The organism is Cyanobium sp. CH-040 (assembly GCF_024346135.1).
Taxonomy (GTDB): Bacteria; Cyanobacteriota; Cyanobacteriia; order PCC-6307; family Cyanobiaceae; genus NIES-981.
Genome location: NZ_JAGQCJ010000011.1, coordinates 55213 through 109809 on the forward strand (window position 1 = coordinate 55213; position 54597 = coordinate 109809).

51 protein-coding genes and 2 pseudogenes (1 of these 53 only partly in view) are annotated in these 54597 nt (G+C 67.8%); 28 read left to right on the plus strand and 25 right to left on the minus strand.

What is annotated here, in order from left to right:
- Positions 1–993: the 3' end of a biosynthetic arginine decarboxylase gene (gene speA, locus KBY90_RS10785; protein ID WP_254968628.1), read on the plus strand. It extends 1017 nt beyond the left edge of the window; the window shows 993 of its 2010 coding nt (coding positions 1018–2010); its start codon lies off the left edge, out of view; the stop codon is at positions 991–993.
- Between the two features lie 24 nt (positions 994–1017).
- Here speA and KBY90_RS10790 read toward each other — a convergent pair whose 3' ends face one another.
- Entirely contained in the window at positions 1018–1401 is a 384-nt protein-coding gene (locus KBY90_RS10790) for a DUF3307 domain-containing protein (RefSeq protein ID WP_254968629.1), read from the minus strand.
- 71 nt (positions 1402–1472) lie between these two features.
- On the minus strand, positions 1473–2201 hold the full coding sequence (locus KBY90_RS10795; protein WP_254968630.1) for an SIMPL domain-containing protein: 729 nt from the start codon (positions 2199–2201) through the stop codon (positions 1473–1475).
- Positions 2202–2326: 125 nt separating this feature from the next.
- Between KBY90_RS10795 and KBY90_RS10800 the strand changes: the two genes are divergently transcribed.
- Positions 2327–3805 (plus strand): mechanosensitive ion channel family protein, encoded by a 1479-nt coding sequence (locus tag KBY90_RS10800; protein ID WP_254968631.1) that lies wholly within the window; start codon positions 2327–2329, stop codon positions 3803–3805.
- Positions 3806–3820: 15 nt separating this feature from the next.
- Here the strand turns inward: KBY90_RS10800 and KBY90_RS10805 are convergent, their stop codons facing one another.
- On the minus strand, positions 3821–4531 hold the full coding sequence (locus KBY90_RS10805; protein WP_254968632.1) for a hypothetical protein: 711 nt from the start codon (positions 4529–4531) through the stop codon (positions 3821–3823).
- A 106-nt stretch (positions 4532–4637) separates the two neighbouring features.
- A complete protein-coding gene (locus KBY90_RS10810) occupies positions 4638–6572 on the minus strand; it encodes a CHASE2 domain-containing protein (RefSeq protein ID WP_254968633.1) in 1935 nt (644 codons plus the stop codon).
- A gap of 1407 nt (positions 6573–7979) precedes the next feature.
- Between KBY90_RS10810 and KBY90_RS10815 the strand changes: the two genes are divergently transcribed.
- The 11 genes from KBY90_RS10815 to KBY90_RS10860 all read left to right on the plus strand — a co-directional run bounded on the left by KBY90_RS10815 (position 7980) and on the right by KBY90_RS10860 (position 18019).
- Positions 7980–9806 (plus strand): AGE family epimerase/isomerase, encoded by a 1827-nt coding sequence (locus KBY90_RS10815; protein ID WP_254968634.1) that lies wholly within the window; start codon positions 7980–7982, stop codon positions 9804–9806.
- 2 nt (positions 9807–9808) lie between these two features.
- The gene (locus tag KBY90_RS15180) at positions 9809–10147 is read left to right on the plus strand and encodes an STAS domain-containing protein (protein ID WP_396122569.1); all 339 of its coding nucleotides are present in this window, start codon (positions 9809–9811) and stop codon (positions 10145–10147) included.
- 5 nt (positions 10148–10152) lie between these two features.
- A complete protein-coding gene (gene glgX, locus KBY90_RS10820; RefSeq protein WP_254968635.1) occupies positions 10153–12267 on the plus strand; it encodes a glycogen debranching protein GlgX in 2115 nt (704 codons plus the stop codon).
- 44 nt (positions 12268–12311) lie between these two features.
- Positions 12312–12638 carry an STAS domain-containing protein gene (locus KBY90_RS10825; RefSeq protein ID WP_254968636.1) on the plus strand — a complete coding sequence of 109 codons (327 nt, stop codon included), beginning with the start codon at positions 12312–12314 and terminating at the stop codon, positions 12636–12638.
- A gap of 11 nt (positions 12639–12649) precedes the next feature.
- Positions 12650–13117 carry an ATP-binding protein gene (locus tag KBY90_RS10830; protein ID WP_254968638.1) on the plus strand — a complete coding sequence of 156 codons (468 nt, stop codon included), beginning with the start codon at positions 12650–12652 and terminating at the stop codon, positions 13115–13117.
- A 486-nt stretch (positions 13118–13603) separates the two neighbouring features.
- Entirely contained in the window at positions 13604–13780 is a 177-nt protein-coding gene (locus tag KBY90_RS10835; RefSeq protein WP_254968639.1) for a transposase family protein, read from the plus strand.
- Between the two features lie 139 nt (positions 13781–13919).
- On the plus strand, positions 13920–14234 hold the full coding sequence (locus KBY90_RS10840) for a hypothetical protein (protein ID WP_254968640.1): 315 nt from the start codon (positions 13920–13922) through the stop codon (positions 14232–14234).
- Entirely contained in the window at positions 14231–14884 is a 654-nt protein-coding gene (locus KBY90_RS10845; RefSeq protein ID WP_254968685.1) for an ISAs1 family transposase, read from the plus strand. Before KBY90_RS10840 ends, KBY90_RS10845 begins: the two co-directional genes overlap by 4 nt.
- A gap of 27 nt (positions 14885–14911) precedes the next feature.
- Entirely contained in the window at positions 14912–17182 is a 2271-nt protein-coding gene (locus tag KBY90_RS10850) for an FdhF/YdeP family oxidoreductase (protein WP_254968641.1), read from the plus strand.
- Between the two features lie 59 nt (positions 17183–17241).
- The gene (locus tag KBY90_RS10855) at positions 17242–17661 is read left to right on the plus strand and encodes a nucleotidyltransferase domain-containing protein (protein WP_254968642.1); all 420 of its coding nucleotides are present in this window, start codon (positions 17242–17244) and stop codon (positions 17659–17661) included.
- Positions 17648–18019 (plus strand): HEPN domain-containing protein, encoded by a 372-nt coding sequence (locus KBY90_RS10860; protein ID WP_254968643.1) that lies wholly within the window; start codon positions 17648–17650, stop codon positions 18017–18019. The genes KBY90_RS10855 and KBY90_RS10860 overlap by 14 nt, the downstream gene beginning before the upstream one ends.
- A gap of 46 nt (positions 18020–18065) precedes the next feature.
- Here the strand turns inward: KBY90_RS10860 and KBY90_RS10865 are convergent, their stop codons facing one another.
- Positions 18066–19148, minus strand: coding sequence for a GTP 3',8-cyclase MoaA (locus KBY90_RS10865; protein ID WP_254968644.1), 1083 nt, complete (start codon positions 19146–19148; stop codon positions 18066–18068).
- Between the two features lie 70 nt (positions 19149–19218).
- On the opposite strand from KBY90_RS10865, the gene dmeF reads away from it, so the two are divergent.
- Positions 19219–20208, plus strand: coding sequence for a CDF family Co(II)/Ni(II) efflux transporter DmeF (dmeF, locus tag KBY90_RS10870; RefSeq protein WP_254968645.1), 990 nt, complete (start codon positions 19219–19221; stop codon positions 20206–20208).
- Positions 20209–20211: 3 nt separating this feature from the next.
- On the opposite strand, the gene KBY90_RS10875 is transcribed toward dmeF, so the two are convergent.
- Together KBY90_RS10875 and KBY90_RS10880 are read right to left on the minus strand one after the other, a co-directional pair.
- The gene (locus tag KBY90_RS10875; protein WP_254968646.1) at positions 20212–20889 is read right to left on the minus strand and encodes a molybdenum cofactor guanylyltransferase; all 678 of its coding nucleotides are present in this window, start codon (positions 20887–20889) and stop codon (positions 20212–20214) included.
- Complete coding sequence (locus KBY90_RS10880; protein WP_254968647.1) at positions 20886–21386, minus strand: nitrate reductase associated protein; 501 nt, start codon at positions 21384–21386, stop codon at positions 20886–20888. Before KBY90_RS10880 ends, KBY90_RS10875 begins: the two co-directional genes overlap by 4 nt.
- Positions 21387–21503: 117 nt before the next feature.
- Here KBY90_RS10880 and KBY90_RS10885 point away from each other — a divergent pair, with 117 nt between their 5' ends.
- Positions 21504–23753, plus strand: a complete 2250-nt coding sequence (locus tag KBY90_RS10885) for a molybdopterin oxidoreductase family protein (RefSeq protein WP_254968648.1) — start codon at positions 21504–21506, stop codon at positions 23751–23753.
- Here KBY90_RS10885 and KBY90_RS10890 read toward each other — a convergent pair whose 3' ends face one another.
- The 5 genes and pseudogenes from KBY90_RS10890 to KBY90_RS10910 form a co-directional block, all read right to left on the minus strand.
- Positions 23754–24644, minus strand: coding sequence for an ABC transporter ATP-binding protein (locus KBY90_RS10890; protein WP_396122570.1), 891 nt, complete (start codon positions 24642–24644; stop codon positions 23754–23756). It lies immediately after the preceding gene.
- Between the two features lie 21 nt (positions 24645–24665).
- Positions 24666–25484: pseudogene (locus KBY90_RS10895) on the minus strand (nitrate ABC transporter ATP-binding protein); the annotation flags it as partial.
- Position 25485: 1 nt separating this feature from the next.
- Positions 25486–26319, minus strand: a complete 834-nt coding sequence (gene ntrB, locus KBY90_RS10900; RefSeq protein ID WP_254968652.1) for a nitrate ABC transporter permease — start codon at positions 26317–26319, stop codon at positions 25486–25488.
- A 74-nt stretch (positions 26320–26393) separates the two neighbouring features.
- Positions 26394–27695: a CmpA/NrtA family ABC transporter substrate-binding protein gene (locus KBY90_RS10905; RefSeq protein WP_254968653.1), complete on the minus strand. Its 1302-nt coding sequence runs from the start codon at positions 27693–27695 to the stop codon at positions 26394–26396.
- A 195-nt stretch (positions 27696–27890) separates the two neighbouring features.
- Complete coding sequence (locus KBY90_RS10910; protein ID WP_396122573.1) at positions 27891–28955, minus strand: anthranilate phosphoribosyltransferase family protein; 1065 nt, start codon at positions 28953–28955, stop codon at positions 27891–27893.
- Positions 28956–29218: 263 nt separating this feature from the next.
- Here KBY90_RS10910 and KBY90_RS10915 point away from each other — a divergent pair, with 263 nt between their 5' ends.
- Genes KBY90_RS10915 through cobA form a run of 4 tightly spaced genes read left to right on the plus strand, consistent with a single transcriptional unit; the run spans position 29219 to position 33184 of the window.
- On the plus strand, positions 29219–30916 hold the full coding sequence (locus tag KBY90_RS10915) for a ferredoxin--nitrite reductase (RefSeq protein ID WP_254968654.1): 1698 nt from the start codon (positions 29219–29221) through the stop codon (positions 30914–30916).
- Positions 30917–30921: 5 nt separating this feature from the next.
- Positions 30922–31056, plus strand: a complete 135-nt coding sequence (locus tag KBY90_RS10920; protein ID WP_254968656.1) for a hypothetical protein — start codon at positions 30922–30924, stop codon at positions 31054–31056.
- Positions 31053–32372, plus strand: a complete 1320-nt coding sequence (locus KBY90_RS10925) for a CbiX/SirB N-terminal domain-containing protein (RefSeq protein ID WP_254968658.1) — start codon at positions 31053–31055, stop codon at positions 32370–32372. The genes KBY90_RS10920 and KBY90_RS10925 overlap by 4 nt, the downstream gene beginning before the upstream one ends.
- Positions 32369–33184: a uroporphyrinogen-III C-methyltransferase gene (gene cobA / locus KBY90_RS10930; protein ID WP_254968659.1), complete on the plus strand. Its 816-nt coding sequence runs from the start codon at positions 32369–32371 to the stop codon at positions 33182–33184. Before KBY90_RS10925 ends, cobA begins: the two co-directional genes overlap by 4 nt.
- A gap of 23 nt (positions 33185–33207) precedes the next feature.
- Here the strand turns inward: cobA and KBY90_RS10935 are convergent, their stop codons facing one another.
- Positions 33208–34041 carry a CsgG/HfaB family protein gene (locus KBY90_RS10935; RefSeq protein ID WP_254968660.1) on the minus strand — a complete coding sequence of 278 codons (834 nt, stop codon included), beginning with the start codon at positions 34039–34041 and terminating at the stop codon, positions 33208–33210.
- A gap of 356 nt (positions 34042–34397) precedes the next feature.
- On the opposite strand from KBY90_RS10935, the gene KBY90_RS10940 reads away from it, so the two are divergent.
- Positions 34398–34871 carry a redox protein gene (locus tag KBY90_RS10940; protein ID WP_254968687.1) on the plus strand — a complete coding sequence of 158 codons (474 nt, stop codon included), beginning with the start codon at positions 34398–34400 and terminating at the stop codon, positions 34869–34871.
- Positions 34872–34880: 9 nt separating this feature from the next.
- Here KBY90_RS10940 and KBY90_RS10945 read toward each other — a convergent pair whose 3' ends face one another.
- The 7 genes from KBY90_RS10945 to KBY90_RS10975 form a co-directional block, all read right to left on the minus strand.
- Positions 34881–35810 (minus strand): transglutaminase family protein, encoded by a 930-nt coding sequence (locus KBY90_RS10945; protein WP_254968661.1) that lies wholly within the window; start codon positions 35808–35810, stop codon positions 34881–34883.
- On the minus strand, positions 35795–36793 hold the full coding sequence (locus KBY90_RS10950) for an alpha-E domain-containing protein (RefSeq protein WP_254968662.1): 999 nt from the start codon (positions 36791–36793) through the stop codon (positions 35795–35797). The genes KBY90_RS10945 and KBY90_RS10950 overlap by 16 nt, the downstream gene beginning before the upstream one ends.
- Positions 36787–38226, minus strand: coding sequence for a circularly permuted type 2 ATP-grasp protein (locus KBY90_RS10955; RefSeq protein WP_254968663.1), 1440 nt, complete (start codon positions 38224–38226; stop codon positions 36787–36789). Before KBY90_RS10955 ends, KBY90_RS10950 begins: the two co-directional genes overlap by 7 nt.
- An 83-nt stretch (positions 38227–38309) precedes the next feature.
- On the minus strand, positions 38310–40022 hold the full coding sequence (ureC, locus tag KBY90_RS10960; RefSeq protein WP_254968665.1) for an urease subunit alpha: 1713 nt from the start codon (positions 40020–40022) through the stop codon (positions 38310–38312).
- Positions 40023–40029: 7 nt separating this feature from the next.
- Positions 40030–40347, minus strand: coding sequence for an urease subunit beta (locus tag KBY90_RS10965; RefSeq protein WP_254968666.1), 318 nt, complete (start codon positions 40345–40347; stop codon positions 40030–40032).
- Positions 40348–40378: 31 nt separating this feature from the next.
- Positions 40379–40681 (minus strand): urease subunit gamma, encoded by a 303-nt coding sequence (locus KBY90_RS10970; RefSeq protein WP_254968688.1) that lies wholly within the window; start codon positions 40679–40681, stop codon positions 40379–40381.
- Between the two features lie 65 nt (positions 40682–40746).
- Positions 40747–41712 carry an urease accessory protein UreD gene (locus KBY90_RS10975; protein ID WP_254968668.1) on the minus strand — a complete coding sequence of 322 codons (966 nt, stop codon included), beginning with the start codon at positions 41710–41712 and terminating at the stop codon, positions 40747–40749.
- Positions 41713–41771: 59 nt separating this feature from the next.
- Here KBY90_RS10975 and ureE point away from each other — a divergent pair, with 59 nt between their 5' ends.
- From ureE to urtE, 8 genes are all read left to right on the plus strand, one after another.
- The gene (gene ureE, locus KBY90_RS10980) at positions 41772–42272 is read left to right on the plus strand and encodes an urease accessory protein UreE (RefSeq protein WP_254968669.1); all 501 of its coding nucleotides are present in this window, start codon (positions 41772–41774) and stop codon (positions 42270–42272) included.
- A gap of 8 nt (positions 42273–42280) precedes the next feature.
- Positions 42281–42958, plus strand: a complete 678-nt coding sequence (locus KBY90_RS10985) for an urease accessory protein UreF (RefSeq protein WP_254968670.1) — start codon at positions 42281–42283, stop codon at positions 42956–42958.
- A gap of 8 nt (positions 42959–42966) precedes the next feature.
- Positions 42967–43566, plus strand: coding sequence for an urease accessory protein UreG (gene ureG, locus KBY90_RS10990; protein WP_254968671.1), 600 nt, complete (start codon positions 42967–42969; stop codon positions 43564–43566).
- Between the two features lie 146 nt (positions 43567–43712).
- Positions 43713–45020 carry an urea ABC transporter substrate-binding protein gene (gene urtA / locus KBY90_RS10995; RefSeq protein WP_254968672.1) on the plus strand — a complete coding sequence of 436 codons (1308 nt, stop codon included), beginning with the start codon at positions 43713–43715 and terminating at the stop codon, positions 45018–45020.
- Between the two features lie 110 nt (positions 45021–45130).
- Complete coding sequence (gene urtB, locus KBY90_RS11000) at positions 45131–46288, plus strand: urea ABC transporter permease subunit UrtB (RefSeq protein ID WP_254968673.1); 1158 nt, start codon at positions 45131–45133, stop codon at positions 46286–46288.
- A gap of 3 nt (positions 46289–46291) precedes the next feature.
- Positions 46292–47437 (plus strand): urea ABC transporter permease subunit UrtC, encoded by a 1146-nt coding sequence (gene urtC, locus KBY90_RS11005; protein WP_254968674.1) that lies wholly within the window; start codon positions 46292–46294, stop codon positions 47435–47437.
- Positions 47434–48228, plus strand: a complete 795-nt coding sequence (urtD, locus tag KBY90_RS11010) for an urea ABC transporter ATP-binding protein UrtD (RefSeq protein WP_254968675.1) — start codon at positions 47434–47436, stop codon at positions 48226–48228. Before urtC ends, urtD begins: the two co-directional genes overlap by 4 nt.
- 56 nt (positions 48229–48284) lie before the next feature.
- The gene (urtE, locus tag KBY90_RS11015) at positions 48285–48995 is read left to right on the plus strand and encodes an urea ABC transporter ATP-binding subunit UrtE (RefSeq protein ID WP_254968676.1); all 711 of its coding nucleotides are present in this window, start codon (positions 48285–48287) and stop codon (positions 48993–48995) included.
- Between the two features lie 24 nt (positions 48996–49019).
- Here the strand turns inward: urtE and KBY90_RS11020 are convergent, their stop codons facing one another.
- The 5 genes and pseudogenes from KBY90_RS11020 to KBY90_RS11040 form a co-directional block, all read right to left on the minus strand.
- Entirely contained in the window at positions 49020–49928 is a 909-nt protein-coding gene (locus KBY90_RS11020; RefSeq protein ID WP_254968677.1) for an aminotransferase class IV, read from the minus strand.
- 31 nt (positions 49929–49959) lie between these two features.
- On the minus strand, positions 49960–52311 hold the full coding sequence (locus KBY90_RS11025) for a bifunctional metallophosphatase/5'-nucleotidase (RefSeq protein WP_254968678.1): 2352 nt from the start codon (positions 52309–52311) through the stop codon (positions 49960–49962).
- Between the two features lie 86 nt (positions 52312–52397).
- Entirely contained in the window at positions 52398–53729 is a 1332-nt protein-coding gene (locus KBY90_RS11030; RefSeq protein ID WP_254968679.1) for an anthranilate synthase component I family protein, read from the minus strand.
- Positions 53726–54427 carry a 7-cyano-7-deazaguanine synthase QueC gene (gene queC / locus KBY90_RS11035; RefSeq protein WP_254968680.1) on the minus strand — a complete coding sequence of 234 codons (702 nt, stop codon included), beginning with the start codon at positions 54425–54427 and terminating at the stop codon, positions 53726–53728. Before queC ends, KBY90_RS11030 begins: the two co-directional genes overlap by 4 nt.
- 5 nt (positions 54428–54432) lie before the next feature.
- Positions 54433–54597, minus strand: a pseudogene (locus tag KBY90_RS11040) (7-carboxy-7-deazaguanine synthase QueE); the annotation flags it as partial.

A 54597-nucleotide genomic window follows, 5' to 3' on the forward strand; every position in this document is an offset into this window, starting at 1 on the left:
CCCCACGGCGTCACCCCGCCCACCCTGGTGAGCGAGAGCGGCCGGGCGCTGGCCAGCCACTTCTCCGTGCTGGTGTTCAACGTGCTCGGGGCCGCGTCCCTGGCGGGGCAGGTGCCCGAGGCCGCCGGGGAGGAGGCGCTGATCCTGCGCAACCTGCGCGAAACCCTCCATGCCATCGAGACCTGGCCGGCAGCGGCCGGCGAGGGTGGCGCCGATGCGGGGGGCGGCGCCGGCGCTCTCGAGCCTCTGCAGGAGGCCTGGAACGACGCGCTCAAGTTCCGCGATGACGCCCTGGCGGCCTTCCGGCTGGGCTATCTGAGCCTGCCGGAGCGGGGCAAGGCGGAGCAGCTCTCCTGGGCCTGCTGCCGGGCGATCGCCCGTCACCTGGCGGCAATGCCGGCCGGCACCGCGGTGCCGGAGGAGCTGCGCACGCTCCCGGCCGTGCTGGCCGGCACCTACTACGCCAACCTCTCGGTGTTCCGCTCCGCTCCCGACACCTGGGCGATCGACCAGCTGTTTCCGGTGCTGCCCCTGCAGCGCCTCGACGAGCGGCCCACACGGCTCGGCAGCTTCGCCGACCTCACCTGCGACTCCGACGGCAAGCTGGCCCGCTTCATCGACCGGGGCCAGGTGAAACCCCTGCTGGAACTCCACGCGCTGCGGCCGGGAGAGCCCTACTGGATGGGGCTGTTTCTGGCCGGCGCCTACCAGGAGGTGATGGGCAACCTGCACAACCTCTTCGGCAGCACCAATGCGGTGCACATCCGCCTGGCCGCCGGAGGCGGCTACCAGGTGGACCATGTGGTGCGCGGGGACACCAACGCCGAGGTGCTGGAGGCGATGGAACACGACCCCGCGCTGCTGCTGGAGCGGCTGCGGGTGGCCAGCGAGACGGCCATCGCCAGTGGCCGCCTGGGCATCGGCGACGCCAGACGGCTGATGGCCCATCTCAGGTCCAGCCTGGAGCAGACGACCTACCTGGAAGAAGGCTGAAGAGGCCGCGAGCGGCGGATCGCCTCACACTCCCCGGAGCAGGCCGGAGCTGCCGAGCCAGCCGTTGGCAAGAATCAGGACGACCCAGAGGGCCTTGCAGCAGATGTGCAGCATCTGATCGAGGCCGAGGCTGTACCGGTGACGACATTTTCCATGGTCGATCAGCATGTGCAGCAGCCACTCACCCAGCCCCAGCCATGCCACACCGGTGATCACCGCGACCAGAAAACCATGAATGGCCGCATGGGACGTGAGCCACCACTGCCAGGGCAGGGTGTGGGCCTTGCCGCGGCACTTCTCCACGGCCATGCGATCACTCTGGAGGCCGAAGTCGCCGACGAAATGACCCATCACCAGCAGCGCGAACACCTGAAGCCCAGCCAGGACATCAGCGCTGGGGTCGGACATCACGCGACGGTGGAATCTGGGTATTTTGCCCCCCCCGCAAGCGCCTGTCTGCAGCAACTGCAGCGGACAGCTCAACGCACACAGAAGCGCGCCATCAGTTCAAGGCGATCCACCGGATCGGGCAGTTCGGCCGGATCGAACGGCGGCGCCGCCGCTGCGTCCAGGGCTGCCCGGGCCAGGGGAACGGGCCTGAAGCCCGACTGAATCTGCACCTGCAGGGGCACAGGCGCCCCCCCCAGACCCATGGCCTGCACCATCTCCCGGGCCTGGGCCAGGGCATCCTGATAGGCGGCCCGCAGCAGCTGCCGCCTCACCGCCGGATCGGCGCTGGCATCCGCCTGCGGCGTCACCGGTGCCAGGCGCACCCCCGGCAGCCCCCCCACCTCCCGCACGAGGGACTGGAGGCGGGCCGGGGCCACCACCCCGCTCACCCGCAGGCTGGCGCTGGTTAGGGCGGGACGGCCGCGCTGCGCCGGCCTGGTGTACGTCGCCGGGGAGGTGACCTCCAGGTCCTGCACCGCAAGGCGCTGGAGGGTGGAGCGCACCGCGGCGAGCCGCTGCTGCAGGGCACCGAGGGCCTCGTCCGCCGTGCCGGCCTCCGCCTCCAGGCCGAGGCTGAAGCCGAGCCGCTGGATATCGCGTTTCAGTTCGGCACTGCCCTGAGCTTCCAGGAGGGTGCCGTCGCAGCGCAGCTGCACCTGCTGGGCCAGCGCGGGGGAGAGCGGCGCAGCGCTGCCGAGCAGGGCGGTGAGGATGAACAGGGCGGAACGGAACGGCAGCCGCAGCAGCGAAGAAACCATGGACCGAAGCGTCAACCGGGGTCACGCACCGATCTACCACCGTTTCGGCGGATCCAATTAGCGTTCCGCCGGACCATGCGCTGCCGCAGGTTCACCCGCCACCCCCAGATCCGTTCGCCGTCCGGATGTCCCTCCCGCAGGTGTGGCTCACCGCCGTCGTTCTCATCACCCTGCTGCTGCCCCTGCAGCACCTGGCCCGCCGCCTGACACTGCCGGACCTGCCCGTACGGCTGGCGGCGGCGGCCCTGCTGGCCTGGGCCCTGGTGTCATCCCTGCCGCAGGGGTTGCCCCCGGACCCCTACCGCCCCTGGGTCCTGATCGCCGACAAGCTGCTGTTCAGCTACCTCGGGATCCGGCTGCTGATCTGGCTCGTCCTGGAACTGCCTCCGGCCCTGGGCTGGCAGCGGCCTCCTCCTCAGATCCTCGTGCAGCTGCTGATGCTCGCCGGATCCTCGCTGGCGACGGTGATCGTGCTGCGGGAACTGGCCCGCTTCGATGTCGTGGGGCTGGTGACCACCTCGGCGGTGCTCACGGCCGTGCTGGGCCTGGCGGCGCAGGAACCGCTCAAGGACCTCCTGGCAGGCCTGGAACTCCAGTTCGATGACGTCTTCAAGGTGGGGGACTTCATCCAGGTGGGTGACCACCACCTGGGGATGGTGGTGTCGGTGGACTGGCACGACACCTGTCTGCGGGATGTGTCGGGCTCACTGGTGGTGATTCCCAACACCATGGTCACCGAGGCGGTGGTGAAGAACTTCTGCCGCTTCGGCAGCATGGGCAACCGCTTCACCATCGGCCTCGACTACGCCCTGCCTCCGGCCCAGGCCCGATCCCTGATCCTCGATGTGCTGCGACGGAACAGCCGTGTGCTGTCCACTCCGGCTCCGGCGGTGCGGGCGGAGAGCTTCGGCGAGAGCGCGATCAGCTACGAGATCCTGGTGTTCCAGCGTCCCGGAAACCTCTCTGATCTGCTCGAGCTGCGCAGCGAACTGCTCGGCCAGATCTGGTATGCGCTGGAACGCAACGGCCAGAGCGTGCCGTACCCGGTGCGGGAGCTCAGGCCCAGGCGGACACCACTGGATTCCAACCATCCCACTCGCCTGGAGACGGGAGAGCGCATGGCCCTGCTCAGGCACAACCCCCTCTTCGGTGCCCTCAGTGAGGAGGAACTCACCAGCCTGGCCCATCAGGCCCGGTGCCTGCGCTTTTCACCCGGCGAAGCGGTGGTTCGGGAGGGCGACCCCGGCCAGTCGCTGTATCAGCTGGTGAGCGGAAGGGTGGAGGTGCGCAAGCAGCAGAAGGGGGGAGAGGTGCTGTCCGTGGCGCAGCTGAACCCCGGCGACATCTTCGGCGAGATGTCCCTGCTCAGCGGCAGCCCCCGAAGCGCCAGCGTTCAGGCCATCGATGAATGCGTGCTCCTGAAGGTCGCCCAGGACGACATCGCCCCCCTGCTGCAGGGCAACCCGGGGCTGATGGATGAGCTGGCCCGCCTGGTGACGGCGCGCCGGCATCAACTGGACGATCTCAGCACCGAGTCGGTGCAGGCCCAGGAGAACCAGCTGCTGCGGCGCATGCAGCAGATCTTCAGCACGGTGATCTGGTGACCCCTCATCCAGGAGTCATTCGCAGTTGGCGATCGACTCCTGGATGCGCTCGGCGACGCCCTCAGGAAGCTGGAGCTTGTCGTCGGTGAACCGGTTCAGGGCTGCCAGCAGCTGGCTGCGGCTCATCACCGCCTGGCGCTGAAACTCGCCGTCGCTGCTGAACTGCGCCACCTCACAGCCGCAGATGTAGGTGGTGCGGCCACTGGGGTCCCCGTCGGTGATCTCCACCGACCTCCGGGGCAGGGGAGCCTTCGGAGCCGAGCCACTGCCCGCGTCGGCCGCAGGCTGGCGTGGCCTCTGCTCCTCGAAGCCTCCCGGGTCTCCCACATGGGCCACCCCCTCCAAGGTGATCACGTTGTAGGAATCCAGATCGCGCTGGACGATCGTGGTCGTGCCCATCACCCCCAGCACCTTGGTGCCGAGGCAGGTTCGCTGCGGACCACTCATCAGCACCGCACCGCGATCAAGGCGCAGGCACTGGCTGCCGACGTTGAGCACGCTGGAGCGGCCCAGGAAACCCACCGTGCGCCCGTCGAAGAGCAGCTCGGCCCGGCTGCGGCCGGTGCGCAGCTGCTGACCGGAGCGGGCGGTGTCGTTGACCTTGGCGGTGCGCCCGTTGATGAACACCTCCTTGCCGTCGATCAGGCGGACAACCCGGGCGGACTGGATGACCGACGCCTGGGCGATCGCTGCCGGCGCCAGGGCGGCAGCAGCGGCTGCGGCCAAGGCCAAGGTTGCTGCAGAGCGACCAGCCAGAGCCAGGGCGCTGGATGACTTCAGAACGAAATGCATTGCCATGGAAGGGCAGACAGCCAGTGTCCCGCTGCTGATCCTAGGCAGAAGGGGACACAAGGGCAGCGTCATCATCTCGCGTGGCCATATCCCCATCCCGACAACCGTTCACAGCGAACAGTTCCTGCATTCCCTGGCCACGGATCTCATACTCACCGAGAGACTGAATGATCCATTCGGGCCTGGCTTGCCGGGCCACAGCATCGTTCACGACCACATCGCCGTCAACACTCTTGGCCACAGCTTCGAGCCGGCTGGCCATGTTCACCGTATCTCCGATGATGGTGTAGTCCATCCGGCTGGCACAACCGATGTTGCCGCTGATCACCGGACCTGCCGACAGCACAATCACCTGCTGCCAGGGTTCGCGGCCCTCATCGATCCAGCGCTGATTGAGCTCCGCCACCTCAGACTTGATATCCATCACAGCTTCGAGGGCGGCCTGAACTTCTTCTGCGGGGCCCCGTGTCAGAGGCACCCCGAACACCGCAAGGACAGCGTCACCCATGTATTTGTCGATAGTGGCTCCGTGCCGCTGGAGAACCGACACGACCACCGCGAAGTATTCGTTCAACTGGGCCACCAACTCGGTGGCCAGCCCCTCCCGGTTCATGCGGCTCGTGGCCTGGGTGAAGCCCCGGACATCGCAGAGAAACACGACCACATCGGACATCCGGCCGCCGAGAAGTTCATCAGCCTCCTCGGGCTGACTGGCGATCTGCGCCGCCACCGCTGGAGAGAGATAGCGCTCGAGCATGCGGCGCAGCCGAAGTCTGCTGAGCTGCAGACGCACGGTGGCGTCCCCAGCACTCACCAGACCGGTGGCGAGCGTGACCCCCGAGAGGCCCAGCAGCACAATGCCCATGCCCTGTGCACTGAGCAGAATCAGAGCCAGCAGTGCCATGCTGCCGGCCATGAGTGCCAGCGCACCCAGCCTCACCTGGGGTCGCTCCCAACGCACCGAAAGCAGGCCGAGCATCAGGATCCCCACGCCAAGCACCGGGGCCCATAACCCGGAGGTGTAGGGCACGAACAGGGCTCGCCCCTCGAGGCGGTTGGCGATCTCAGCAGCATGAATCTCCACGCCGGGCATCCCCTCGGCACCAGCGAAAGCCGTCCGGTGGATGTCCTGAAGCACGCTGGCGGTAGGTCCGATCACCACCACCTGGCCTCTGAGGTCACCGCTCTCAAGCAGACGCTGGTAGCTGGCTGTCTCCAGCAGATCCCAGACGGGAATTGTAGGAATCGTCCGGGCTGGTCCATAGGGGTCGACCAGCGGTCGCCAGGAAGCGGCCAGCCGCGGAGGAGGCAGCTCCTGCAAGCCGCCCTTCTCAATCAGGCGATCTGCCAGACCTGGCGGCACGTCGAGGAGACCACTCCGCTGCAACTGGCTGGCGTAGGTAGTGGGCCGCAGTCGGATGTAACCGTCGGAGTCCTGAAGCCCGTTGAGGAGCCCTGCGGACTCAGCACCGGCGGCATCTGCGAGCAGCGGAAGGGGTGTGCTCAGGGTGAGTCCTCCAACCCGGCCGCGGCTCTCCAGCACCTGGGCTCCAAGCACAAGCTTTCCGCGATACCGGCTGAGCGCCTGGGCGAAGGCGGCATCGTCCTCGAAACCATGGCTGCTGGGGCCGCTGAAGAGAAGGTCGAAGGCCACAGCCTTGACACCGGCCGCAAAGAGTCGGTCGAGAATCCGGCTATAGATCGCCCTGGGCCATGGCCAGCTCACCAGCCGACGCAGCTCAGGATCCTCACTGAGGTCGGCATTGGCCCCCTGAGTCAGGCTGTAGTCGTCAATACCGACGATCACAATGCCTCCTGGAGGCCTCCGGGGTCCCCGCAGCTCCTGTGTTCGCGTGGCGGCCATCAGTTGCCACTGGTCATAGGCATCCGAGAACAAACCAAAACCAAGGGCGCAGGCTGAGGCCCAGACCACGAACACCCCATGGCGACGAAGAAACCGGCCAAGACTCGGCATGATGAGGAACGGCTCAGCTGAATGGGAATCGTGGACAGGAAGCTGCGCAGGACTGCGGCAACTAAGGAAAGGATACCGAGGTTCGCAACAGCCAGCCTGGCAACACCCAACGAGGCAACAGTTTCGCGGTCAGCCGACGTGCTGACGACGCACTGATGCAATGGTTACTGATGCGATCACGCACTGGAAACAACGGTCATCAAGTCATGGTCAATGCCACCAGAGCGAACCGAGATTCATGGGCGATGCCTGATCCAAGGGCTGCCCCGAGATGATGCAGAGCCAATACGTCTAGCGAAGTAATCGCCGGACAAGATTGACACAGTGACTGGGCAGCCAAGACAGCAAGCCAGCCGCTGACAAGGCCACCTGAATTCAGGCTTGAGCAATCAGAATGACACAGACGCATATCGAGGAACATCGCTGATCGCCGAAACAGTGATATTGCGTCGAGATCACAGGAGAGATAGCAGGAAACTGGGCTCGAGAGACTGAAGTCAAAGACAATGAAGCAGCAGAAGGGTATCAGTCGCAGGCAAGATAAGCTGGCAGCCCTACTACTGACAGCCGAAAGACCCACGAACGAGTAAAGACCCCTAAACGAAGGAGCTCACGTGTCAGCCCATGACAAGAAGGATCTCATGCCAGAGCGAGCTGAATATGAACAGGGCGGCGCAGCTGGCAGAGGCGCGAAAGTCAGGGCCAAGGCAACAGAGAGGCAGAGGAATTCAGATGCAAGCTCAAGGCAGACAGGACAGAGACAATTCAGACAATGATTGGCGCAGCCGATCAAGATAATCATGAGCAAAGCTGAGACTCCGAGCAAGATCCACAGGCCAATGACTATGAGACAGAAGGGTCGCATGACGAAGGGAAATGCAGGACCGCAGCAGCTGATCAGCTGGGTACTAGCCGTGGCGAGCAGACTGTGACTAGAGAGAATGCTCAGAACGCCATGGAGTCGCTATGGCTACACGCGCGCTGAGGCAAGTCTTTGGTCAAGGATCTTGCCGAACAACTCATCAAACAAGATGGAGCCAATGGCAGAATCGACGCTGTCAGACTCAGAACTTCATCAAGGCAAGAACGAGCCAACAGGCTCCACAAAGTATCGGCCGATACAGCAGTGACCCAATCAAGTTGCAAAGGAATGTAACAAAGAGGGAGGTTTGCATTAAGGAACTGCGAAACACACGAGAAAGCAATAGCATGCGGTAGCTTGCGTTTGAGTCAGCATGCATGGCTGAAGCCGATGGAACAGACAAACAAGCGGAATCAGAAAGCAGAATCAGAGCTAGTCACGAGAATCACAAGCCAAAAGATTACTGGTTCCCATGACTTGAACAGGGCAGCCAAAAACATCAGTGACCACTGAACAGCAGTCATTCGCACAAGCCACCTTCACCAATGAACGCACTCGACTTCACCTTTTCGGATCTAATTTCCGGATATGTCACAAATTACGATCCAGCTCGATTAATCGTCAGCGTCAAAACCTCGGATGGACGCAGCTACGAGGGTAAAATAACCGGTAATACCTACGCAAAACAGACCAATAACTTGAATGAAGGATGGATTGATTGCGGCAGCGAACTGAACAGGCTGCTGGTGCCAGGGCAAATGGTTTTTCTATACGGGACATTCTTCCCAGAAGAAACAACCAGCTTTGAGATTAACTATATCGTTTTTGCAAGTGAAGGGAGAGAAGCATACCGCTACACTGAAAAGGGATGGTGGGTGCAGCAGATTGCTTGCATTGGACAAAGCTACCTCAAGTGGCAGTTTGGCTATCCCGAGTCAGAAATTGACTACAATAACTACAGAACACTAATCAATCTGACGGGGGCAAAGTCTCAGGGCGATTACCTTCAGGAAACAGATACAATTTCAAGAATGGTATATGGCATGGCATCTGCCTATATGCTGACAGGTAAAGATGAGTTCCTGGAGGCAGCAGAGAAGGGCACGAACTATTTGCGTGACAAAATGAGATTTGTCGACACTGATACCGGAATGATTTACTGGTATCACGGATTAAAGGTCGGCATCGATCAACAGGAGCAGAAGCTGCTTGTCTCAGAGTTTGGAGACGATTACGACTGCATTCCGGCCTATGAACAGATCTATGCGCTTGCGGGCCCAGTGCAGACTTATCGAATCACCGGAGATCCGCGCATTCTGGATGACGCCCAAAAAACAGTTGATTTGTTCAGTGAATTCTACAGAGACCATGAAAAAGGTGGCTACTACTCGCACATTCATGCTGTCACGCTGAGCGCCCACGAGGAGTCCTTGGGCCGAAATAAGGCAAAAAAGAACTGGAATTCAGTAGGCGATCATGCGCCTGCTTATTTAATTAATCTCTGGCTAGCAACTAAAGAGAATCGCTACTTGGAGATGCTTGAAGACACTTTTGATACCATTGCGAAGCATTTCCCCGACTACGAGGAAAGCCCGTTCGTTCAGGAAAAGTTTTATGACGACTGGTCTAAAGACCAGTCATGGGGATGGCAGCAGAATCGAGCTGTTGTAGGGCATAACTTAAAGATTGCATGGAACCTGATGCGATTCCAGGGTGCAGTCCCGAAAGAAAGCTACGTTAAACTAGCCGAAAAGATTGGAAACCTAATGCCAGACGTGGGCTACGACAAGCAAAGATTTGGGTGGTACGATGTTGTCGAGCGCGTGCTAGAAGCAGGCCAACGTTTTCATCGCTATGCTTGGCATGATCGAAAAGCATGGTGGCAACAGGAACAAGGCATTTTAGCCTATCTAATTCTACAGGGACATATACCCTCGAACAAAGAATACAGGAAGTATGCCGATGAGTCGGCTGCATTTTACAATGCTTTTTTCCTTGACCATAACGATGGGGGCGTGTATTTCAATGTCCTGGCGAATGGCGTGCCCTACCTTCTCGGTACTGAGCGCTTTAAGGGAAGTCACTCAATGAGTGCTTATCACTCGACGGAGTTGTGCTTCCTTGCCACAGTGTACATTGATTTGATGATAGAAAAACGCCCGTTGGATCTTTACTTCAAGCCATATCCAGATGGGTTCAAGGACCGGGTGCTACATGTATCGCCTGACATCCTTCCGGAAGGCCTAGTCAAAATAACCGGTTGCACTGTTGATGGCGAGCCGTATTCAGATTTCAACGCAGAAGGTCTGTGGGTCAAACTGCCTCCTGCGGATCGGCAATTGGCCGTAAAGGTCACCCTTACACCAAATTGATGATGGAACTCCAAGTTGAGACTTACTTGAAAGACCAATGGCAAGTTGTTAAGGTAAGTGGCGAAGTAGACTCAAAAACAGTTGGTGATCTGAGAGATTTTCTGGACCAAGAAGTCAAGGGTCAAACACCTATCGCCTTAGATCTCTCAGGTGTTTCCTTCATGTCAAGCGCGGGCCTGCGTACATTGCTAACTCTGTATCGACAGACAGAGGCTCATAAAGTGCCTCTAGCTCTAGTGGCGTTACAAAGACAAGTCGCTGACACAATGAAGGTCACAGGCTTTTTCAAATATTTTACAGTTTACGAATCAATTAGTGACCTACCACAGACAAGCCAGTAACGACAATGGACAGGATTGATGCACTGCCGACAGCTGAGATCAAGGGTCATCGAGTTAGACCAGGAAAACCCCTTCCCTTTGGAGTGTCTCATGTTCCAGGTGGACTAAATTTTTCTGTTTACACATCAGCTGGCACAGAGTGCACCTTAGTCTTATTTAGACGAGGTTCGGCCATTCCCTTCGCGGAGATCGATTATCCCTCAAGCTATCGGATAGGTGATGTTTTTTGCATGATCGTATTCGACCTTGATTACGAAGATCTTGAATACGGATTCAGAATAGATGGTCCATTCAATCCCCAAGCCGGACATCGGTTTGATCGGTCTGCCATTCTGATGGATCCCTACGCCCGGACAATTTCAGGTCGCGATATTTGGGGAATCAAGCCGGACTGGGATAACGAAGTCTACCATTACCGATCCAGAGTTTCTTTTGACGACTTTGATTGGGAGGGGGATCGGCCATTGGAGATACCTCCAGAAGATTTAGTTATCTACGAAACGCATGTTCGTGGCTTTACGCGCTCACCCAGCTCAGGGGTCGAACATCCCGGAACGTACGCTGGCTTAGCGGAGAAAATACCTTATTTAAAGCAGCTCGGCATCAACGCACTTGAGTTGATGCCAGTATTTGAGTTTGACGAATTTGAAAATAGTCGCATCCATCCCGATACGGGCGAGCAGCTTTATAACTACTGGGGCTACAGCACGCTGGGCTTCTTTGCCCCAAAAGCAGCCTTTGCAGCGACTGGGAAGTTTGGAATGCAAGTAGACGAATTCAAGCAACTCGTCAAAGAGCTGCATGCAAATGGAATTGAGATAATCCTTGATGTTGTCTTCAACCATACTGCAGAGGGCAATGAGAATGGTCCGACTCTGTGCTTTAAAGGGCTAGACAACAAGACCTATTACATGCTGACACCAGAGGGATACTATTTTAACTTCAGCGGAACAGGCAATACACTGAACTGCAATAATCCTGTTGTACGTTCACTCGTTCTCGATTGCTTGCGCTATTGGGTAGCTGAATATCATATTGACGGCTTCCGATTCGATCTGGCATCAATCTTAGGACGCGATCCCTGGGGATACCCACTTTCGAACCCGCCTTTGCTGGAGTCGCTAGCATTTGATCCCATCCTTTCCTCCTGCAAGCTCATAGCTGAGGCCTGGGATGCTGGAGGCCTGTACCAAGTTGGCAGCTTCCCTGCGTTTGGTCGCTGGGCAGAGTGGAATGGAAAATATCGAGACACAATGCGGCGATTCCTCAAAGGTGACTCAGACCAAGTCGGGGAAGTCGCACAGTGCGTCCAAGGTTCACCACATCTCTACCAAGCTAATGGGCGAGCACCAGCAACCTCCATTAACTTTTTTACTTGTCATGATGGATTCACGCTGGCAGATCTAGTGTCGTTTAACGACAAGCACAACTTAGCAAATGGAGAGGGGAATCGAGATGGCGGAGATGACAACCATAGTTGGAACTGTGGTGCCGAAGGATGGACCGAGGATCGCACTGTCCTAGACTTGCGCAAAAGGCAGATAATGAATGCATTTGCAATGTTGCTAACGTCTAGGGGCGTCCCTATGTTTGTAATGGGGGACGAGATGGGGCGATCACAAGGTGGAAATAATAATGCGTATTGCATTGATTCAGAGCTAACATGGCTCGACTGGGGGCTTGCCGAATCCAATCAGTTTCTCCATGACTTTGCAGCCAGTTTAATATCTTTTCGAATGCGTCATCCTTGCCTGCGCGTTAATAAATTTGATGCTCCAGAATGCCGGATTGGTTTGCCATCCTCAAGCTTTCATGGACAGCGACCCTGGTCACCTGACTGGTCCGAGGGATCTCGTCAACTGGCGTGGATGTTCACATGTGATCTAGAAGTCATGTCTAACGATGGAAGCGGACAGCACAGCGCTGATGTCGTGTATGTCATTGCAAATATGGCACATTACGCAAGCTGGTTTGAGTTGCCAAGTCTGCAAGATCCGCTAGAATGGAAAGTAGCCTTTAATACTGGAGTTCCTGAGCAACCAACTCATCAGCCACCAATTGCCATCAAAGACCGAGGAGTTCTTGCTGGGGAGAGGTCAGTGGTCATTCTCACTATCTAATCCCAAGGCGTACACTTTCCCTTAATTGACACATCCAAAAGACCATGGCCCTGACAATCAACATTGAATCTGCACATCCCCTCGTCTCTCTGTACGTAGAGGGCCAGGTTGATACCCAGACGGCACCCCAGCTTCTCGACACACTTACAAAACTTCAATTAGGAGAACTCGAAGAGCTTCGGATTTTTGCATCTGGAATTACATTTCTCAGCAGTGCAGGCCTGAGAGCGCTAGTCTTTGCAAAACAGAAAATGCCTCACACATCCAGTTTGGTTGTAGTCGGAGCAAGCGATATGATTAAAGATGTGATCATAAAGACGGGACTGGGCAATGCAGTAAGATTGCTAGATGCGGCTGAAGGGGAAGGTTAATTCTCTAGCCCATGGACAGAATCGGCAAACTCAACCTGCTTGCCAGCCTAGAGCGACCTGCTTCCATGGAATGCTGGAACGAACTTCTTGAGTTTGCGCATACGCAGATTGATTTGGGGATTAGCGATAAGAGCAAAGCATTTGGCATGAAACTTGCTATTGAAGAACTACTTTCAAATATAATTAAAGCCAATTCGGGGTGCAATGATTGCTCGCAAGGCCAAGAAGTTAAGATTGAAGTGGCCTCTTTTAATTCTCGGCAAGACAACAAAAATTTATTTGTATTGAGGACCGTGGATAGTGGTCAGTTCTACAATCCACACTTTGACAGCTTGGCAGATCAGATTCCGGACATACCAATTGAACAGAGACCTGTTGGAGGCCTCGGTCTGTTTTTAGTGAAGACATCTGTTGACAGCGCTCATTACGCCTATGCAGATGGCCATAACACCTATCACCTAGTTACAGAGACTGATTGATTTACACGCTCACTGATTTGCAAGCGAATTTGTCGTTGACTAGGCCTCTTCAATGTGTTGACCAAATGGGTTGACCAAGCTCTGGATCGGGGCTGGCGCCACCGGCGAGCGGCCACTGGAGCGGTTCCAGCAGGCGGTGGCAAAGGCCCTGCTGGCTGAACGTTAGCCACACGTTTCTGCCTGAGCAGGATCACAGCCCCCGTGTCGACGAGCGCTCCTGTGTGCAGAGGGGGGGGGAACTGGTACAGCGTGCCAAGGGCGGCTTTGGGGCCCCAGTACGTCAAGGTCCAGATCCGTGATCAGGTCCATGATCAGGGCCTCCTGAGAAAGCCCAGCGCGCCTGACTGTGATTTCGTTCCGGTTGAAGTCCAGGTCGAGCACCCGCAGCAGCAACGCTTCCAACCCAGGGCCGCCTAAACGCCTGTCTGCGTAGGCCTTGGCTGGCCTGTCAGGATTGGTTTTGGTCAGCGGGACTTCCCCCTTCCAATGGCCAAAACCCCTTCCGTCGCAGTCGATCAGACTGTTCCGGATGACCTCATCAGCTTCCTCAAGGCCATCCCCGACGGCCGCTACCACCGTGGTGTCCGCTACCCGCAGTGGTTCCTCCTGCTGGTGGCGGTGCTGGGGATCCTCAAGTGGCTGCCGCAGCTCGCGGGATCTTGAGCGGTTCGCCCGTGGGCATCGGGAGGCTCTGAACCAGGCGCTCGGCCTCGACTACAAGCGCTGGCCTTCCGATGCCACCTTCCTCTACCTGTTCGACAAGGCCCACCTCCAGGAGTTCGGCCAGGTGCTGCAGGCCTGGATGATCAGCCAGATCCCCGGTGGCACCGACGGTCTGGATCAGTTGGTCTGCGACGGCAAGACCCTGCGGGGCTCAGCGATCGAGACCGACGACGGCCACCATCGATTCGTTGCGCAGGTCACGGTCTACGACCGTGCACTCGGCGTCGCCCTGGCCCAGAAGGCCTATGACACCAGTGATTCCAGCAAGCGTGCAGCCCTCAAGGAGCTGCTCAGCACCCTTGAGCTGGAGGGTGTTCTGATCCAGGCGGATGCGCTGCACACCACCCAGGCGTATTTCACTGGTGCCTCGCCCAGGGGGCCGACCTCCTCCTGACCGTCAAAGGAAACCAGCGCACCCTCCATCCCCAGATCCGCAGCCAGTTCCAGGGAAAGCGCAAGATCCCTTTCACTGCAACGAATCACCAGAAACGGCATGGGCGCGACACAACCTGGATCCGGCGGGCCAGGGAGGCAACGGTGCACATCAAGGAGAACTGGTCGGGCTGCAGCTGGATCGTCGAGGTGGTCACCACCGTGATCAGCAAGGGCAAACGGACCGAGCGACTCCACTACTTCCTCACCAGCCTGCGGACCGTCCCAAAAGCATTGCTTCGACTGGTGCGGCAGCGCTGGAGCATTGAAAACGAGTGGCGCTGGTTCCGGGACGTGCACCTGGGTGAGGACGCCCACCGGGTCGCCCACCGGGTCGGCGCGCCGCTGTTCGCCCCTCTGCGCACGGTGGTGATGAACCTCCTGCGGCGTCAGCACCACCGGCAGCCGGCGGCGCGTGCGCGCCCACACCACCCCGCCCAGCTCCCGATCCCGATCCAGCAGCTCGCGATACAGGAACAGCAGCGTCGCCAGCGCTGGATCAGCCCGGCCGGACGGCTTGGGGTGGTCATCGATGGAGCGGCGGCACAGGTTCAGGATTCCCCGCTCCCGCTGGTGTCCGGCGTCCCCAACCCGGGCGCCGCCACTCCTTAACTGGACTTCACTCCGGCAGCTCCTGCCATGGCGTCCGCCGATCCCGATCCGACACACGCCCTGGAGCCACCCGCCCCGGAAGACGCCACCAGCGGCGGCGGCTGGCCCCTGATCGACGGCTGGGCCCGCGCCACCCTCTCGCCCACCGGCCCCCGGCTGTGGCAGGCGCTCACCCATAAAAGTGCCTGCCTGAGTTGCGCCTGGGGCACCGGCGGCCAGAACGGCGGCTTCCGCGATGAGCTGGGCGAGCCGCTGCAGCGCTGCCTCAAGAGCGTGGAGGCGATCGGCGCCGAACTGCAGCCGGCCGTGCCCCAGGCAGTGTTCGCCGGCCGCACCCTCGCCGCGCTGCAGCAGTTCACCTCCGCCGAATGCGACCGGCTGGGACGGCTCGACCGGCCCCTGATCCGCCGCGCCGGCAGCGACCACTACGAGCCGATCGGCTGGGAGGAGGTGCACGCCCTCACCGCCGAGGCTTTCCGCAGCCATCCGCCGGAGCGGGTGGCCTCCTACAGCTCCGGCCGCTCCTCCAACGAGGCCGCCTACCTGCTGCAGCTGCTGCTGCGGGCCCTCGGCTGCAACAACCTGGCCGACTGCTCCGACCTCTGCCACGCCCCCTCCACCCTCGGCCTCAGCCGGGTGTTCGGCAGCGGCACCTCGATGCTGAATCTGGAGAGCCTCCAGCACGCCGATGGCGTGGTGCTGGTGGGCTCCAACGCGCCGGCCAACCACCCGCGCCTGATGAACGAGCTGATCCGCCTGCGGGAGAGGGGCGGCACGGTGATCGTGATCAACCCGGTGCTGGAGGCCGGCCTGCTCAAGTTCGGCTCGCCCGCCTTCCCGATCCGCTCCATGCTCGGCGGCGGCAGTGAGATCGCCTCGCTGTTTCTGCAGCCGATCCCCGGCTCCGACACGGCGGTGTTCCTGGGCATCCAGAAGGCGCTGCTGGAGCGTGGCGCCGTCGCCTGGGAGTTCCTCAAGGCCCACAGCGAGGGCTGGCAGGAGCTGATCGCCCAGATCGAAACCACCCCCTGGGAGGCGATCACCGCCTGCTGCGGCCTGAGCCGCGAGGAGCTGGAGCACACCGCCGCCCGCCTGGCCGCCTGCCGCGCCGTGGTGTTCGCCTGGGCGATGGGCATCACCCACCACGCCAACGGCACCGGCAACGTGCAGGCGATCGCCAACACTGCCGTGCTCAGCGGCAACGTGGCCCGGCCGGGCGCGGGCACGATGCCGATCCGCGGCCACTCCAACGTGCAGGGCTTCGGCTCGATGGGGGTGACGGTGCATCTGCGCGAGCCGATGCGGCTGGCCCTCGAGCAGTTGCTCGGCCGGCCCCTCAGCCGCACCCCCGGCTACGACACCCGCGCCCTGATCGAAGCGGCCGAGCGCGGCGAGGTGGACACGCTGCTCTGCCTAGGCGGCAACCTCTTCGGCGCCAATCCCCACAGCGCCCAGGCCCGCCGCGCCCTCGGCCGCATCGACACGGTCGTCTACCTGGCCACCAAGCCCAACACCGGCCATTTCCACGGCCTGGCGGCCCGGAACACCCTGCTGCTGCCGGTGTTCAACCGCTTCGAGACGCCCCACCGCACCACGGTGGAATCGGGCAACAACTGGGTGCGCCTCAACGAGCCCGGCAGCACCCACCTGCGCGGTGGCGACCTGATCAGCGAGGTGGCGTTCCTGGCCGAGCTGGCCCACCGCCTGCACGGCGACACTCCGATCGACTGGCGCCGCCTGCAGGACCCGGTGTATGTGCGCGAGCTGATCGCCCGCACCGTGCCCGGCTACGAGGCCATGGCCGGCATCGATGCCAGCAAGCGCGAGTTCGAGGTGAGCGGGCGGGTGTTCCACGAACCCCGCTTTCCCACCGCCACGGGCCGCGCCCGGCTGGCCGTCACGCCCCTTCCCGATCTGCGCCTGCCGGGCCCGGAGCACTTCGGCGGCCTGGCGCCGGAGGAGCGGGGCCTGGTGCTCAGCCTGATCACCGCCCGCAGCTACGGCCAGCACAACACGGTCGTCTACAAGCAGGGTGACCAGTACCGCGGCATGCCGCACCGCCACACCCTGATGATCAACCCGGAGGATCTCGCCGCCAGCGGCCTGGCCGCCCACCAGCGGGTGACCGTGCAGGGCGAGGAGGGATCCCTGGAGGGGATCGAGCTGATTCCCGGCTCGATCCGCCGCGGCGCCGCCCTGATGTTCTACCCGGAGGCGAACGTGCTGATGCGCCCCGTCAAGGATCTCGAGAGCGGCACCCCCGCCTTCAAGCGGGTGCCGGTGCTGGTGCGGGCCTGAGGCCAGCCGCTGCTGGTGCCAGGCGTCCTAGGCATGTGAGGCCGCCCTAGGGTTCAACGATGGCCCCTTCCCTTGCCCAGCGGTTCCAGCCGCCTGCCATTCCCTGGCAGCAGCCCCGGGCCCTCCTGCCCCTGGAGAATCTGGGGCCGGGACTGGATCCGGTCGCCTGTGGCCAGGCCCTGCGCCGCCTCTGTTCTGAAGGCGATGTTCAGGCGGTGGTGGCGTTCGGCTCCCGGGCCCGCGATCAGGCCCAGACCGATTCCGATCTCGACCTGGTCGTGATCGTGCGCCAGCCGCGGCTGAGCCCCCCGCAGAAGGCGGCCTGCTGGCGGCGATTCCGACAGGCGATCGGCGTGCTCGGGGTGGGTGTGGATCTGGTGGTGGTCGGCTCGGAAGATGCCGACCGGCTGAGCCAGTCGCGATGGCACGTGCTGGGTGATGTGGCTCGCGACGGGCGGGTGCTCTATGTCGCCGGCTGACGACGCCAGGCTGTTGCTGGCCATCGTGCAGCGCCATCTGCGCAGTCTGCGCATCGGCCTCGATCCGGCCTATCCCGAGGAGGACTGGGGATTCACAGCCCAGCAGGCCCTTGAGAAGCTGCTCAAAGCCTGGATCGTGCTGGCAGACCGGCAGCCGCCCCGCGCCCACGACCTGGAGGATCTGGCGGCGCTGGCGGGTCAGTCCCTGGATCAGGTGTTGCTGGCTCTGCAGGTGTTCGCCGTGGAGGCCCGCTACGAGGAGGGTCCTTTCCCCTTGCCGGCGGCTCGGGCCGATCTGCTCGCAGCCCTGGAGACCCTGTTGCGGCGCTGCGAGCAGGACGTTGACCGGCTGGGTTGATCTGTTTCCGCGCCGGCGGCAGCCGCAATGCCCAACCGCTGCTTCCTCACCCGCCTAGGTAGGCCATCTCGGCGTGGGCCGGGCGGTGGAAGGTTTGCGGCTGCCGCTCCTGTCGTTCCTCGCTGTAGCGGTCGTGCCGCTGCCGCCAGCGACCGGCCAGCGCCTCGCGCAGGCCCCCTGGATCCGGCTCCGGCTGCAGCCAGGGGCGCAGGTCGAGGCCGCTGCCGGGGGCGGCGAACAGGCAGGTGTAGGCGATGCCGTCGGCGGTGACGCGCAGGCGGTTGCAGTCGCCGCAGAAGGGGGCGCTCACCGAGGCCACCACCGCCAGGTGGCCGCTGCCGCTGCCGGCGCCACCCCCGTCGCGGTAGCACCAGCGGCTGGCGGTGCCATGGGCGCCGCGGCCCAGGGGCTCCAGCGGCCAGCGGCGGCCGATCCGCTCCACCATCTCGGCGGCGCTCAGCACCGCCTGGGGCCGCCAGCCGTTGCGGTTGCCCACGTCCATGAACTCGATCAGGCGCAGCTCCAGGCCGCGCTCCCGGGCCAGGGCCGCCAGGGGCAGCAGCTGGTCGTCGTTGGCGCCGCGCTGGATCACGGCGTTCAGCTTCAGCGCACCGCGGCCCGGATCGAAGCCGGCGGCGCGGGCATGCTCGATCGCCGCCAGCACCTTCGCCAGCAGCACCTCCCCGCGCCGCGCCCGCTCCCCGGGATCGGCGCCGCCCGCCCCCGCCATTCGCCCCACCGACGCCCCCGTGGTGCCGTCGAGGCTGAGGGTGATGCGGTCCAGCCCGGCGGCGCGCAGGGCCCGGGCCCGCTCCGCACTCAGCAGCACGCCGTTGCTGGTGAGCGCGATCTCCCGCAGACCCCGCTGCCGCAGGGGGCCGGCGGCGGCGATCAGCTCCTCCAGGCCGCCGTGCAGCAGTGGTTCACCGCCGGTCAGCCGCAGGCTGCCCGCCCCCAGCGCCACGGCGGCCTCGATCACCGCCAGGCGCTGGCGGCTGCTTAGCAGCCCCGGGGGGTCCACGCCGTCGGGCAGGCAGTAGGGGCAGGCCAGGTTGCAGCGGGCCGTGAGCGAGAGCCGCAGCACCCCGAGCGGCCGGCCGAGGCGGTCGAGGGGAGGAACCCGGGTCATCGGCGCACGCTATGGCGCCTGTGGTGTGCACTGACGACTTCGGCCAGCATGGAAGGGCTGGCAGCACTCCATGCACCACCACGATCTCAAGCCCTGGCGGCACGGGCACGACTTCCGGGAGGACCGCAGCCGCGCCGAGCGCAACACCCGCATCGTGATGGTGCTCACCGCGGTCACGATGGTGGCCGAGATCGTGGCCGGCAGCGTGTTCGGCTCCATGGCCCTGCTGGCCGATGGCTGGCACATGGCCACCCATGTGGCCGCCTTCGGGATCACGATCGCCGCCTACCGCTACGAGCGCCGCCACGCCGCCGATCCCCGCTTCAGCTTCGGCACCGGCAAGGTGGGCGTGCTGGGCGGCTACACCAGCGCCGTCGCCCTGGGCGTGGTGGCGGCGCTGATGGCCATGGAGTCGCTGGAGCGGTTCGTGCTGCCCCAGGCGATCCGCTTCGACGAGGCCATCGCCGTGGCGGCGATCGGGCTGCTGGTGAACGTGATCAGCGCTCTGCTGCTGCGCGATCACGATGACCATGCACACGCCCATGTGCACGGCTCGGGCCACGCCCACGAGCACGACCAGAATCTCCGCGCCGCCTATGTGCACGTGCTCGCCGACGCGCTCACGTCCGTGCTGGCGATCGTGGCGCTCACGGCCGGCAAGGTGCTCGGCTGGATCTGGCTCGACGCCCTGACGGGCCTGGTCGGTGCCGCCGTGATCGCCAAGTGGGCCTGGGGCCTGCTCCGCGACACCGGCGTGATCCTGCTCGACGGTTCGGTGAGCGGATCGATCAGGCGCGCCGTCACCGAGGCCCTGGAGAGCGACCGCGACACCCGCGTCAGTGACCTGCACGTGTGGCACATCACCCCCAGCCGCCTGGCGGCCGCGATCGCGCTGGTGACCCACGACCCGCAGGACCCCGGCTACTACAGGACCCTGCTGCAGGACATCCCGTCGCTGGTGCACGTGACGGTGGAGGTGAACCCCTGCCGCGACCCGGCCTGCGGCGCCGCCGCTGCCCGCCCAAGGGCTCGCGCCGCCTCCGGCCCCGGCCGGGCCTGAGCATCAGCTGCGTTCGCTGCCGGCGACCGATCCCTGCTTCGGATCATCCCGGGACTCGAACTCCTGGGGCCGGTTCACGTTGCGCAGCGCCTGCGGATCGAGATGCACGGGCCGGCACGCCTGGCCGGCCAGCCAGCGCTGCAGGCCCCGCTCGCCCCGGTGGATGGCAGCTGCCAGCTGGGCGCGGATGGGGGCGCTGCTGGGGTAGATGCCCAGCAGCGGCTGCAGGCGCTGGCCGTCGTGGGCGAGGTGGATGATCGGCGCTTCACCATCCACCTCCCTCCCAACCGCGTCCGCCGCGGCCACCAGGGCCCGCAGCGTTTCCAGGCTGAGCCAGGGCATGTCCACCGGGCAGAGCAGCAGGCGGCTCTGCGGGTGGCGTTCCATCAGGCGGTGCAGGGCCAGCAGCGGGCCCTCCCAGGGCGGGGGCTCAGCGATGGGGGTGATGTGCGCCGCGGCAGCGCCCGCCTGCGCCTCGCCGCGCTGCACAGTCAGCCCTCGCGCCAGCGCCAGGTGGGCCGGGTGCCGACTCAGCAGGGTGACCGGCGCCCCCAGCTCCACCAGCAGGCCCAGCGTGCGTTCCAGCCAGCTGCCGCCTTCGGGGTGGGGCAGCAGGGCCTTGTCGCGGCCCATGCGCCGGCTGTCGCCGCCGCTGAGCAGGCAGCAGCGCAGCTGCGTCACTCACGCTCCAGCAGCCCGAACTCGGCCAGGGCCCGCGGCAGGTTGCGGTGCTCGTGGCCGGGGTGGCTGAGCTTCACCAGGGCGAAGCGCTGCAGCTCATCCAGAGCGCTCCAGCCGTCGGCGCGCACGCGCAGGCCCAGCTGGGCGCAGGAAGCGGCCAGCACCTCCGGCAGCCGCTCGCTCTGCTGCCAGGGCTCGCCGGCCGGCCGCGGCAGCTCTTTGGCCTGGCCGGTGCTGAGGGAGGCGGTGCGCTGCAGCAGATGCTCGCGCAGGGCCTCGATGGCGGCGGCATCGTCGGGCCAGGCCAGCAGTTCGGCGCGCTCGCCGTCGCTCAGTCCGCCCCAGTGCTGCAGCTTCAGCTTCACGCCGGCCAGATCGAGCTTGCGCCGCACCGCCATCGGGATGCAGCGCAGATCGGCGGTGAAGTCGGCCTCGAAACCGAAGCAGGTGTTGGTGAGGGGGCTGGCCAGGGGAACGGCGCTGCGTGGGGAGTTCAAGTCTGGCGGCCCGGCGGGCGACGCCGGGAGCCCGGCAATCGGTAGCAACCGCCACTGTTGGTGGGCGGATCGGCTTGGTCGAATGCACCCCACACGGCAGGGGGCGGTTGCCTCGCGATGGCAGCACAGACCTCCCCGGCCCAGCCCCCTGCAGTCCAGCCCCCTTCAGCCACCGCCGCCGCTGCGGTGGCCGCCAGGGCCCAGTGCCCCTACTGCGGTGTGGGCTGCGGCCTGGAGCTCAAGCCGCCCCCCCACCAGGTCCCGGCCCCTGGCGCCCCAGCTTCTCCGGCCGGCCCCGAGCCCGAGGGCCAGTGGACCGCCCGCGGTGACCGCCACCACCCCTCCTCCCTCGGCCAGGTGTGCGTGAAGGGCGCCACGGTGGGCGAGACCCTGCACCACAACCGGCTCACCACGCCCCTGTGGCGGGAGCGCACCGACCAGCCCTTCGAGCCGATCAGCTGGGAGCGGGCCTTCACCCTGCTGGTGGAGCGCATCCAGGCCACTCTCGCCACCAAGGGTCCCCAGGCGCTGGCCATCTACGGCTCCGGCCAGATGCTCTGCGAGGACTACTACGTGGCCAACAAGCTGCTCAAGGGCTTCCTGGGCAGCAACAACTTCGACAGCAACTCACGCCTGTGCATGAGCTCGGCGGTGGCGGGCTACCAGCGCAGCCTCGGCTCCGACGGTCCCCCCTGCTGCTACGACGACCTCGACCTGGCCGACCTGGTGCTGCTGATCGGCACCAACACCGCCGAGTGCCATCCGGTGCTGTTCCAGCGGCTGCTGAAGCGCCGGCGCAGGGGGGCCGGCCCGCGCCTGGTGGTGGTGGATCCGCGCGCCACCGCCACCAGCGACGCCGCCGACCTGCACCTGGCCATCGCCCCCGGCACCGACCTGGCCCTGCTCTGCGGCCTGGGTCACCTGCTGCTGCAGCGCGGTGGCGTGGACGCGGCCTTCGTGGCCGCCCGAACCGAGGGTTTCGCCGAGCTGGAGGCCCTCTGGCGGGCCTGGGACCCCGAGCGGGCCGCGGCCGTCTGCGGCATCGCCGCCGCCGATCTGCGCCAGCTGGCCGACTGGTGGTGTGAGACCACGGGTGTGCTCAGCCTCTGGTCGATGGGGGTGAACCAGAGCCGCGAGGGCACCGCCACCGTGGCCGGGATCTGCAACCTGCACCTGGTGAGCGGCCAGATCGGCAGGCCGGGTGCCGGACCCTTCTCGCTCACCGGCCAGCCCAACGCCATGGGCGGCCGCGAGGTGGGCGGCCTGGCCCAGCTGCTGCCCGGCTACCGCACCGTCGCCGATCCGCAGCACCGGGCCGAGGTGGAGCGCCACTGGGGCCTGGCGCCCGGTGCGATCGCCCCGCAGCCCGGCCTCTCGGCCTGGCAGCAGATCGAGGCGATGGAGCGCGGTGAGCTCGACCTCTGGTGGGTGACGGCCACCAACCCCCTGGTGAGCATGCCCTCACTGGATCGGGTGCGGGCGGCGCTGGCCCGCTGCCCGCTGGTGGTGCTCAGCGAGGCCTACGCCGGCACCGAGACCGAGGCGGTGGCCCACCTGGTGCTGCCGGCGGCCCAGTGGAGCGAGAAGGACGGCGTGATGGTGAACTCGGAGCGCCGCGTCACCCTCTGCCGCGCCTTCCGCCAGCCCCCCGGCGAGGCCCGGCCCGACTGGGCGATCTTCGCGGAGCTGGGCCGGCGGCTGGGCTTCATCGAGCCGTTCCGCTACGGCTCCGCCGCCGCGGTGTATGCCGAATTCGTCGGGCTCACCGCCGGGCGCGTGTGCGACAGCAGTGGCCTCAGCCATGAGCTCCTGGCCGGGCACGGCCCCCAGCAGTGGCCCTTCCCCGCCGGCACCGCCCCGGGCGGCGGCCAGGCGCGGCTCTACACCGCCGAGGATCCCTTTCCGGGCGCACCCGAGGGCCACCGCTTCCCCACCCCCTCCGGCCGGGCCCGGCTGTGGGCCGATCCGCCCCTGGGCCTGGCGGAGCCGCCCGATGCCGCCTTCCCGCTGGTGCTCAGCGTGGGCCGGCTGCTGGGCCACTGGCACACCATGACCCGCACGGCCCATGTGGAGCGGGTGAGCAAGGCGCACCCGGAGCCGCTGCTGGAGGTGCATCCCGAGGATGCGGCCCGCGCCGGCCTGGGCGATGGAGCCATGGCCCGGGTGCGCTCCCGCCGGGGCGCCATCACCGCCAGGGTGCAGGTCAGCGAGCGCATCCGCCGCGGCACCGTGTTCCTGCCGATGCACTGGGGCGCCGCCCAGGGGGAGCTGGCCTGCGAGGCCAACCGGCTGATGCACGAGCTGGGCTGCCCGATCTCCAAGCAGCCGGAACTGAAGGGCGCTGCGGTGAGCCTGGAGCCGGCCTGATCAGTCCAGGTCGTGGGCGTAGCGGCGGAAGAGGAAATCGAGGGCGTGGTTGCGCAGCTGGCCGTATCGGGGGTCGTCCTGGATGGCCTCGTAGATGCGGGGCCGCGCGAACGGCACCTCGAGGATCTCGCCGAGGGTGGCCGAGGGACCGTTGGTCATCATCACCACGCGATCGGCCAGAAACAGCGCCTCGTCGATGTCATGGGTGATCATCAGCACGGTGGGCTTCTGCTCCTGCCAGATGGCCAGCAGCTCCTCCTGCAGCTCCTCCTTGGTGATGGCGTCGAGGGCGCCGAAGGGCTCATCGAGCACCAGCACCTCCGGGCTCACGGCCAGGGCGCGGGCGATCGCCACCCGCTGGCGCATGCCACCGGAGATCTGACCGGGGCGCTTGGTGCGGGCCTCCATCAGCCCCACCATGTCGAGATGGTGGGCCACCACCTCGCGCCGGGTGGCCCCATCCAGCTCGGGACGCGCCGCCTTGACGGCCATCTCCACGTTCTTCCACACCGTGAGCCAGGGCAGCAGCGAGTAGTTCTGGAACACCACCATGCGGTCGGGCCCGGGCCGCTCGATCGGCGTGCCGTGCAGGGTCACGCTGCCGCTGCTGGGCTGCAGGAAGCCCGACACCATGTTCAGCAGGGTGCTCTTGCCGCAGCCGGAGTGGCCGATCACGCAGAGGAATTCCCCCTGCCGCACCTGCAGGTTGATGTCGCGCAGGGCTTCGAAGGGGCCGCGGCGGGTCTGGAACACCTGGCCCACCCCGCGGAATTCCAGGAAGGCGCTGGAGCTGCCGGTGGTGGTGGAGCTGGTCACGGTGGCGCTGGACGGGGTCGAGCTTGAGGGAGTCGAGCTGGAGGGGGTCGAGCTGGACGGAGCAGTGGCGGTCATCGGTGCGGAAGGCTGGGATCAGGCGGCGGCTCTGGACGTGCGCCGGGCGACCTGCTTGAGCCGGCGCTGCTCCTGCAGAAAGTGGATCAGCTCAGCCCGCAGGTGGTAGTAGTCGGGGTGCTCCATCACCGTCAGCCGGTCGCGGGGGCGGGGAATGGGCACCTCCACGATGCGGCCGATGCCGGCCGCCGGACCGTTGCGCAGGCACACCACCCGGTCGGAGAGCAGCAGGGCCTCGTCCACGTCGTGGGTCACCATCACGGCGGTGAGCTCCGACTCCTGGCAGATCTGCATCAGCTGCTGCTGCAGGTTGCCGCGGGTGAGGGCGTCGAGGGCGCCGAAGGGTTCATCGAGCAGCAGCAGCGTCGGCCGGATCGCCAGGGCCCGGGCGATCGCCACCCGCTGCTTCATGCCGCCGGAGAGTTCGGCCGGAAACTTGCCGGCCGCCGCCGTGAGGTTCACCAGCTGAATGTTGCGCTCCACGATCTCGCGCCGTTCCCCGGGGCTGAGCTGGGGATAGACGGTGTCCACGGCCAGGGCGATGTTCTGCCGCACCGTCTTCCAGGGCAGCAGCGAGTAGTTCTGGAACACCACCATCCGGTCAGGCCCCGGATCGGTGACCTGGCGGCCGTGCATGAGGATGCCCCCCTCCGTGGCCTGACTGAGGCCGGCCATCAGGTTGAGCAGGGTGCTCTTGCCGCAGCCGGAGTGGCCGATCAGGGTGATGAACTCCCCGGCGCGGACGTCGAGATTCACCCCCTGCAGGGCCACATAGCGCCCGCCGCCGTCGAGCGGGAAGGTCTGGGTGACGGCGTCAACCGTGAGCAGTCCGGTGGCCATCTCAGTTCTCCCCCCGGCTCACCTTGCGACCCGCCCAGGCGACGAGGCGGTCGAGCAGCAGGCCCACCACGCCCACATAGAGGATGGCCAGGATGATCTGGCTGGAGCTGGAGTCGCCGCCGGCGTTGTAGGCGTCCCAGATGAAGTAGCCGATGCCGCCGTCGGCCTTGAGCATCTCGGCGGCCACGATCGCCAGCCAGGCCAGGCCCACGGCGATGCGCAGTCCGGTGAACACGTAGGGCACGGTGGCCGGAATCACGATGTTGCGGATGTAGGCCCGCTTGCTCAGGCGCAGCACCCGGGCCACGTTGGTGTAGTCCTGGGGAATCTCCTTGATGCCCACGGCCGTGTTGATGATGATCGGCCAGATGGCGGTGATGAAGATCACGAAGATCGCCGAGGTGTTGGCGTCCTGAAACACCATCAGGGAGATCGGAAACCAGGCCAGCGGCGGCACGGTGCGCAGCACCTGCACCACCGGGTCGAAGCCCTTGCCGATGAAGCGGTTGAGGCCCAGCAGGCCGCCGATGGAGATCCCCACCACGGCCGCCAGGCCATAGCCGAGGGCCACCCGCTGCAGCGAGATCAGGATCTGCCAGCCCAGGCCCTTGCTGGTGCCGCCGTCATCGAAGAACGGCTGGCTGATGTAGGGATCCCAGGTGTCGATGATCACGTTCAGCGGCCCTGGCAGCCGGGTCACCCCGAGCAGGGCCGAGAGCATCTGCCACACCACCAGGAAGGCGCCGATGCAGAGGACGTAGGGCACCACCTGCCGCAGGCCGGGCAGGCGGAGGAGGCCGGCTTGCCGCCGGCGCGGGGGACTGAGGGTGGTCATCGCGGCTGGATGGAATCAGGACATGCGCGGCTGGGCCTGCGCCCGGGGTGGGGGAGCGATCCGCTCCGCCAGGCTCACTTGAGCGTCTTGAAGGTGAGGCCGGCCAGGTAGGCCTTGGGATCCTCCGGATCGAACACCACACCGTCGAAGAACGTCTCCTTGCCGCGCGAATCGCTGGCGGGAATCGCCTGCTCCTGGCCGATGGCCTTGGCTGCCTCCTTCCAGAGATCCGCCCGGTTCACCTTGTCGATCAGGGCCTTGGTGTCGGTGTCCTGGGGCAGGTAGCCCCAGCGGATGTCCTCGGTGAGGAACCAGAGGTCGTGGCTCCTGTAGGGGAAGGAGGCGTTGCTGGCCCAGAACAGCATCCTGTAGGGGCTGTTCTGCACCACTCGGCCGTCGCCGTAGTCGACTTCGCCCGCCAGACGGGGCCTGATGTCGGCCACCGCGGCCTTGATGTAACGGTCCTTCGCCACGATCTCGCACATCTCATCGAGATTGGCGGGATCGTCACACCACATCTGGGCCTCCTGCACCGCCATCAGCATCGCCTTGGTGGCCTTGGGATGCTTGTCCGCCCAGTCGGCGCGCAGCGAAAAGGCCTTCTCGGGATGCTTGTCCCACAGTTCACCGGTCTGGGCGGCGGTGTACCCGAGCTTCTGGTTCACCGTGCGCTGGTTCCAGGGCTCACCCACGCAGAAGGTGTCCATGGTGCCCGTCTGCATGTTGGCCACCATCTGGGCCGGCGGCACCACCACCAGATCGGCCTCGGTGACGGGGTTTACGCCGTTGGCCGAGAGCCAGTAGCGCATCCACAGGTCGTGGGTGCCGCCGGGGAAGGTCATCGCCGCCTTGAGCAGCTTGCCGCTGGCCTTTTTCCTGTCGGCGATCGCCTTGATCTTCGGGTCCTTGATGGTGACCTTCTCGGCCAGGAATTCGTTGGACAGGGACAGGCCCTGTCCGTTCACGTTGAGCCGGGCCAGGATGTACATCGGCAGCGGCTTCTGGCTCTTGGTGATCGAGCCCGTGGTCAGCAGATAGGGCATCGGCGTGAGGATGTGCGCCCCGTCGATGCCGCCGCGCTCGCTGCCCAGTTCGAGGTTGTCACGGGTACCGGCCCAGGAGGTCTGCTTCACCACCTTCACGTCGGGCATGCCGTACTTGGCGAAGAAGCCCTTCTCCTTGGCGATGATCAGCGGTGAGGCATCGGTGAGGGCGATGAAGCCCAGGGTGGCGCCGCTCACCTCAGGTCCGTCAGCCCCGCCGGTGGCCGGCGCCTGGGCTGTGGGCTTCTGGCCACCGCAGGCGCTCAGCCAGATGGCACCGGCCGCGCCGCCGGCGGCGGTGAGCAGGAATTGACGGCGGGAAAACGTGGACATTGAACCTCGCGATGGAAGCCGGAGTGGAAACGATCTGCACTCCGGACGGGCTCCACAACGAAGCGCACCGAGCCGGCCTGAATCTTGCGCCGGCGCCTCATGCTGACCGGCCCCAATAGATCACCATGTCGCCCCGGGGTTGCAGCGTTGCGGTTGTTACCGATCTCCGCTTTGCCGGCTGCTGGGGGTTCCGTGTCAGCGGGCCAGCATCTGGCGCAGCCGTTCGCCGCTGCGGGCCGCCAGCAGGGCACGGGCCTGGTCCAGCGCCGTCTCCAGGCTCTCGAACTGATCGGCCAGCCACAGCAGGGCCCCCAGGTTCCACACCAGGGCCCCGGCCAGGGGACCTTTGCCCGTCAGGGCCTCCAGAGCCTGCTGCCGCCACTCCTCCAGGCTCTGCCAGGGGGTCTCCTCGCCGTGCAGGCCGTGGTCGCGCGGATGCAGCAGCAGGCGCTCCGGCTGGCCCCGGCGCAGGCGGGCCGTGATCCCCGCGCGGCTGGTAGGCAGGTCGGTGGAGCCCTCCAGCCCCTTCACCGTGAGCACCTCGGTTTCGCCGGCCGCCGCCAGCGCCTCCCAGGCCCGCTTCTCGGTGGGCGGATGGACGAAGCCACTCACCAGCAGGTGCTCGCCGCGGTGGGGCGTCCAGAGCAGCTCCAGGCTGGCCACCGGCGGCCGCTTGCCGATCTCGTCGCGGGCCGGCACCAGCCGCTCGGCGGCGGGGAAGTGCAGGGGCTGGTGGGTGAGCGCCAGCTGGTGGCTGTCGAGCCGCCGCTGCAACTCCTCCAGCGGCAGTTGGCGCCAGTCGATGCCGATGGCGGCGAACAGCTCGGCCAGGGTGACGCCGTACTTCACCGGCATCGGCTCGCCGCCGTGCAGCACCACCGGCACGCCGGTGCTGGCCAGCATCAGCGCCACCAGGGGCAGCAGGGGGGCGGTGCGGCTGCGGCCGTCGTAGGGCACCCCGAAGCAGAGGGCCCGCCGGCCGGGCGTCCGCAGCACCGGCCCGTGCTGCCGGTAGCTGTCGAGCATGCCCGCCAGCTCCAGCGGCAGCGGCCGCCGGATCCGGTGGGCGATCAGGAAGGCCCCCATCTGGGCGTCGCTCACCCGGCCCTGGAGCATCAGGTCCATGGCGTCGCGGGCTTCGTCGCGGCTGAGGCCGGTGCTGGTGTGCTCGCCGCTGCCCACCTTGCCGATCAGTTCCCGGAAGCGGGCCCGTTCGCCGCCCAGGCTGTCCAGCCGCTGCAGCCGCCGCGCCTCACCGATCGCGCCGGGGGCGGGATCCGGCGTCAGCGCGGTTCTCGGTAGCGGTTGCAACACGAAGGGACGGCTCGGCGGCAGACAATCCTGTGGTCTCCGTCGTGGAGATCCTCGATGACGCGGGGTGGTGCTGCTGTTATAGGCGCCAACCCCTGCCACCACTGCTTCCGGCGGCGTAGCCCTCACTGGCGCCAGCTCGGGCCTGCCGCAGAGCCATCCCGGTTCTGGTGGGCATGCCGAGGTTGACCTGCCCGTTGAGGCCCCGCCGCATGACCGGTTCATCGCTTCCATCCGCCGCCGCTTCGGCCACCGCTCCACCGGCCACCGCTCCACCGGCCACCGCTCCACCGGCCGCCGCTCCACCGGCCGCCGCTCCACCGGCCGCCGCTCCACCGGCCGCTGGCCAGCCGCCCCTCAGCCCGCCCCTCAGCAAGATCGAGCAGGCCAAGGCCGAGCTCTGCGGCCTGGAGCTGGCCCCCCGGCTGGAGGAGCTGGGCCGCCAGGGATGGGAGGCCCTCGATGAGGCCACGCTCACCATCCGCCTCAAGTGGCTGGGCATCTTCTTCCGCCCCGTCACCCCGGGCCGCTTCATGGTGCGCCTGCGCCTGCCCAACGGCGTGATCCGCGCCGAGCAGCTGGAGGTGCTGGCCGAGGCGGTGGACCGTTGCGGTGAGCATGGAAGCGCCGACATCACCACCCGCCAGAACATCCAGCTGCGCGGCCTGCTGCTGGAGGACATGGCCCCCCTGATGGCGGCCCTGGAGGGGGTGGGGCTGACCAGCCGCCAGTCGGGCCACGACAACCCCCGCAACATCACCGGCAACCCCCTGGCCGGCATCGATCCCGAGGAGTTCCTCGACACCCGGCCGTTGGTGGACGCCATCCAGGCGGCCCTGCTGGGCCCTGCCGGCCCGCGCAACCTGCCCCGCAAGTTCAATGTGGCCGTGGGCGGCGCCCCCGACAGCTTCCTGCTCCACAACGACCTCGCCTACCTGCCGGCCCTGCGCGCGGGCGACCTGGGCTTCACGGTGATGGTGGGCGGCTTCTTCTCCGCCCAGCGCAACGAGCTGGCCATCCCCCTGGGGCTGTGGCTGCCGGCCGGGCAGCTGCCCGCATTCACCCTGGCGGTGCTGCGCCATTACGAGCGCGCAGGCAACCGCCAGCAGCGCAACAGGAGCCGGCTGATGTATCTGGTCGATCAGCTCGGCCTGGAGGGCTACCGCCAGGCGGTGCTCGCCAGCTGGCAGGAGCTGGCGGCCGATCTGGGACCGGAGCTGGGCGGTGACCCGGCGGCCGCCTGCCCCCACGACGGCAGTCACCTGGTGAGCCGCGCCCCCCGCGACGGCCTCGGCCTGCAGCCGCAGAAGCAGGAGGGGCTGCACTGGCTGGGGCTGCACGTGCCCATGGGGCGTCTCGACGGCGAGGCCATGACGGAGCTGGCGCGGCTGGCGCGCACCCACGGCAGTGGCGAGCTGCGGCTCACCGAGGCCCAGAACGCCCTGATCGTGAACGTGCCCGCCGAGCGCGTTGAGGCTCTGCTGGCCGAGCCGCTGCTGCAGCGCCTCCGCCCCGACCCCTCCCCCCTGCAGGCCGAGGCGGTGAGCTGCACCGGCAACGCCTACTGCGGCTTCGCCCTGATCCCCACCAAGGGCACGGCCCAGGCGGTGCTCGAGGAACTGGAGCGGCGCGTGGAGCTGCCCCACGCCGTGCGCATGCACTGGACCGGCTGCCCCAACGCCTGCGGCCAGCCCTACATGGGCCAGATCGGCCTGATGGGCGCCAAGGCCCGCAAGGACGGCCAGATGGTGGAGGCCGCCAAGATCTTCCTGGGCGGGTCCATGGAGGCCGAGCCGAAGCTCGCCGAGCTGCACGACAAGGGCGTGCCGCTCAGCGACCTGCCGGACGTGCTCGAAGAGCTGCTGGTGGAGCGCTTCGGGGCCCGCCGCCGCACTTCGGCCGGCGCCTGAGTCCGATGGGGGTTCCCCAGGCAGCGCGGGTGGTCTCCGGCCCCTGGCCCGGGCTGGGGCAGCGGCAGCGCTGCGCCGCCCTTAGGGTCGAGCGGCAGTGGCGCTGCGGCCGCGCAGATGCGCCGCTCACCCTGGAGTGAATCCCCTGGTTTCCGCCCAGCCCAGTCCCGCGGACCTGCCCGCCAGCGGCGATCCCGCCCGCTGGCCCTGGCTGCAGCGGCTGCGCCGCGACCCTGCCCTGACCGTGGAGCCCTGGCTGAGGGCCATCGAAACCGGTGCGCTGACGCCGGAGGCCGACCTGCTCACGGCGCTGGCCGCGCAGCTCGATGCGGCCGCCGAGCTGCGTCTGCTGCGCTGGTGGGCCGCCCAGCCCTCTCCCGATCCCCGGTTGCCGGCATTGCTGGGCCGCCACCGCGATCCGCGGCTGGGCGCCTGGCTTCTGGCCCGGCTGCAGGACGGGCCAGCGGCCCTGGCGGCCGGCCTGGCCCCGGTGGTGGCGGAGGGGCTGTTGCCGCTGCTGGGGGCGCAGCGGCTGCCCCAGGCCTGGCCGGTGTTGAAGCGCTGGCTGCTGGCGCCGGTTGCCGGGCCGCTGCGGCGCGCGGCCCTGGAGGGCGTCGCCGTAGGCCTGCCGGTGTGGCCCCGGGCCGATCTGCGCGGCTGCCTCCAGGGGCTGGCGGCTGATCTCGACCCCCGCCTGGCGGCCGGGGCGGTGGATCTGCTCGCCCGCCTGCCCCGCAGCCGCCGGCTGCTGCTGCCCCTGGCCCGGCGCGGGCTGGATCCCTCGGTGGCCCTGCGCCTGCAGCGCCGTCTGGCGGCGACGCCGGTGCAGCCGCTGCTGCTGGTGGTGCATGGCCGCAGTGGCGGCGTGCTGCCCGCCGAGGTCCTCGACCTGGCGCAGGAGCTGGAGCAGCGGCGCGGGGCGCCGGTGCGGTTGCAGGCGCTCACGGCCGCCTCCCCGCCGGAGGCCGGTTCCTGGCTGCGGTCGGGACCGCAGCTCACCCTGGTGCCGCTGCTGCTGCTGCCGGGTGGCCATGTGCGCCACGATCTGCCCGCCATCGCCGCCCACTGGCGCCGCCTCACGCCCCTGCTGCGCCTGCCCTTCCTCGGTGCCTGGCCCCGCTGGCAGGCGGGTCTCGCCGCCGAGGTGCAGGCCCTGGCCGCTGCCCATGCCGGGCCCGGCCTGCAGCCGCTGCTGCTGCATCACCCGCTCACCACCCCCCTGGCCGGGCGCTACCTGGCCCGGCTGGAGCAGGTGAGCGGCGGGCGCGCGCACGCCACTCCATACAGTGCCGGGGAGCTTGCCGAGTTCCAGCTGCCCCGTTCAGCCCCGGCCCTGCCCCTGGCCCTGGCGGCCAACCGCTTCACCGATCGGCTGGGCGATCGGGTGGGACCCCCCTTGCTGCAGCGGCCGGCCCTGCGCCAGCTGCTGCTCGAGGAGCTGGAGGCCCTGCCGTGACCAGCCCGGACCCGCCGGCACCCGGCAGCCCTCCGGCCGGCAGTGGCACGGTGTACCTGGTGGGCGCCGGACCCGGCGATCCCGAGCTGCTCACCGTGAAGGCCGAGCGCCTGCTGCGGCGCTGCGATGCCCTCGTCTACGACTCGCTGGTGCCCAGGGCCCTGCTCGACCTGGTGCCCCCCGGCTGCGAGCGCCACTTCGTGGGCAAGCGCCGCGGCCACCACTCGGTGCCCCAGCCCAGCACCAACGCCGTGCTGGTGGATCTGGCCGGGCGTCACCGCTGCATCGTGCGCCTCAAGGGCGGCGATCCCTTCCTGTTCGGGCGCGGCGGCGAGGAGGCCGCCCACCTGGCCGCCCAGGGCGTGCCGGTGGAGGTGGTGCCGGGCGTCACCGCCGGTATCGCCGCTCCGGCCTATGCCGGCATTCCCGTCACCCACCGCAGCGCCGGCTCCAGCGTCACCTTCGTGACAGGCCACGAGGAGATCGACAAACAGCGCCCCGGGGTGGACTGGCGCGGCCTGGCCCGCAGCAGCGACGGGCTGGTGATCTACATGGGCCTGCACAACCTGCACCGCATCGCCGAGGAGCTGCTGGCGGGCGGGCTCGCCGCCGACACCCCGGCCGCCGTGATCCAGCAGGGCACGGTTCAGGGCCAGCGGTTGCTGCTCAGCCCCCTCGCCGAGCTGGCCGAGCGGGCGGAGGCCGCGGGTTTCGCCTCCCCCTCGATCGTGGTGGTGGGGGAGGTGGTGGCCCAGCGGGTGAGCGCCTGCAGCCCCACCCCGGCGGCCGTGGAGATGCCGATCCCCTTCTGATCGGCCGGGTGCCGCTGCCCGGATCAGTCGAGCTGCAGCACGCCGCGGGTGCGCTGGCGGCGCCGCTGATCCTGGGCCTCGAAGCGCTGCATGCAGTCGCCCTGGGGGGCCAGCAGGCAGTTCACGTAGTCGGAGGCGTCCACCAGGGCGGCACGGATGGCCTTGCCCACGGGTGTGCGCTGGGTCTCGCTGCTGGAGTTGTCGTAGCGGAACGTGCCCGCCGCCCCCACCAGGGCCTGGCCGCCGCGGCTCATCGGCACCCCCAGGATCGTGAGGCCCGCGGCGGGCAGCAGGTTCACCCCCTGCTGCCGGCTCTCGGCCGTGCTCGTGGCCGTGCCCTCCACCGTGCGGAAGCCCACCACCTCACCGGTGGTGCTGTCCACCACGCGGATGTCGATGGCCACGTAGTCGGTGGTTTCCGCCTGTTCGCTGCGGCCGCCGATGCCCAGCAGGCTCATGCCGCTGCCGGAGGTCTTGGTCGCCACGTTCGACTCGTAGGAGCTCACGGTGCCCAGCACGATGTAGCGGGCCCCGGTCATCTGGCCCCGCTGGGCCGCGGCGGGACCCTGCCGCACGATGCCCAGCTCCGCCAGCTCCTGCTCGGAGAGCACCGCCTTGAGGTTGCTGCGCTCCACCACCTGCACGCCGCCGCCGGCCTGCAGCTCATTGGCCAGGGCCGCCGAGAGATCCTCCGCCACCGGGCCGCTCCACCACCAGGACTGGTTGACGGTGTTCTTGAACTCGGGCACCGACACCGTGGGGCGCCCTGCCGGCGCCTGGGCCAGGGCCGGTGCGGCGCCGATGCCCACCGCCAGGGTGAGCAGCAGGGCGGCGCTGGTGGCGGTGGTGCGGGTCATGGGGTCTGATCGCCTGGCGTGTCGGAGCCCATTCAACCAATCCCGGCCAGTCCGCGGCTGGTGAAGCGCAGGCGGGCCAGGTGAGGGGCTGAGGGGCGGGAACGCTGCCCGGTGAGGGGCGACCAAGCTGAAGAGAATCGGAACTCTGCGGGTCCGGATTCGGTTTTGGTAGTACTCGCCACGGTTGGCGGTGCTGGCGCTTCGGTTCACTTGAGCACCGCCCAACCCGCCACCCGGGCGCTCCCGCCATGGCCGCCACACCCCTCCGCCGAAACCCCCATCTGCTGGAGAGTCAACCTCCGGCGCCGCCGCACGCTGAGCGCTCAACGGCGCTGCACAGCGTGCGGCCGGCGCCGATGTTCGAGCTGATCCCCTACGAGCGCTTCCGCGACACCCCCAGCGTGCGCTTCTTCGACATCACCGTCGCCGAGTCCAACGCCCGCGACCTGGTGGTGCATGCCGGGCCGGCCGTCTCCCCTCCCGATGACGAGAGCGGCGCCTGGCAGTTCTATCTGCATCCCCACCAGGAGGACAACCTGCTGGCCCTGCACGGCGGCCGCACCTTCTTCCTGGTGAACTTCGGCTGGAACTACCCGTTCCACATCGTGCGGCTGGAAACCGGGGGCGACATCCTGCGCATCCCTCCCGGCACCTTCCACCGCTCGGTGTCCGACGCCGAGGGCTCGGTGGTGCTGAACCAGGCCGTGCGCGAGGAGAACGCCAGCCTGGTGCGCGAGTTCCGGGTGTACAGCAGCCGCCGGATCCCGCGGCTGTTCGCCACCACCTGCAACACCGCGCCCCTGCCGAAGCTGCACGGCTTCAACTGGTAGGCGACAGGGTCAGGGGCTGGGCCTGAAGGCCGTCACGTCCACCCCCTGGCCGGCCGACACCAGGCCGGTGTTGGTGTGGGTGGCGTCCAGCATGTCGGCCTCGATTGCCCACTCGAACGTGCTCTCCACCCCCGGCGGGCCGGAGAAGCTGCCGGTGATCGCAGCGGTGAGCTCCGGTTTGGACGACGTGGCCAGGGTGATGTAGCGGTCGTCGATGACACCCATGCCGCTGGGGTCGAAGCCGCGCCAGCCGGCGCCGGGGAGGTACACCTCGGCCCAGGCGTGCAGGTCGTAGCGCTCGGGTTTGGGCTCCACCAGGTGGTAGCCGCTCACGAAACGGGCCGGCAGCCCCACGCAGCGGCAGGCTTCCACCATCAGCATCGCCAGGTCGCGGCAGGAGCCCACCCGCTCCTTGAGGGTGCGGCCGGCGGGCCAGGCCGGACCGATGTGGCGCTGGGTGTACTTCACCCGGTCCTGGATGATCTCCACCAGCTGCTGCAGATACATCAGCGCCCGCTGGTCGCTGCCCATCAGCGCCTCCTGGGCCAGGTCCACGGCGGCGGGGTCGTGCTGGCCGTTGGGGAGCCAGCCATCCAGCGCACCCATCAGGTCGCTGTTGAGGTGGCCCACCGGGTAGGGCAGGTGGGGCTCGTTCTCCTCCAGGCAGGCCTGCAGCAGCGGCGCCGTCTCCGTTTCCACCACGCTGGTGGAGCGCACCAGGAACTCATCGCTGCCGCCCTGGAAGCGGGCCCGCAGGATCTCGTCGCCGCTTGCGGCCAGCAGCGGATACAGCCGTGAGGGTTCCGGGCTGATCTCCAGCCGGAAGTCCACCAGCTTCTGGAAGCCGTGGCCCCGGGGCTTGAGGCAGAAGCGGTGGGGGCCCAGCAGCACCGGGGCGCTGTAGCGGTAGGTGAACGTGTGGGTTACGCGAGCACGCATGCCGGATCAGTGCTGGCGGTGTGGACGGTGACGGCGGCCTCGCCGCCGGCGATGAAGTAGCGCTTCTCGATCAGCTCATGGAGCCGGTTGAGGTCGCTCTGCAGGGCATCGATGGATTCGTGCAGCCCGCTGGCGATCAGATCCTCGATGCGCGTGTAGCTCCAGCGGGCCAGGGTGAGGCCGCTGAGGCACTCCAGCTCGTCGGGCACGGCGGGCACCGCCTGGCCCTGCACGATGTGCAGGGTTTCGTGGATGCGCTGCAGGCAGTAGCGCACCGAGCGCGGGAAGATCGGGTTGAGCAGCAGGAAGGCGGCCACCGCCTTGGGTTCGATCGCCTGCTGGCGGGCCTGCCGGAACATCTGGTAGGCGCCGGCGCTGCGCAGCAGCGAGATCCACTGCAGCTCGTCCAGCACGCCGCCCACCTCATCCGGGGAGGGCAGCAGCAGGAAGTACTTCACGTCCAGGATGCGGGTGGTCTTGTCGGCCCGCTCCAGCAGCCGCCCCAGGCGGCTGAACTGCCAGGAGAGATCGCGGCTGAGGGTGGCGTCGGTGATGCCGTAGAAGAGCTGACAGGCGCGCCGGATCTCGCGCAGCACCTCCTGGGGCGGCTGGTTCCAGAACCGCTCGCTCTCCTGCAGGGTCCAGTAGATGTCGTTGATCTGCTCCCACATCTCCGTGGTGATCACCTCGCGGATCTGACGGGCGTTCTCGCGGGCGTGGCGGATGCAGTTGATGACACTGCTGGGATTGGCATCCGCCCGAACCAGGAACTCCACCACGTCGTTGGGGGAGCCGCCGGGGTAGAGCTCGTCGAACAGCTCCCGGTCGCCGCTGGCATCGATCAGCGGCAGCCAGGGTTCGGCGCTGCCGGGCGGGCAGTCGAGGGCCATGGCCTCGCTCACCTCCACGAAGCGGGAGATGTTCTCGGCCCGCTCCACGTAGCGGTTGATCCAGTAGAGCGAATCGGCGACGCGGCTCAGCATGACGGCTCTCCCACGATCCAGGTGTCCTTGCAGCCTCCGCCCTGGGAGGAGTTCACCACCAGTGAACCGCGCCGCAGGGCCACCCGGGTGAGCCCGCCGGGGCTCACCCACGAGCCCTTGCCCCGCAGCACGTAGGGCCGCAGGTCCACGTGACAGGGAAACAGTTCCCCCTCACTGAGCGATGGCACGGTGGAGAGTTCCAGGGTGGGCTGGGCGATGTAGTTGCGGGGGTTGGCGCGGATCTTGTCGGCGAACTCGGCGATCTCCTCCGGCGGGGCATGGGGACCGATCAGCATGCCGTAGCCGCCGGCCTCGGCCACCGCCTTCACCACCAGCTCGTTGAGATGGGCGAGCACGTAGGCCTGGTCGTCGGGCCGCGAGCAAAGGTAGGTGGGCACGTTCTCGATGATCGCCTCCTGGCCCAGGTAGTAGCGGATCATCTCCGGCACGTAGGCGTAGATCAGCTTGTCGTCGGCCACGCCGGTGCCGGGGGCGTTGGCGATCGCCACCCGGCCGGCCCGGTAGGCCTCCATCAGACCCCGCACCCCCAGCACCGAATCACTGCGGAACACGGCGGGGTCGAGGAAGTCGTCGTCGATGCGGCGGTAGATCACATCCACCAGTTCCAGGCCGCCGGTGCTGCGCAGCCACACGCGATCGTCCTGGCACACCAGGTCGCGGCCCTCCACCAGCTGGATGCCCATCTGCTGGGCCAGGTAGCTGTGCTCGAAGTAGGCGCTGTTGTACACGCCGGGGGTGAGCAGCACCACCTTGGGGGTTTCCGTCCAGGGGGCCAGCTCCCGCAGGGTCTGCAGCAGGTGGGAGGGGTAGTCGTCGATCGGCTGCACGGTGCGGCCGGCGAACAGGCTGGGGAACATGCGCTTCATCACGCGCCGGTTCTCCAGGAAGTAGGCCACCCCGGAGGGGCAGCGCAGGTTGTCCTCCAGCACCCGCCAGGTGCCCTGGCCGTCGCGCACCAGATCGAGGCCGGAGATGTGGCACCACTTGCCCAGGGGCGGCTTGAAGCCCATCAGCTGGGGCCGCCAGCCCTGGGAGCTCACCACGTCCTCGCGCGGCACCACGCCGTCGTTGAGGATGCGCTGCTCGCCGTAGACGTCGGCCAGGAACAGGTCGATCGCCTCCAGGCGCTGGATCAGGCCGCGCTCCAGGCGCTGCCAGTCGCTGCTGCTGATCAGGCGCGGCAGTGGATCGAAGGGCAGGATGCGCTCCAGGCCGCGCTCGCCGGAGTCGTTGAGGCGGAAGGTGGCCCCGAGACGCTTGAGCAGGTTGCCGGCTGCGGCGTGGTTGCGGTTCAGTTCCTCCAGTCCGAGCTGACCCAGGGAGGTGAGCAGGGGCCGCAGGGCGCCGCGGGGCTCGTCGAAGGCGCTGAAGTACTCGTCGTAGCCGCGGCTGGGGCGGTAGTCGGTGAACATGGCGGGCCAGGGCGGCACTGCCGGATCATCCGAGAGCGGGTGGGGCTTTCCCGGTGTGGGTTGTTACGAAACCCCCACCGCTGTTACAGCAGGACGTAGCGCTGCGCCATCGGCAGCTCCGTGGCCGGCTCGCAGGTGAGCAGCTCGCCGTCGGCGAACACCTCGTAGGTCTGGGGGTCCACGTCCACCTTCGGCAGGGCGGTGTTGTTCTTCATCGCCCCCTTGCCGATGCCGCCGCGGGTGTTCACCACCGGCACGCAGGGGCGCTGCAGGCCCAGCTGGCGGGGGATGTCGGCGTCGAGGGCGGCCTGGCTCAGGAAGGTGAGGCAGCTGGGGGCCAGGGCCGAACCGAAGGCGGCGAACATCGGCCGGCCGTGCACCGGTCCGGGGGTGGGGATTGAGGCGTTGGCGTCGCCCATCTGCGCCCACACGATCGAGCCCCCCTTGATCACCAGCTCCGGCTTCACCCCGAAGAAGCCCGGCTTCCACAGCACCAGGTCGGCCAGCTTGCCCACCTCCACCGAGCCGATCTGGGAATCGAGGCCGTGGGCGATCGCGGGGTTGATCGTGGTCTTGGCGATGTAGCGCTTGAGGCGGGTGTTGTCGTTGCGGGCGCTGTCTTCAGGGAGCGGGCCGCGCTGCACCTTCATCTTGTGGGCGGTCTGGAAGGTGCGGGTGATCACCTCGCCCACCCGGCCCATGGCCTGGGAGTCGCTGGCGATGATCGAGAAGGCGCCCAGGTCGTGGAGGATGTCCTCGGCGGCGATCGTCTCGCGGCGGATGCGCGATTCGGCGAAGGCCACGTCTTCCGGGATCCTGGGATCCAGGTGGTGACACACCATCAGCATGTCGAGGTGCTCCTCGAGCGTGTTCACCGTGTAGGGTCGGGTCGGGTTGGTGCTGCTGGGCAGCACGTTGGCTTCGCCGCAGATCCTGATGATGTCGGGGGCATGGCCGCCGCCGGCCCCCTCGGTGTGGAAGGTGTGGATCGTGCGGCCGCCGATGGCGCGGATCGTGTCCTCGACGAAGCCCGCCTCGTTGAGGGTGTCGGAGTGGATGCACACCTGCACGTCGAGCTGGTCGGCCACGGTGAGGCAGCAGTCGATGGCGGCGGGGGTGGTGCCCCAGTCTTCGTGGAGCTTGAGGCCGCAGGCGCCGGCGCGCACCTGCTCCTCGATCGCCTCGGGGGTGGAGGCGTTGCCCTTGCCGTAGAAGCCCAGGTTCACCGGCAGCCCCTCAGCCGCCTGCAGCATGCGGGCGATGTGGAAGGCGCCGGGGGTGCAGGTGGTGGCGTTGGTGCCGGTGGCCGGGCCGGTGCCGCCCCCCAGCAGGGTGGTGACGCCGCTGGCCAGGGCCGTCTCGATCTGCTGGGGGCAGATGAAGTGCACGTGGGTGTCGATCGAGCCGGCGGTGAGGATGTGGCCCTCGCCGGCGATCGCCTCGGTGCCCGGGCCCACCACGATCGTCACCCCCGCCTGGGTGTCGGGGTTGCCGGCCTTGCCGATGGCGCAGATGCGGCCGTCGCGCAGGCCCACATCCGCCTTGACGATTCCCCACCAGTCGAGGATCAGGGCGTTGGTGATCACCGTGTCCACCGCCCCGGCAGCTCGGGTGGTCTGGGCCTGGCCCATGCCGTCGCGGATCACCTTGCCGCCGCCGAACTTCACCTCGTCGCCGTAGACGGTGAAGTCCTTCTCCACCTCCAGGATCAATTCGGTGTCGGCCAGCCGCAGCCGGTCGCCCGTGGTGGGGCCGTAGGTCTCGGCGTAGGCGCGGCGGGAGATGCGGTAGGGCATGGGGGGGTCAGTCGAGGGGGCCGTTCACCAGGCCGTTGAAGCCCACCACGCGGCGATCGCCGGCGAAGGGCACCAGGTTCACGCTGCGGCTGTCGCCGGGTTCGAAGCGGATCGCCGTGCCGGCGGGGATGTCGAGCCGCAGTCCGCGGGCGGCCTCGCGGTCGAACTCCAGGGCGCTGTTGGCTTCGTGGAAGTGGAAATGGGAGCCCACCTGCACGGGCCGGTCACCGGTGTTGGCCACCTGCACCGTGGTCACCGGCCGGCCGGCGTTGAGCTCGATCTCGCCCGCTTCGGGGATCAGTTCGCCGGGGATGAGAGGGGGCATAGCGGCGGATGGGGATGACAAAGGTGCGGGCTCAGCGGATCGGGTCGTGCAGCGTCACCAGCTTGGTGCCGTCGGGGAACACCGCCTCGATCTGCACCTCGTGCACCAGCTCCGGCACCCCCTCCATCACCTGCTCGCGGCTCAGCCAGCCGCTGCCCTCCTCCATCAGCTGCGCCACGGTCTTGCCGTCACGGGCGCCCTCGAGCACCTGGAAGCTGAGCCAGGCCACCGCTTCCGGGTGGTTGAGCCGCAGGCCCCGCAGCAGCCGCCGCTCCGCCAGCAGGGCGGCGGTGACGATCAGCAGCTTGTCCTTTTCCTGGGGGGTGAGGTGCATCGGCGTCAGGCTGGCACGGAACCGCTCCACCCGCAGCCTGGCAGTGACGGCGGCGGCTGGCCCGTTCAGGGCGAACCCTGCGGCAGCCAGGGAGTCTCCTGGAAGGGCCACACCCGCGGCAGCTGCGGCCTGGCCAGTCCCCGCGCCGCCCGGCTGAGCGCCCACAGGCGTGTGAACCAGTAGCGGGCGGCCTGGCTGGAGCCGCCGCGGTAGCGGGCGATCAGGCCCTGCTCCAGGCAGCCCACCGCCATCTCGCCCTCCAGCCCCGCCCGGGCGGCCCGGGCCTCGGCGGCCAGCTCCGCCAGCCGCTGCGCCGGCAGCCCGTCGGGGGCCGCCCACACCAGCGTGCCCAGCACCGGCTGGCCGTCCATGCCGTGCGCACTGGCAAGCGCCTCGCCCTCCAGGCTGAGGCGGTCCACCAGCTCCCAGCGCTCTCCGCCGGGACCCAGGCGCACCACCTCCAGGGCGGAGCGCCAGCAGCCCGCCCCCAGCCCCTCGCCGGCGGCACTGCGGCCCAACCGCACCAGCTCGGCCCCCAGCCAGCTGGCCCCCGGCGCCAGCTCCACCCGGCAGTGCTGCCCATAGAGGCCGTCGGCGTAGAGCACCAGCTCCTGGGGCAGCCATTCCAGATCGGCCCCCGCCTCCAGGCGCATGCACAGGGTCTGGGTGGCCCAGCGCCGGCCGGCGCCCCGCCGGCGGAAGCGGCCCACCGAGCCGTACACCTTCTGGGCGGCCACGGTGGTGAGCAGGCCGCGGCTGCCCGGGGCCCCCTCCACCTCCACCGTCAGGCCGTCGCCCCCCACCAGCCCGCCGGCCGTGTGCAGCAGCGGCAGCTGCAGCCGCCCCTCGCCGGCGGCATAGGCCCGCTGCCACTTCAGCGGTGCCGTGGCGCCGGCCCGGTAGCGCCCCGGTTCGCTCTCCAGCCGCAGCCAGGCCCGCGCCTGCCAGCCCGCGGACGTCTCAGGCGGCGGCAACGGCGGGCCGGGCGTCGGCGGGCCATCGGGGTTGGCGGGCAATGCGGCGAGGCACATCAACCCCGACCCTGGCAGAGCCGCGGCCTCCCATGCTGTGATCGTGGGGCAAGCCAGGGGTGCGCCGGGGCGTCGCCATGGATCCACCGGTGTTCCGCAGCCGTCATCCCGGCCCGCCACCCGAGCCGGCGCCCGCCTGGCGGCTGCCGCTCACGGCCGACGAGCGCAGCCGCTGCCGCGGGCTGCGCCGCACGGCCTGCGGTGTGCCGGTGCTGCTGCAGCTGCCGCGGGGGGAAGCCCTGCGGCCGGGTGAATGGCTGTGCTGCGACGGCCCCGAGCAGCGCTGGCTGCAGGTGACGGCTGCGCCCGAGCCGCTGCTGCGGGTGCGGGCCGGCGATGCCCTGGCCCTGCTGCAGGCCGCCTATCACCTGGGCAACCGTCACGTGGCGCTGGAGATCCGCCCCGCAGAGCTGCGGCTGCCGGACGATCCGGTGCTGGCCCACCTGCTCGAGCACCGCGGCCTGGAGGTGCTCCGGATCACGGCCCCGTTCGAGCCGGAGAGCGGTGCCTACGACCACAGCCACAGCCACGACCCCAGCCCCGGCGCGGGGCCGGGCTGAGGGTGGCGATGGGTCTGGAGCTGCTGCGCCTGTTTCAGCTGGTGAGCCCGGCCCTGCCGGTGGGGGCCTTCTCCTATTCCGAGGGCCTGGAGGTGCTGGTGCAGAGCGGCCGGCTGGCCGATGCCGCCGCGGTGCGGGCCTGGCTGGAGGCGGAGCTGGAGCGCGGCCTGGTGGCGATCGAAGCGGCCCAACTGCCGGAGCTGATGCGGCGTCTCGCCGCCGGCGAGCTGGATGCCGCGGCGGAGCGGGACGGCTGGCTGCTGGCCCAGCGGGAGGCGGCCGAGCTGCGCGCCCAGCAGCGCCAGATGGGGCGCTCGCTGCTGCAGCTGCTCACCGATCTGGGCTGGCCCCTGCCGCGGCCCCTGGCCCTGGGCTGGACCGGGGCCTGGGCCTGGGCGGGGGTGTGCCTGGAGCTGCCGCCGCAGGCGGTGCTGGAGGCCTACCTGCACGGCTGGACCGCCAACCAGCTCAGCGCCGCGGTGCGGCTGGTGCCGCTCGGCCCCACGCAGGCCCAGCGCCTGCAGCTGGCGCTCGCACCCCTGATCGCCGCGCGCGCCGCGGCGCTGTACGGGGCCTGCCAGGCGGGAGCGGATCCCATCGCCGACGGGCTCTGGAGCAGCGGCGTGGGCGCCGGCCTGGCCCAGCTCCGCCATGCTGAGCTCTACTCCCGGTTGTTCAGGAGCTGAGCGGCGCGATGAGCAAGCTGCGCGTGGGTGTGGCCGGCCCGGTGGGCTCGGGCAAGACCGCCCTGGTGGAGGCCCTGTGCCGGCGGCTGCGCCAGCGCCTGCAGCTGGCGGTGGTGACCAACGACATCTACACCCAGGAGGACGCCCAGTTCCTCACCCGCGCCGGTGCCCTGGAGCCCGAGCGCATCCGCGGCGTGGAGACCGGCGGCTGCCCCCACACCGCCATCCGTGAGGACTGCTCGATCAACCGGGCGGCGGTGGCGGAGCTGGAGGCGGCCTTCCCGGATCTGGATCTGGTGCTGGTGGAGAGCGGCGGCGACAACCTGGCCGCCAGCTTCAGCCCCGAGCTGGTGGACCTGTGCATCTACGTGATCGATGTGGCCGCCGGCGACAAGATCCCGCGCAAGGGAGGCCCGGGCATCACCCGCTCCGATCTGCTGGTGATCAACAAGATCGACCTGGCGCCGCTGGTGGGGGCGAGCCTCGACGTGATGGAGGCCGACACCGAACGCATGCGGCCCGGCCGCCCCTGGTGCTTCACCAACATCCGCAGTGGCGAAGGGGTGGAGGCCGTGGAGAACTTTCTGCTGCAACAGCTACCGAACTGAGGCCCGATCGGTTCGCCGTGAGCGCTGGGTTGTGGTTGGTTTAACAAAGGGTGGCTGTTGCTACAAGTGCGGTCCCGCGGCCTGCATAGCGTCGCCTCTACCGCTCTGAAGGAGCGGACCTTTCGTCGGGAATCCCCACAGCTTTGATGAAACCCTCCTTTCTGCGCGGCGCCCTGTCGCAGCGTTCCCCCCTGCGCCTGGTGGCGGGCACCACGGCATTGACCCTGTCGTTTTCCCTGGTGGCCTGCGGCGGCGGTGAGCAGGCCGCCGGAGACTTCGACGGTGAAGTGAAGGTCGGGATCCTGCATTCCCGCTCCGGCACCATGGCCATCTCCGAGAACACGGTGGCCGAAGCCGAGCTGATGGCCATCGAAGAGATCAACAATGCCGGCGGCATCACGATCGATGGCAAGAAGCTGAAGATCGTGCCCGTCGAGGAGGACGGCGCCTCCGACTGGCCCACCTTCGCCGAGAAGGCCAAGAAGCTGATCGATCAGGATCAGGTGGCCGTGGTGTTCGGTGGCTGGACCTCGGCCAGCCGCAAGGCCATGCTGCCGGTGTTCGAAGCCAAGGATCATTTCCTCTTCTACCCCATCCAGTATGAGGGTCAGGAATGCTCCAGGAACATCTTCTACAGCGGCGCCACCCCCAACCAGCAGGCCGAGCCTGCCGTGTCCTGGCTGCTGGAGAACAAGGGCAAGGATTTCTTCCTGGTGGGCTCGGATTACGTGTATCCGCGCACGGCCAACACCATCATCAAGGAGCAGCTCAAGGTTGAGGGCGGCAATCTGGTGGGTGAGGACTACCTGCCCCTCGGCAACACCGAGGTTGCCCCGATCATCGCCAAGATCAAGCAGGCGCTGCCCAATGGTGGCGTGATCGTCAACACCCTCAACGGCGACAGCAACGTCGCCTTCTTCAAGCAGCTGAATGCGGCCGGCATCACCCCGGCCAACGGCTACGCGATCATGAGCTTCTCGATCGCCGAGGAGGAGGTGGCGGCGATCGGCCCCGAGTTCCTCGAAGGCACCTTCGCCGCCTGGAACTTCTTCCAGAGCCTCGATACACCGGCCTCCAAGAAGTTCACGGAATCCTTCAAGGCCAAGTATGGCGACAACCGGGTGACCAATGACCCGGCTGAATCGGCCTACAACATGGTGTACCTCTGGGCCAAGGGCGCCGAGAAGGCCAACAGCGTGGACGACAACAAGGTACGTGAAGCGCTGATCGGCGTGACCTTCGACGCTCCCCAGGGTCCGATCGAAGTGATGCCCAACCATCACACCACCGAGCTGGTGATGATCGGTGAGGTGCAGAAGGACGGCATGTTCAAGATCATCGAGAACAAAGGGGTCGTCAAGCCGCTGGCCTGGAACCAGTTCGTGCCCGAAACCAAGGGCTACACCTGCGACTGGACCCAGGACCGTCCCGACGCCGGCAAGTTCAAGCTGTGATCGGCGAGGCTCCGATCGGCTGATCTGACGGCACGACCCGTTCCATCCCGGGGGGAGTCATCTCCCCCCGTTTCTGTTCATTCCCATCGCCTTGTCCCCGCGGGGACACCATGACTGCACTTCTCGACACGCTCTTCAACGGTCTGGCGATCGGTTCGGTGCTGATGCTCGCCGCCCTCGGCCTGGCCGTGGTGTTCGGGCTGATGGGCGTCATCAACATGGCCCATGGCGAATTGATGATGCTCGGCGCCTACACCACCTTTGTGGTGCAGAACCTGTTCAAGACCGGTCCACTGCAGGGACTGTTCCCTGCCTACATCCTGCTGGCCATTCCGGCGGCCTTTCTCGTCAGCGGTCTGGCCGGCCTGCTGCTCGAGAAGACGGTGATCCGCCGTCTCTACGGACGACCTCTGGAAACCCTGCTGGCCACCTGGGGGGTGAGCCTGATCCTGCAGCAGTTCGTGCGCTCCGTGTCCACGGCCTTCGCCCTCGGTCTGATCGCCGCCGTGGTGCTGGCCCTGCTGGCGCCCCGGTTCATGCCCCAGGCCTGGTGGCAGCAACGCTGGACACCGCTGCTGTCCGTGGGCCTCTGGATTGCGGCCGCCGCCGCGGGCATCGCCCTGGCCTCGGGCCTGGGCAACGTGCGCGCGCTCGATCAGCCCTGGTTCAGCGCCCGCAACATCGACGTCAGCGCACCCCAGTGGCTGCGCGGCTCGGTCGACGTGGTGGGCGTGACCATGCCCACCGGTCGTCTGTTCATCATCGCCCTCACGGCCCTGGCCCTGCTGGCGGTGCACTGGTTCCTGCAGAAGAGCGTCTGGGGCATCCGCATCCGCGCCGTGACCCAGAACCGGCCGATGAGCAACTGCCTGGGCATCCCCACCGAGACGGTGGATGCCCTCACCTTCCTGGTGGGATCCGGGCTGGCCGGCGTGGCCGGGGTGGCCGTGACGCTGCTGGGCTCGGTGGGGCCGAACCTGGGGGGCAACTACATCGTGGACTGCTTCATGGTGGTGGTGCTGGGCGGCGTGGGCAAGCTGCTCGGCACCGTGGTGGCGGCCCTGGGGATCGGCATCCTCAGCTATGTGATCGGCTCCGGTTCGCTGCTGCTGGTGTGGCCCGCCATGCCCAGCGGGCTGAATGAACTGGTGACCTTCTTCGCCACCACCTCGATGGCCAAGGTGCTGGTGTTCGCGCTGATCGTGGTGTTTCTGCAGTTCAGGCCCGCCGGCCTGTTTCCGCAGAAGGGCCGCATGGTGGAGGCCTGAGCGATGGCGGACCTGCTCTCCAGCCGCGCCCTGCGTCGCGGTCTTCCCTGGGTGCTGATCGTGCTGCTGGCGCTGCTGCTGCCGGCCGTGCTGCCACCCTTCCGGCTGAATCTGCTCGGTCGTTTTCTCTCCCTGGGCATCGTCGCCCTCGGGGTGGATCTGATCTGGGGCTTCACCGGCATGCTCAGCCTCGGACAGGGCATCTTCTTCGCCCTGGGCGGCTATGCCCTGGGCATGTACCTCTCCCTCAATTCGCTGGAGCCGGGCCAGCTGCCCGAGTTCTTCTCCCTCTACGGGGTGCAGAGCCTGCCCGCCTTCTGGCAGCCCTTCGCGTCGCCGCTGTTCACCCTCCTCGCCCTGTGGGTGATCCCGGCGCTGGTGGCCGGCGTGCTCGGCTATCTGGTGTTCCGCAACCGCATCAAGGGGGTCTACTTCTCGATCCTCACCCAGGCGGCCCTGCTGGTGTTCTTCAACTTCTTCAATGGCCAGCAGAAGCTGATCAACGGCACCAACGGCCTCAAGACCGACACCGCCCGGATCTTCGGCGCGCTGGTGGGCAGTGACGCCATGCAGCGCAATCTGTTCTGGCTCACCGTGGTGCTGGCGGTGGGCGCCTTTCTGCTCTGCCGCTGGCTCACCAGCGGCCGCTTCGGCGATGCCCTGATCGCCATCCGCGACGACGAGCCGCGCATGCGCTTCACGGGTTACAACCCCACCGCCTATAAGACCCTTGTGTTCGCCGTCGCCGGTGCCCTGGCGGGCATCAGCGGGGCGCTCTACACGGTGCAGTCGGGCATCGTCTCGCCGCAGTTCATGGCGGTGCCGTTCTCGATCGAGATGGTGATCTGGGTGGCGGTGGGGGGTCGCGGCACCCTGATCGGCGCCCTGCTGGGTGCGGTGCTGATCAACTACGCCAAGAGCCTGGTGAGCGAGGCGCTGCCGGAAACCTGGCTGTTCATCCAGGGGGGCCTCTTCCTGCTGGTGGTCACCGCCCTGCCCGATGGGCTGGTGGGCTGGTGGCGCAGCGGCGGCCCGGGCCACATCCAGGCGATGGTGGGCTGGCCGCCGCTGGCGGCCACCTATCCGGAGCTCGATCTCGACCCGGCCGTGCAGGCCGAGAAAGCCGAACTGGAAGGAGGTGCGCGATGAGCCCGCAGGCAACCGTCCCGGCGGCCGGTTCCCCGGAGCCGCCCCTGCTGGAGCTGCGCGGGGTGAGCGTGAGCTTCGATGGCTTCTGGGCCCTCAACGACCTCAACCTGCGCCTGGCACCCGGTGAGCTGCGGGCCGTGATCGGCCCCAACGGCGCCGGCAAGACCACCTTCCTCGATGTGATCACCGGCAAGCTGCGGCCCACCAAGGGGGAGGTGCTGTTCCGGGGCAGCTCCCTGGTGGGCACGGCCGAGCACCGCATCGCCCGGCTGGGCATCGGCCGCAAGTTCCAGACCCCGCGCGTGTATCAGAACCTCACCCCGCGCCGCAATCTGGAGCTGGCGGTGAGCCGGCGTTCCTCCCCCTTCGACCTCCTGTTCGGCCGCCTCGATGCCACCGCCCGCGACCGGGTGCAGCACCTGCTCGGCGTGGTCGGTCTCGAACCCCATGCCAACCACCGCGCCGGTGGCTTGTCCCACGGTCAGAAGCAGTGGCTGGAGATCGCCATGCTGGTGGCCCAGGATCCCCAGCTGCTGCTGGTGGACGAGCCGGTGGCGGGCCTCACCGACGAGGAGACCGAGCGCACCGCCGACCTGCTCAAGCAGCTGGCCGGCGAGCACACGGTGCTGGTGATCGAGCACGACATGGAGTTCATCCGCGATCTGCAGGCGCCGGTCACGGTGCTGCACGAGGGCCACGTGCTCTGCGAAGGCTCCATGGATCAGGTGCAGGTGGATCCGCGGGTGATCGAGGTGTATCTCGGCAGCGAGACAGAGGGGGAATTCCGATGAGCGCTCCGATCAGCGTTTCGACCAACGACCACAGGAGAGATCCCATGGGGGCGCCGATGGCGGCCACGCTCCAGATCCAGGGGCTGAATGTCTATTACGGCGAGAGTCACATCCTGCGCGACGTCGATCTGAGCGTGCAGCCGGGCCAGATGGTGTGCCTGATCGGCCGCAACGGCGTGGGCAAGACCACGCTGCTCAAGACCGTGATCGGCCTGCTGCGCCAGCGCAGCGGCGTGGTGGAACTGCTGGACCGGGACGTGTCGGCCCTGCCGCCCCATGCCCGCGCCCGCGGCGGCATCGGCTACGTGCCCCAGGGCCGGGAGATCATCCCCCAGCTCACGGTGCGCGAGAATCTGCTGCTGGGGATGGAGGCTCTCCCCGGCGGACTGGGGAAGAACCGCCGGATCGATCCCCTGGTGTTCGAGCTGTTTCCGGTGCTGGAGAAGTTCCTCGGCCGCCGCGGCGGCGACCTCTCCGGCGGCCAGCAGCAGCAGCTGGCCATCGCCCGCGCCCTGCTGGGCAAACCCAAGCTGCTGTTGCTCGACGAACCCACCGAAGGCATCCAGCCCTCGGTGGTGCTCGACATCGAGCGGGCCGTGCGCCGCATCATCGAGACCACCGGCATCTCCGTGCTGCTGGTGGAGCAGCACCTGCACTTCGTGCGCCAGGCCGACTGGTACTACGCGATGCAGAAGGGCGGGGTGGTGTCCAGCGGCCCCACCAGCGAGCTCAGCAAGGACGTGGTGGACCGCTTCCTGAGCGTGTGAGCGGCGCCGGCCCGGGGCCGGGCGTCAGCCCTCCAGCAGCCAACGCCAGAGGTGCTCCGCCGCCTCTGCCAGGCTGAGTCCCAGCCCGGCCGGGCTCCCATCCTCCTTGGACTCCCCAGCTGGAAGCCAGTCCTCCACCCAGGTCAGGGGATTCCCCGCCAGGTGGCTGATCGGCCGGCAGCCCAGGCTGTTGAGCAGCAGCCCCCCGCCGCTGGCCGCCAGATCCGCCTCCCCGATCTCGGCCTCGCGGACCAGCCCCAGCGCCAGGGCCCGGGCCCGCATCACCCCCGGCAGGCAGCCACTGCTCAGGGGCGGCGTGCACCAGCCGCCGCCGGTATGCACCAGCAGGTTGGCGCTGGTGGCGCAGCACAGCCCGCCGGCGGAACTGCGCAGCAGGGCGTCGTCGGCGCCGGCGGCGGCTGCCTGGCGGCGGGCCTGGACGGCGCTGCCGTAGCTGAAGGTCTTGGCGCGGCTGAGCAGGCTGGTGGCGCTGCGGGTTTCCGTGGGGCTCACGATCACCCGCACCGGCGCGAAGCAGGGACTGGTGGCGCTGAGCTGCAGCCAGAAGCGGTGCCGGCAGCCGGCGCGGATGGCGATCCCCCGGGCTCCGGCGGCGGCCGGGGTGCCGCGGCTCCAGTTCAGGCGCAGGGCGCCGGTGCTGATGGCGCTGCGGCGGATCGCCTCCGCGATCAGGGCTTCCACCTGAGCCAGCGGCGGTGGCGGCTCCATCCCCAGCAGGGCGGCACCCTCCGTCCAGCGCCGCAGGTGCTCGGCCAGCAGCCTGGGGCGGCCATCGAGCACCAGCACGGTCTCGAAGATGCCGTCGGCCAGCAGCAGGCCCCGGTCGGCCAGGGGCAGGCCCAGCTCGCCGGGCCGGCCCCAGCGGCCCGTGGGGGCGGGCGCGTCGATCCAGGCGATGTCCGGGTCTGCCATGGAGGCTGTGGTGAGCCCCCAGCCTGCCGGTTCAGACGCTCAGGAAGGACTCGGCGTCAAGTCCGTCCCCCGGCTGCACGCCCTCGAGCAGGGCCAGCAGCCGGCCCCGCTGCCGCACCTCGGTGCCTGTCGCCGTTCCCACCAGCGAGAGCGAGGCGAAGGAGAGACCGCCGTCGAGCAGCAGCAGATCCTTGCCGACGGTGAAATCGGTGATCGTGTCGCCACCACCCTTGCCGCTGAGCAGGAACCGGTCGCGCCCACCACCACCGGTGAGCCGGTCGCGGCCGATGCCGCCGTCGATCAGGTCGTCACCCTCGCGGCCGTCGATCGTGTCGTTGCCGGCACCTCCGCGGATCACGTCGTCGCCTGCGGTGCCGACGAGTGCATCGCGGTTGCCGCCGCGACCGAGGCTGCCGCTGATCTGGTCCCCAGCCAGCACCGAGTCGCTGCGCAGCCCCAGGTTCTGGATGCGGCCATCGAGGCCGGCCGCGGTGTCGGCCTGGGTGTAGGCCTGATCAGGGGTGCCATGCACGCTCTGCAGGAAGGTCTTGAGGGCCTGCTGCTCACCGAGGGCGTTGGCGGGCACCACACCGGCTTCGGTGAAGTTGCTGGATTCATCGATGGCGGCGCTGAGGCTGCCGTCATCGAGCAGGAAGCGGAAGTTGTCGCCGTTGGCCTTGATCGGATAGCCGTCGCCACCGTTCGCCAGGAAGTTGAGGATCACGGCGCTGAAGCTCTCCGGCGCCTGGTCGCTCACCTGGCCGTTCTCGATCAGCCGGGCGATCGGGCTGCCGTCGCCGTCGATGGCCACCACACTGCGCACCCGATCCCCGGCGGCGCGGCTGGGGTCGTAGGAGAAGCGGATCCCGCCGATCTGGGGAAAGCGCCCCTGGCCACCGAGCACCCCCACACCGTGCTCGAGGATGGCCTTGAGGCCTGCGGCCGTGGTGTCGAACACCATCAGGCGGTTGTTGAAGCGCAGCGAGTTCTCGATGTCCAGGGTGGACACCGCCCCCTGAGGTTTGGACGCGTCAGGGTTGGCGAGGGTGGGCTCCTTCTCGCCGGTGATCACGTCGATGGAGCCGATCTGGCTGCGGATGCCGCCGCCGTTCTTGAGCGAGGCCAGCACCATGCCGCCGCCCAGGGCTGAGCTGGCGGCGCTGAGGTTGGCGTCGGCCGTGAGGTTGCCGAGATTGGTCTCCTGGTTGCGCACCTGATTGCGCTCACCTTCGAGATACACCTCAGTGAAGCCCCACAGCTCTCCGTCCTTGGCGTTGATCACTCCCTGGACTGCGTCGGTGATTTCCTTCACCGCGGCGCCCTTCGTGCCGGCGGCAAAGGCGGTGCTGGCCAGTTCAGATTCCGAGACGCCCCAGGCTGCAGCAACATTCGCCGCGGTGGCGGCGATGGCGCCATTGATGGTGGGATCGAGGCTGCTGGGGATGATGTTGCCGTCGGCATCGAAATCCACCACCAGCCGGCCCAGGTAGGTGAATTCGTTGTCGGTGTTCACCAGCAGGGTGGTGCCGCCGTCGGCTCCGGTGAGCACCTGCGGGTAGGTGCCGGCGAAGTCGGCGGCATGGCCGGGAAAGGCCACGGGCACATCGTTGGCATCACCCAGGCGGGTGTTGGAGCCTGCCGCCAGGATGATGTCGACACCCTTCAGCAGGCCCGCCAGCTCGGTTTCCAGCTCGATCTGCTGCAGGTGGGCCATCAGCACGATCTTGTTGACGCCCTGGCTGATCAGGTCGTCGATCACCGGCTGCAGCTGGGCGGCCAGCAGGGCCATGTCGTTGGTCTTGCTGCCGTCGCCGGCGAAGCCCTTCACCTCCACCCCGCCGGTGGAAGAGATGGCTTCGACAATCTGGGTGGTGGCGCCCACCAGGCCGATCGGCTCACCGCCTTCGGTGATGACTGCGGACGGTACGAGACGGGATTTGAGGCTGGACGCCTCCTCGAGTCCCCCCACGCCGACGGTCTGGGTGAAGCGACCGGCCAGGGCAGGGTCGGCGGAGAAATCGAGGTTGGCGCTCAGATAGGGGAAGGCGGCATCGGTGAGGGCATCGGCGAAGGCGTTGGTGCCCAGGTCGAACTCGTGGTTGCCAACGGTGGAGGCCTCAACGCCGATGCGGTTGTGGATCTCGATGTCGCTCGCCCCGGGGTTGTCGCCTTTCTTGACGAGGTCAACAACGCTCGGATCAGTGCCGGCCGCCAGGAACGGCCCGGGTAGAAAATTGTCGCCCCCGGCCAGGATCAGGGTGTTGGTGTACTGATCGTCGTAGGCATCCACCAGCGCCGCCAGGTTGGGTGCGGTGGTGGAGGCGAGCAGACCCGCCTCCGCGTCAGCGAAGTGGAGCAGCTGGAGAGTGAAGCTGGCGGCCATGGCGACGGGTGGAGCCGTTCGGCCCCAGCCTGCGGGCAGCGGCCCGAACAGGCGGTAGTCCCCTTTCACCGAGCCGGTGTTGGCCGCTACGCCAGCGCCGCCAGCAGGGGCTGGAGCTTCCAGTCCAGCTCCTCGGCCTCGGCCTGGGGATCGGAATCGGCCACGATGCCGCAGCCGGCGTGGGCGCGCAGGCGCCGGCCCGCCACGAACAGCGAGCGGATCAGGATGCTGCTGTCGAAGCCGCCGGCGCCATCCAGCCGGAACAGGGAGCCGCAGTAGGGGCCGCGGGGCACCGGCTCCAGTTCGCCCAGCCGCTGGCAGGCGCGGATCTTGGGGGCGCCGGTGATCGAGCCCCCGGGCCAGCAGGCCCGCAGCAGGTCGGCCGCTCCGAGGCCTTCCCGCAGCCGGCCCCGCACCACCGAGGTGAGGTGATGCACCTGCCGGTAGCTCTCCAGCCCCACCAGCTGGGGCACCTCCACCGAACCGGGCCGGCACACCCGGCCCAGGTCGTTGCGCAGCAGGTCGACGATCATCACGTTCTCGGCCCGGTCCTTCACGCTGGTGACCAGCGCGGCGGCCGCATCGGCATCGGCCGTGGCATCGGCGTGGCGGGGGCGGGTGCCTTTGATCGGTCGGGTTTCCACCTCGCCCCGGGCGTTGAGCTGCAGGAAGCGCTCCGGTGAGGCCGAGAGCACCGCCTCCCCCGGGGCCGCCGCGCCGCCGATGGCCAGGCCGGCGAACGGGGCCGGGCAGTGGCGCCGCAGGCGCCCGTAGAGCGCCAGCAGCGCCGCGGCACTGGGCGGCTCGGCCAGCTCCTGCTCGCAGCAGGCGGTGAGGTTGGCCTGGAACAGATCACCGCTGGCGATGCGCTCGCGCAGGGCGGCCACGCCGGCGGCGAAAGCGGCGCGGGGGGTGTGCCAGTGCCAGTGCTCCAGGGGCAGCCGGGGCGGGGCGGTGGCCCCCGGGCTGGCATCACGGGCGGCGCGCTCCAGCCGGCGGGCCAGGGCCTCCAGCCGGCTGGGATCGTGCCCCTCCAGCCACTGCTGCCGCTGCCGGTGGTCGATCACCAGCAGGGGATCGGCCTGGATCGCCCAGAGCACGGCCATCTCCGGCCGCTGCCAGTGGGGGGCGGGCTCCAGCCAGGCGCCGGCCTCGTAGGCCAGCCAGCCCAGCCAGGGCCCGCCGCTGGCCTCCAGCTCGGCCAGGGCGGCGAAGGGATCTTCGGCGCCGGCCTCGCCGGGCAGACCGCGGCACACCCGTTCCGCCAGCGGCTCGAGGGCCAGCAGGCTGCGCCCGCCCAGGGCCGAACCGTCCCCGTCCAGCCACACCAGCCCCGGCCGCTCCAGGCCGGGCAGCAGCCGCTGCAGCAGCGCCTCCGGCTCGCACCAGGGCAGCGGCCGGCGCAGCGGTGCGCTCATGGCACCGGGCTGCTGCCGCTGGCCAGATCCGGCCGGCCCGCTTCGATCAGGGCGGCATCGCGGATGCGGCAGCTGTCGCACACGCCGCAGGGCCGCTCACCGCCGCTGTAGCAGCTCCAGGTGGCGGCGATCGGCACCCCCAGCCGCAGCGCCTCCTGCACGATGCGCGTCTTGCTCCACTGCACCAGCGGCGCCCAGAGGCGGGCGCCCCGGCCTTCGCGGCCGGCTCTGCTGGCCAGATCGGCGAGCCGCTGGAAGGCGTCCAGGTAGTCGGGGCGGCAGTCGGGATAGCCGGAGTAGTCCACGGCGTTCACCCCCAGCACCAGCCGCTCGGCGCCGCGGGCCTCGGCCAGGCTGAGCCCCAGGGCGATGAACACGGTGTTGCGGCCGGGCACGTAGGTGCTGGGGATCACCCCCTCCTGCAGGCCAGCGCTGGGTACGGGCAGGGCGGCGTCGGTGAGCGAGGAGCCGCCCCAGGCGGCCAGGTTCACGGCGATGGTGTGGTGCTCGGCCAGACCCAGGGCCTCGGCCACGGCGGTGGCGGCCTGCAGTTCGCGGCGGTGGCGCTGGCCGTAGTCGAAGGAGAGGCCGATCACGCGCATGCCCTGCTCGCGGGCCAGGGCGGCGGCGGTGGCCGAATCCAGCCCGCCCGAGAGCAGGGCGACGGCGGTGGGGGGCGCGGTGGTGGCGGCTGCCATGGCCCTCAGCGCACCCCCAGCCGCTTGTGGGTCTGCAGGCTGAGGCGCCAGGCTGGATTGGCCTTCACGTAGTCGATCGCCAGCCGGCGGCCCGCGTCGCTGTCCCAGCCCGGCTGCAGCAGCAGGGCGGGCCGGTTGCCGGCCGGGCAGCCCGCCCCCCAGGCCGCAGC

What these genes read in the sequence shown, in the direction of transcription:
- KBY90_RS10885 (WP_254968648.1), top strand. Translation starts at nt 21,504, where the DNA reads ATGGCAGCACAGACCTCCCCGGCCCAGCCCCCTGCAGTCCAGCCCCCT.
- KBY90_RS11030 (WP_254968679.1), bottom strand. Translation starts at nt 53,729, where the DNA reads ATGAGCGCACCGCTGCGCCGGCCGCTGCCCTGGTGCGAGCCGGAGGCG.
- KBY90_RS10940 (WP_254968687.1), top strand. Translation starts at nt 34,398, where the DNA reads ATGTTCGAGCTGATCCCCTACGAGCGCTTCCGCGACACCCCCAGCGTG.
- KBY90_RS10855 (WP_254968642.1), top strand. Translation starts at nt 17,242, where the DNA reads ATGGCCCCTTCCCTTGCCCAGCGGTTCCAGCCGCCTGCCATTCCCTGG.
- KBY90_RS10810 (WP_254968633.1), bottom strand. Translation starts at nt 6,572, where the DNA reads ATGCCGAGTCTTGGCCGGTTTCTTCGTCGCCATGGGGTGTTCGTGGTC.
- KBY90_RS10985 (WP_254968670.1), top strand. Translation starts at nt 42,281, where the DNA reads ATGGGTCTGGAGCTGCTGCGCCTGTTTCAGCTGGTGAGCCCGGCCCTG.
- KBY90_RS10830 (WP_254968638.1), top strand. Translation starts at nt 12,650, where the DNA reads ATGGACAGAATCGGCAAACTCAACCTGCTTGCCAGCCTAGAGCGACCT.
- KBY90_RS10920 (WP_254968656.1), top strand. Translation starts at nt 30,922, where the DNA reads ATGGGGGTTCCCCAGGCAGCGCGGGTGGTCTCCGGCCCCTGGCCCGGG.
- KBY90_RS10815 (WP_254968634.1), top strand. Translation starts at nt 7,980, where the DNA reads ATGAACGCACTCGACTTCACCTTTTCGGATCTAATTTCCGGATATGTC.
- KBY90_RS10915 (WP_254968654.1), top strand. Translation starts at nt 29,219, where the DNA reads ATGACCGGTTCATCGCTTCCATCCGCCGCCGCTTCGGCCACCGCTCCA.
- dmeF (WP_254968645.1), top strand. Translation starts at nt 19,219, where the DNA reads ATGCACCACCACGATCTCAAGCCCTGGCGGCACGGGCACGACTTCCGG.
- KBY90_RS10955 (WP_254968663.1), bottom strand. Translation starts at nt 38,226, where the DNA reads ATGTTCACCGACTACCGCCCCAGCCGCGGCTACGACGAGTACTTCAGC.
- KBY90_RS10795 (WP_254968630.1), bottom strand. Translation starts at nt 2,201, where the DNA reads ATGGTTTCTTCGCTGCTGCGGCTGCCGTTCCGTTCCGCCCTGTTCATC.
- KBY90_RS10865 (WP_254968644.1), bottom strand. Translation starts at nt 19,148, where the DNA reads ATGACCCGGGTTCCTCCCCTCGACCGCCTCGGCCGGCCGCTCGGGGTG.
- KBY90_RS10905 (WP_254968653.1), bottom strand. Translation starts at nt 27,695, where the DNA reads ATGTCCACGTTTTCCCGCCGTCAATTCCTGCTCACCGCCGCCGGCGGC.
- KBY90_RS11025 (WP_254968678.1), bottom strand. Translation starts at nt 52,311, where the DNA reads ATGGCCGCCAGCTTCACTCTCCAGCTGCTCCACTTCGCTGACGCGGAG.
- urtE (WP_254968676.1), top strand. Translation starts at nt 48,285, where the DNA reads ATGGCGGCCACGCTCCAGATCCAGGGGCTGAATGTCTATTACGGCGAG.
- KBY90_RS10935 (WP_254968660.1), bottom strand. Translation starts at nt 34,041, where the DNA reads ATGACCCGCACCACCGCCACCAGCGCCGCCCTGCTGCTCACCCTGGCG.
- KBY90_RS10835 (WP_254968639.1), top strand. Translation starts at nt 13,604, where the DNA reads ATGGCCAAAACCCCTTCCGTCGCAGTCGATCAGACTGTTCCGGATGAC.
- glgX (WP_254968635.1), top strand. Translation starts at nt 10,153, where the DNA reads ATGGACAGGATTGATGCACTGCCGACAGCTGAGATCAAGGGTCATCGA.
- KBY90_RS10800 (WP_254968631.1), top strand. Translation starts at nt 2,327, where the DNA reads ATGTCCCTCCCGCAGGTGTGGCTCACCGCCGTCGTTCTCATCACCCTG.
- KBY90_RS10890 (WP_396122570.1), bottom strand. Translation starts at nt 24,644, where the DNA reads ATGACCGCCACTGCTCCGTCCAGCTCGACCCCCTCCAGCTCGACTCCC.
- ntrB (WP_254968652.1), bottom strand. Translation starts at nt 26,319, where the DNA reads ATGACCACCCTCAGTCCCCCGCGCCGGCGGCAAGCCGGCCTCCTCCGC.
- KBY90_RS10965 (WP_254968666.1), bottom strand. Translation starts at nt 40,347, where the DNA reads ATGCCCCCTCTCATCCCCGGCGAACTGATCCCCGAAGCGGGCGAGATC.
- urtA (WP_254968672.1), top strand. Translation starts at nt 43,713, where the DNA reads ATGAAACCCTCCTTTCTGCGCGGCGCCCTGTCGCAGCGTTCCCCCCTG.
- KBY90_RS10860 (WP_254968643.1), top strand. Translation starts at nt 17,648, where the DNA reads ATGTCGCCGGCTGACGACGCCAGGCTGTTGCTGGCCATCGTGCAGCGC.
- urtD (WP_254968675.1), top strand. Translation starts at nt 47,434, where the DNA reads ATGAGCCCGCAGGCAACCGTCCCGGCGGCCGGTTCCCCGGAGCCGCCC.
- KBY90_RS10945 (WP_254968661.1), bottom strand. Translation starts at nt 35,810, where the DNA reads ATGCGTGCTCGCGTAACCCACACGTTCACCTACCGCTACAGCGCCCCG.
- urtB (WP_254968673.1), top strand. Translation starts at nt 45,131, where the DNA reads ATGACTGCACTTCTCGACACGCTCTTCAACGGTCTGGCGATCGGTTCG.
- KBY90_RS10840 (WP_254968640.1), top strand. Translation starts at nt 13,920, where the DNA reads ATGATCAGCCAGATCCCCGGTGGCACCGACGGTCTGGATCAGTTGGTC.
- KBY90_RS10790 (WP_254968629.1), bottom strand. Translation starts at nt 1,401, where the DNA reads ATGTCCGACCCCAGCGCTGATGTCCTGGCTGGGCTTCAGGTGTTCGCG.
- ureG (WP_254968671.1), top strand. Translation starts at nt 42,967, where the DNA reads ATGAGCAAGCTGCGCGTGGGTGTGGCCGGCCCGGTGGGCTCGGGCAAG.
- KBY90_RS10850 (WP_254968641.1), top strand. Translation starts at nt 14,912, where the DNA reads ATGGCGTCCGCCGATCCCGATCCGACACACGCCCTGGAGCCACCCGCC.
- KBY90_RS15180 (WP_396122569.1), top strand. Translation starts at nt 9,809, where the DNA reads ATGGAACTCCAAGTTGAGACTTACTTGAAAGACCAATGGCAAGTTGTT.
- KBY90_RS10970 (WP_254968688.1), bottom strand. Translation starts at nt 40,681, where the DNA reads ATGCACCTCACCCCCCAGGAAAAGGACAAGCTGCTGATCGTCACCGCC.
- KBY90_RS10975 (WP_254968668.1), bottom strand. Translation starts at nt 41,712, where the DNA reads ATGTGCCTCGCCGCATTGCCCGCCAACCCCGATGGCCCGCCGACGCCC.
- urtC (WP_254968674.1), top strand. Translation starts at nt 46,292, where the DNA reads ATGGCGGACCTGCTCTCCAGCCGCGCCCTGCGTCGCGGTCTTCCCTGG.
- KBY90_RS11020 (WP_254968677.1), bottom strand. Translation starts at nt 49,928, where the DNA reads ATGGCAGACCCGGACATCGCCTGGATCGACGCGCCCGCCCCCACGGGC.
- KBY90_RS10825 (WP_254968636.1), top strand. Translation starts at nt 12,312, where the DNA reads ATGGCCCTGACAATCAACATTGAATCTGCACATCCCCTCGTCTCTCTG.
- ureC (WP_254968665.1), bottom strand. Translation starts at nt 40,022, where the DNA reads ATGCCCTACCGCATCTCCCGCCGCGCCTACGCCGAGACCTACGGCCCC.
- KBY90_RS10950 (WP_254968662.1), bottom strand. Translation starts at nt 36,793, where the DNA reads ATGCTGAGCCGCGTCGCCGATTCGCTCTACTGGATCAACCGCTACGTG.
- queC (WP_254968680.1), bottom strand. Translation starts at nt 54,427, where the DNA reads ATGGCAGCCGCCACCACCGCGCCCCCCACCGCCGTCGCCCTGCTCTCG.